The 57,671-nt window shown below is 47.3% G+C and carries 48 protein-coding genes and 1 pseudogene (2 of these 49 only partly in view); 21 read left to right on the top strand and 28 right to left on the bottom strand.

The window, feature by feature from the left end; translation table 11 throughout:
- From AC3RV5_RS22480 to AC3RV5_RS22515, 8 genes are all read left to right on the top strand, one after another.
- Positions 1-633: the 3' portion of a spondin domain-containing protein gene (locus AC3RV5_RS22480; RefSeq protein ID WP_489729787.1), read on the top strand. Its footprint begins 72 nt before the window's first position; 633 of the gene's 705 nt are visible here — the last part of the coding sequence; the start codon falls outside the window, past its left edge; its stop codon occupies positions 631-633.
- A 10-nt stretch (positions 634-643) separates the two neighbouring features.
- Positions 644-1,360 (top strand): spondin domain-containing protein, encoded by a 717-nt coding sequence (locus AC3RV5_RS22485; protein WP_489729788.1) that lies wholly within the window; start codon positions 644-646, stop codon positions 1,358-1,360.
- Positions 1,361-1,472: 112 nt separating this feature from the next.
- A complete protein-coding gene (locus tag AC3RV5_RS22490) occupies positions 1,473-2,198 on the top strand; it encodes a winged helix-turn-helix domain-containing protein (RefSeq protein WP_489729789.1) in 726 nt (241 codons plus the stop codon).
- Entirely contained in the window at positions 2,195-3,682 is a 1,488-nt protein-coding gene (locus AC3RV5_RS22495; RefSeq protein ID WP_489729790.1) for a sensor histidine kinase, read from the top strand. Before AC3RV5_RS22490 ends, AC3RV5_RS22495 begins: the two co-directional genes overlap by 4 nt.
- A gap of 38 nt (positions 3,683-3,720) precedes the next feature.
- Positions 3,721-3,906 carry a DUF2065 domain-containing protein gene (locus tag AC3RV5_RS22500; RefSeq protein ID WP_489729791.1) on the top strand — a complete coding sequence of 62 codons (186 nt, stop codon included), beginning with the start codon at positions 3,721-3,723 and terminating at the stop codon, positions 3,904-3,906.
- An 81-nt stretch (positions 3,907-3,987) separates the two neighbouring features.
- Complete coding sequence (locus tag AC3RV5_RS22505) at positions 3,988-5,286, top strand: adenylosuccinate synthase (protein WP_489729792.1); 1,299 nt, start codon at positions 3,988-3,990, stop codon at positions 5,284-5,286.
- A gap of 106 nt (positions 5,287-5,392) precedes the next feature.
- On the top strand, positions 5,393-5,812 hold the full coding sequence (locus AC3RV5_RS22510; RefSeq protein ID WP_489729793.1) for a VOC family protein: 420 nt from the start codon (positions 5,393-5,395) through the stop codon (positions 5,810-5,812).
- Between the two features lie 229 nt (positions 5,813-6,041).
- The gene (locus AC3RV5_RS22515; RefSeq protein WP_489729794.1) at positions 6,042-6,515 is read left to right on the top strand and encodes a VOC family protein; all 474 of its coding nucleotides are present in this window, start codon (positions 6,042-6,044) and stop codon (positions 6,513-6,515) included.
- An 85-nt stretch (positions 6,516-6,600) separates the two neighbouring features.
- On the opposite strand, the gene AC3RV5_RS22520 is transcribed toward AC3RV5_RS22515, so the two are convergent.
- Complete coding sequence (locus tag AC3RV5_RS22520; protein WP_489729795.1) at positions 6,601-7,242, bottom strand: YitT family protein; 642 nt, start codon at positions 7,240-7,242, stop codon at positions 6,601-6,603.
- A 287-nt stretch (positions 7,243-7,529) separates the two neighbouring features.
- On the opposite strand from AC3RV5_RS22520, the gene AC3RV5_RS22525 reads away from it, so the two are divergent.
- Both AC3RV5_RS22525 and AC3RV5_RS22530 read left to right on the top strand, forming a co-directional pair.
- Positions 7,530-8,147, top strand: coding sequence for an FMN-binding negative transcriptional regulator (locus tag AC3RV5_RS22525; RefSeq protein WP_489729796.1), 618 nt, complete (start codon positions 7,530-7,532; stop codon positions 8,145-8,147).
- A 163-nt stretch (positions 8,148-8,310) separates the two neighbouring features.
- Positions 8,311-8,511: a DUF3185 family protein gene (locus AC3RV5_RS22530; protein WP_489729797.1), complete on the top strand. Its 201-nt coding sequence runs from the start codon at positions 8,311-8,313 to the stop codon at positions 8,509-8,511.
- A gap of 149 nt (positions 8,512-8,660) precedes the next feature.
- On the opposite strand, the gene AC3RV5_RS22535 is transcribed toward AC3RV5_RS22530, so the two are convergent.
- Positions 8,661-10,478 carry a S8 family serine peptidase gene (locus AC3RV5_RS22535; RefSeq protein ID WP_489729798.1) on the bottom strand — a complete coding sequence of 606 codons (1,818 nt, stop codon included), beginning with the start codon at positions 10,476-10,478 and terminating at the stop codon, positions 8,661-8,663.
- Positions 10,479-10,843: 365 nt separating this feature from the next.
- Here AC3RV5_RS22535 and AC3RV5_RS22540 point away from each other — a divergent pair, with 365 nt between their 5' ends.
- Both AC3RV5_RS22540 and AC3RV5_RS22545 read left to right on the top strand, forming a co-directional pair.
- On the top strand, positions 10,844-12,040 hold the full coding sequence (locus AC3RV5_RS22540; protein WP_489729799.1) for a pyridoxal-phosphate-dependent aminotransferase family protein: 1,197 nt from the start codon (positions 10,844-10,846) through the stop codon (positions 12,038-12,040).
- A 103-nt stretch (positions 12,041-12,143) separates the two neighbouring features.
- Positions 12,144-13,052 (top strand): dienelactone hydrolase family protein, encoded by a 909-nt coding sequence (locus tag AC3RV5_RS22545; RefSeq protein WP_489729800.1) that lies wholly within the window; start codon positions 12,144-12,146, stop codon positions 13,050-13,052.
- 80 nt (positions 13,053-13,132) lie between these two features.
- Here AC3RV5_RS22545 and AC3RV5_RS22550 read toward each other — a convergent pair whose 3' ends face one another.
- Positions 13,133-13,615 (bottom strand): GNAT family N-acetyltransferase, encoded by a 483-nt coding sequence (locus AC3RV5_RS22550; RefSeq protein WP_489729801.1) that lies wholly within the window; start codon positions 13,613-13,615, stop codon positions 13,133-13,135.
- Positions 13,616-13,786: 171 nt separating this feature from the next.
- Entirely contained in the window at positions 13,787-14,353 is a 567-nt protein-coding gene (locus tag AC3RV5_RS22555; protein ID WP_489729802.1) for an HdeD family acid-resistance protein, read from the bottom strand.
- A gap of 277 nt (positions 14,354-14,630) precedes the next feature.
- Between AC3RV5_RS22555 and AC3RV5_RS22560 the strand changes: the two are divergent.
- Positions 14,631-15,251, top strand: a pseudogene (locus AC3RV5_RS22560) (IS4 family transposase); the annotation flags it as partial.
- Positions 15,252-15,352: 101 nt separating this feature from the next.
- Entirely contained in the window at positions 15,353-16,381 is a 1,029-nt protein-coding gene (locus AC3RV5_RS22565; RefSeq protein ID WP_489729803.1) for an IS110 family RNA-guided transposase, read from the top strand.
- A 1,025-nt stretch (positions 16,382-17,406) separates the two neighbouring features.
- Here AC3RV5_RS22565 and AC3RV5_RS22570 read toward each other — a convergent pair.
- The 4 genes from AC3RV5_RS22570 to fadB all read right to left on the bottom strand — a co-directional run bounded on the left by AC3RV5_RS22570 (position 17,407) and on the right by fadB (position 25,871).
- Positions 17,407-20,979 (bottom strand): hypothetical protein, encoded by a 3,573-nt coding sequence (locus AC3RV5_RS22570; RefSeq protein WP_489729804.1) that lies wholly within the window; start codon positions 20,977-20,979, stop codon positions 17,407-17,409.
- A 177-nt stretch (positions 20,980-21,156) separates the two neighbouring features.
- Entirely contained in the window at positions 21,157-21,858 is a 702-nt protein-coding gene (locus AC3RV5_RS22575; RefSeq protein ID WP_489729805.1) for a DVUA0089 family protein, read from the bottom strand.
- Positions 21,859-22,526: 668 nt separating this feature from the next.
- Positions 22,527-23,690: an acetyl-CoA C-acyltransferase FadA gene (gene fadA / locus AC3RV5_RS22580; protein ID WP_489729806.1), complete on the bottom strand. Its 1,164-nt coding sequence runs from the start codon at positions 23,688-23,690 to the stop codon at positions 22,527-22,529.
- 21 nt (positions 23,691-23,711) lie between these two features.
- Complete coding sequence (fadB, locus tag AC3RV5_RS22585) at positions 23,712-25,871, bottom strand: fatty acid oxidation complex subunit alpha FadB (RefSeq protein ID WP_489729807.1); 2,160 nt, start codon at positions 25,869-25,871, stop codon at positions 23,712-23,714.
- 277 nt (positions 25,872-26,148) lie between these two features.
- On the opposite strand from fadB, the gene AC3RV5_RS22590 reads away from it, so the two are divergent.
- From AC3RV5_RS22590 to AC3RV5_RS22605, 4 genes are all read left to right on the top strand, one after another.
- Positions 26,149-28,074: a lytic transglycosylase domain-containing protein gene (locus AC3RV5_RS22590; protein WP_489729808.1), complete on the top strand. Its 1,926-nt coding sequence runs from the start codon at positions 26,149-26,151 to the stop codon at positions 28,072-28,074.
- A 90-nt stretch (positions 28,075-28,164) separates the two neighbouring features.
- Entirely contained in the window at positions 28,165-29,484 is a 1,320-nt protein-coding gene (pepQ, locus tag AC3RV5_RS22595) for a Xaa-Pro dipeptidase (protein ID WP_489729809.1), read from the top strand.
- Positions 29,485-29,689: 205 nt separating this feature from the next.
- Positions 29,690-30,646 (top strand): SPFH domain-containing protein, encoded by a 957-nt coding sequence (locus AC3RV5_RS22600; RefSeq protein WP_489729810.1) that lies wholly within the window; start codon positions 29,690-29,692, stop codon positions 30,644-30,646.
- Positions 30,627-31,082, top strand: a complete 456-nt coding sequence (locus tag AC3RV5_RS22605) for an NfeD family protein (RefSeq protein WP_489729811.1) — start codon at positions 30,627-30,629, stop codon at positions 31,080-31,082. The genes AC3RV5_RS22600 and AC3RV5_RS22605 overlap by 20 nt, the downstream gene beginning before the upstream one ends.
- Before the next feature lie 35 nt (positions 31,083-31,117).
- Here AC3RV5_RS22605 and AC3RV5_RS22610 read toward each other — a convergent pair whose 3' ends face one another.
- Positions 31,118-32,266 (bottom strand): GGDEF domain-containing protein, encoded by a 1,149-nt coding sequence (locus tag AC3RV5_RS22610; protein ID WP_489729812.1) that lies wholly within the window; start codon positions 32,264-32,266, stop codon positions 31,118-31,120.
- Between the two features lie 256 nt (positions 32,267-32,522).
- Between AC3RV5_RS22610 and AC3RV5_RS22615 the strand changes: the two genes are divergently transcribed.
- Positions 32,523-32,651 (top strand): hypothetical protein, encoded by a 129-nt coding sequence (locus tag AC3RV5_RS22615; RefSeq protein ID WP_489729813.1) that lies wholly within the window; start codon positions 32,523-32,525, stop codon positions 32,649-32,651.
- 101 nt (positions 32,652-32,752) lie between these two features.
- Positions 32,753-33,877: a hypothetical protein gene (locus AC3RV5_RS22620; RefSeq protein ID WP_489729814.1), complete on the top strand. Its 1,125-nt coding sequence runs from the start codon at positions 32,753-32,755 to the stop codon at positions 33,875-33,877.
- A gap of 5 nt (positions 33,878-33,882) precedes the next feature.
- Here the strand turns inward: AC3RV5_RS22620 and pmbA are convergent, their stop codons facing one another.
- Positions 33,883-35,208: a metalloprotease PmbA gene (pmbA, locus tag AC3RV5_RS22625; protein WP_489732237.1), complete on the bottom strand. Its 1,326-nt coding sequence runs from the start codon at positions 35,206-35,208 to the stop codon at positions 33,883-33,885.
- A gap of 102 nt (positions 35,209-35,310) precedes the next feature.
- Between pmbA and yjgA the strand changes: the two genes are divergently transcribed.
- The gene (gene yjgA, locus AC3RV5_RS22630) at positions 35,311-35,838 is read left to right on the top strand and encodes a ribosome biogenesis factor YjgA (RefSeq protein WP_489729815.1); all 528 of its coding nucleotides are present in this window, start codon (positions 35,311-35,313) and stop codon (positions 35,836-35,838) included.
- Positions 35,839-36,098: 260 nt separating this feature from the next.
- On the opposite strand, the gene tldD is transcribed toward yjgA, so the two are convergent.
- The 18 genes from tldD to AC3RV5_RS22720 all read right to left on the bottom strand — a co-directional run.
- Positions 36,099-37,541 (bottom strand): metalloprotease TldD, encoded by a 1,443-nt coding sequence (tldD, locus tag AC3RV5_RS22635; RefSeq protein WP_489729816.1) that lies wholly within the window; start codon positions 37,539-37,541, stop codon positions 36,099-36,101.
- Positions 37,534-38,361 (bottom strand): carbon-nitrogen hydrolase family protein, encoded by an 828-nt coding sequence (locus tag AC3RV5_RS22640; RefSeq protein WP_489729817.1) that lies wholly within the window; start codon positions 38,359-38,361, stop codon positions 37,534-37,536. Before AC3RV5_RS22640 ends, tldD begins: the two co-directional genes overlap by 8 nt.
- Positions 38,354-42,205 (bottom strand): YhdP family protein, encoded by a 3,852-nt coding sequence (locus AC3RV5_RS22645; protein ID WP_489729818.1) that lies wholly within the window; start codon positions 42,203-42,205, stop codon positions 38,354-38,356. Before AC3RV5_RS22645 ends, AC3RV5_RS22640 begins: the two co-directional genes overlap by 8 nt.
- Positions 42,202-43,665 (bottom strand): ribonuclease G, encoded by a 1,464-nt coding sequence (gene rng, locus AC3RV5_RS22650; RefSeq protein ID WP_489729819.1) that lies wholly within the window; start codon positions 43,663-43,665, stop codon positions 42,202-42,204. Before rng ends, AC3RV5_RS22645 begins: the two co-directional genes overlap by 4 nt.
- The gene (locus tag AC3RV5_RS22655; RefSeq protein WP_489729820.1) at positions 43,643-44,233 is read right to left on the bottom strand and encodes a Maf family protein; all 591 of its coding nucleotides are present in this window, start codon (positions 44,231-44,233) and stop codon (positions 43,643-43,645) included. The genes rng and AC3RV5_RS22655 overlap by 23 nt, the downstream gene beginning before the upstream one ends.
- A gap of 19 nt (positions 44,234-44,252) precedes the next feature.
- Positions 44,253-44,729, bottom strand: coding sequence for a rod shape-determining protein MreD (gene mreD, locus AC3RV5_RS22660; protein WP_489729821.1), 477 nt, complete (start codon positions 44,727-44,729; stop codon positions 44,253-44,255).
- The gene (mreC, locus tag AC3RV5_RS22665) at positions 44,730-45,587 is read right to left on the bottom strand and encodes a rod shape-determining protein MreC (RefSeq protein ID WP_489729822.1); all 858 of its coding nucleotides are present in this window, start codon (positions 45,585-45,587) and stop codon (positions 44,730-44,732) included. It abuts the gene before it with no gap.
- Between the two features lie 42 nt (positions 45,588-45,629).
- Positions 45,630-46,673, bottom strand: coding sequence for a rod shape-determining protein (locus tag AC3RV5_RS22670; RefSeq protein ID WP_489729823.1), 1,044 nt, complete (start codon positions 46,671-46,673; stop codon positions 45,630-45,632).
- A gap of 254 nt (positions 46,674-46,927) precedes the next feature.
- Positions 46,928-50,803 (bottom strand): DUF6701 domain-containing protein, encoded by a 3,876-nt coding sequence (locus AC3RV5_RS22675; RefSeq protein ID WP_489729824.1) that lies wholly within the window; start codon positions 50,801-50,803, stop codon positions 46,928-46,930.
- Between the two features lie 44 nt (positions 50,804-50,847).
- Entirely contained in the window at positions 50,848-51,237 is a 390-nt protein-coding gene (locus tag AC3RV5_RS22680) for a type II secretory pathway protein (RefSeq protein WP_489729825.1), read from the bottom strand.
- 40 nt (positions 51,238-51,277) lie between these two features.
- Positions 51,278-52,093 carry a PilW family protein gene (locus tag AC3RV5_RS22685; RefSeq protein WP_489729826.1) on the bottom strand — a complete coding sequence of 272 codons (816 nt, stop codon included), beginning with the start codon at positions 52,091-52,093 and terminating at the stop codon, positions 51,278-51,280.
- Positions 52,093-52,680, bottom strand: coding sequence for a type IV pilus modification PilV family protein (locus tag AC3RV5_RS22690; protein ID WP_489729827.1), 588 nt, complete (start codon positions 52,678-52,680; stop codon positions 52,093-52,095). The genes AC3RV5_RS22685 and AC3RV5_RS22690 overlap by 1 nt, the downstream gene beginning before the upstream one ends.
- Positions 52,670-53,236, bottom strand: coding sequence for a type II secretion system protein (locus tag AC3RV5_RS22695; RefSeq protein ID WP_489729828.1), 567 nt, complete (start codon positions 53,234-53,236; stop codon positions 52,670-52,672). The genes AC3RV5_RS22690 and AC3RV5_RS22695 overlap by 11 nt, the downstream gene beginning before the upstream one ends.
- 97 nt (positions 53,237-53,333) lie before the next feature.
- Positions 53,334-53,876 carry a prepilin-type N-terminal cleavage/methylation domain-containing protein gene (locus AC3RV5_RS22700; RefSeq protein WP_489729829.1) on the bottom strand — a complete coding sequence of 181 codons (543 nt, stop codon included), beginning with the start codon at positions 53,874-53,876 and terminating at the stop codon, positions 53,334-53,336.
- A 119-nt stretch (positions 53,877-53,995) separates the two neighbouring features.
- Positions 53,996-54,631 (bottom strand): type II secretion system protein, encoded by a 636-nt coding sequence (locus AC3RV5_RS22705; protein WP_489729830.1) that lies wholly within the window; start codon positions 54,629-54,631, stop codon positions 53,996-53,998.
- A 20-nt stretch (positions 54,632-54,651) separates the two neighbouring features.
- Positions 54,652-55,164, bottom strand: a complete 513-nt coding sequence (locus AC3RV5_RS22710) for a hypothetical protein (protein ID WP_489729831.1) — start codon at positions 55,162-55,164, stop codon at positions 54,652-54,654.
- A gap of 3 nt (positions 55,165-55,167) precedes the next feature.
- Positions 55,168-56,385, bottom strand: coding sequence for a type II secretion system F family protein (locus AC3RV5_RS22715; protein ID WP_489729832.1), 1,218 nt, complete (start codon positions 56,383-56,385; stop codon positions 55,168-55,170).
- Positions 56,372-57,671, bottom strand: the 3' portion of a protein-coding gene (locus AC3RV5_RS22720) for a GspE/PulE family protein (RefSeq protein ID WP_489729833.1). 569 nt of this gene lie beyond the right edge of the window; 1,300 of the gene's 1,869 nt are visible here — the last part of the coding sequence; its start codon lies off the right edge, out of view — the gene reads right to left on this strand; it ends in the stop codon at positions 56,372-56,374. The genes AC3RV5_RS22715 and AC3RV5_RS22720 overlap by 14 nt, the downstream gene beginning before the upstream one ends.

The raw sequence follows: 57,671 nt of genomic DNA on the forward strand, positions 1-57,671 counted from the left end.
TTAACTATTGAAATCCAAAATTTAACTCACGGTTTATATTTCACGCCCATAGCAGCCGTTGCCCACACGGCTGACACCAGCCTATTTAAGATAGGCGAAACCGCCAATACCGAGTTACAAATGATGGCAGAGGGTGGCAGCTTAGACGGCATCATGGTCATCGCAAGTGCGATCAGCGCCGATATACTCACTAACCCTGCCGCTGGGCTGCTATCACCCACGGCCAAAGCCACAGGGGATTTGCTCAGCGCAGACGACAATGTCATGTTGTCGCTTGTGGCCATGATCTTACCCTCAAACGATGGTTTCATTGGTCTGGACAGCTGGCCTATTCCTAGCGAAACGGGAATCTATACGATTTACCTCAATGCCTATGACGCTGGCACCGAAGCCAATGATGAGCTACGTGGTGGTGGTATGCCAGGCGCGCCCGGTATGCCGGTCCCTCCTCCCCTTGAACCTCTGCTTGGCACAGGTGGCAGCGGAGTCGCCGGGCCTGATAGCAATGCCACTGTGCATATTCATCGGGGCAACATAGGTGATGATGTAATCGATGGAGGCGCAAGTGATGTGGTCAATAGTGTGCACCGTTGGTTGAACCCCGTTGCAAAAGTCACAGTAACAGTAAAATAAGGAGAAACTTATGGCTCAATTATTTATCCTTAGACCTTACCGCCTGGCGTTATTTCTGGCCCTACCACTAGGCCTCAGTGCCTGTGGTGATGACAAGTTAGTCGAAGTAGAGGTTCCGGCTCCCCAGCCAACCCCCGTCGATGTTAGTTATGAGATCACCGTCACTAACCTAACTAACGCCCAGCCGTTATCACCGGTAGCCGTAGTATTACATGCCAGCGGTAACCTGTGGACCATCGGGGCAGTACCGTCGGTGGAACTGGAAAAAATGGCCGAAGGCGGAGACAACAGCGGCTTGCTGAGTCTGGGACTGGTTAGCGTATCCGGGGCAGGGCCCATTATGCCTGGGGATCAGGAAAGCATCAGCATTACGCTGGAAGATGTAACCGACGCCAAAATCAGCGTAGCGAGCATGTTGGTCAATACCAACGATGGATTTAGCGGTCTAAATGCCTGGGATCTGAGCCAACTAGCAGTGGGTGATAGTTGGGTGACCGCAGCCGGCATATATGATGCTGGCACAGAAGAGAATAGTGAAGCCCCGGGCACTATGCCGGGTCCTGCGGACGGCGGTGAAGGCTTCAACCCTACACGTACCGATACGGGCTATGTGTCTATGCACCCAGGGGTGGTCAGTGCTGATGACGGTTTAACCGGCTCAGTCCTGTCTTCCCAGCATAAATTTGATACGCCGGGGGTGCGCATTCTAATAACGCGCACTCATTGAATTTAAAGGCTCATCAAAAGAAAAGCTAGCCCCTTAAAAAAAAGCGGCTAGCTTGTGAAAGATCCAGGCTATTGGCTCTTTCTATCTGTCTTTAACCAAAGGGTTGCAGCCCATGCCTGATAAAATACTGATCGTCGAAGATGATCTGGATATAGCCCAACTTATCCGGGTTAATTTGTTGGAACTGGGAGTAGAAACCGACCATCAAAGCCAGGGTGACCTAGCTTTGCACCAGGCATTACACAATGACTACGCGCTATTAATTCTGGATATCATGTTACCTAAAGTAAGTGGCCTGGATATCTGTCGCCAAGTGCGTGAGCAAAACCCCCTACAGGCTATCATCATGCTAACTGCCAAAAATTCCGAAACAGACAGGGTATTAGGCCTGGAGTTGGGAGCCGATGATTACATGACCAAGCCCTTTAGTGTACGAGAATTACAAGCCAGAGTGCGTGCCCAACTGCGCAAAGTACATGTGCTGCAACAGGCCAGCAGCGAGCGTCAAGTCGAGTCCAATAGTCCATTGAAAATTGGCACATTAAGTATCGATCAAAAAAATCATCAGGTACTGGTGGCCGGCCATCAATTGGAGTTAACTGCCACGGAATTCGAATTGCTGTATCACCTTGCCAGTCATCCCAATCAGGTTTTCAGTCGCAGTCAGTTACTGGAATCTGTATGGGGTTATCATCACAGTGGTTATGAACACACAGTCAATTCCCATATCAATCGCCTGCGCGCCAAGATTGAACAAGATGCCACCACGCCAAAAATCGTGCAAACCGTGTGGGGCGTAGGCTACAAATTTAGTCCCCAGGGCGTATCCGACCAATGAAAATTCGCTTTTATCAACGCCTGGCCGGGTCTTTAGTGGCGGTATTTATGCTGATCATGTTTGCCTGCTTTTGGTGGACAGGACAATGGCAACAATTGACTCAACAAGAAGCCCAACAACAATTGCATATAGGTTTAGCGGATCACCTGGTTCACGACAATCCCTTGTTAAGCCAAGGAGTTTATGATTTTGCAGCATTACAAAACCTGTTTCATTCCCTGATGATATTGGGTCCCAGTTTTGAATTTTATTACCTTGACCCAAACGGAAAAATTTTAACTTTCTCCGCCGAGCCTGGCCAGGTCAAGGCCCAACAAATCGATCTCCAGCCAATTTTACAGTTGATTGCTGGCAGTGCTGACTTTCCCCTTATGGCTGACGACCCACGTCAGCCCGGCGCGCACAAAATTTTCTCCGCAGCGCCGGTTTATAACAAAGAGCAATTACAAGGCTACCTGTATGTGATCATCGGCGGTCAACGTTACGAGTCGATTTTAGCCGGGTTAAAAAACAGTCAGAGCATGCGCGAAGTGGCGCTCTTATTTGCCTCAGGCTTAGTTATTTTATTGTTCGCCTTGCTGGCGCTATTTAAATATTTTACCGCGCCCCTCAATCGTCTCAGCGATGATATGGAAAAAGTGCGAGCCGCAGATTTTCAACGTGAAAAATTGCCGTCAGATCTAGTCAGGTGGCAACGCGATAGCAATAACGAAGTGGACCGTTTGGGCTGTGCCTTTACCGACATGTTGGCCCATATAGACAATCAGTTCGAGCAGCTGAGTCAGATTGATAGCCAGCGCCGGGTATTGTTAGCTGACCTTTCCCACGATCTGCGCACCCCATTGGCCAGTTTACAGGGTTATATCGAAACATTGGCATTAAACCCTGACACCTTAAGCGAACAAGACCGCAATCATTTTATAAACATTTCCCTGAAAAATGCCAAAAACCTTAAAAATCTTATCGACCAGATTTTTGAATTGGCCTACCTTGAAGGTGGCCAGGTTACCCTCAATCAAGAGCCGTTCCCCCTGGGAGAACTGCTGCATGATGTGGTGGCCAAATTTGCCCTTGAGGCCCAGGCTAAAAATATCCAGCTGAGTGTCAGCCCCAGCCAGTTTGACTATCAGGTATTTGCCGATATTGGCAAATTGGAGCGGGTATTGACTAACCTGATTGCCAACGCCATTCGCCATACCCCCAGTTTCGGCAAGATTGAATTGCTAATATCCAGGCAGGCGGCCAAAATCAGGGTGGATATACGGGACACGGGTGTGGGGATCAGTGACAAGGAAATCGCCTTTATCTTCGATGCCCGTTATCAGGCCTCCAATGCCGAACAGGATACCTGTAGCCATGCGGGGCTGGGCCTGGCTATTTGCCAGCGATTAATGGCTTTATTGGATTCGGATCTTAAGGTCGAAAGTCAGCTGGGTAAGGGCACCTGTTTCAGTTTTGAACTAAAGATGATCAATCCTAAGTAGTATATCATGGCTGCAAACCCACACTGATAGAGTAACCTGTGACACAGAGTATATTACTGGCCTTGGCATTCGTGCTGATATTGGAAGGCATTGGCCCCATGTTGTTTCCGAATAAATGGCGAAACTATTTATTGCAGCTTGCCAGCCAACCACAAAATCAGTTGCGTACTATAGGTGGTGCGCTTGTGACCATAGGGGCAGTGGGCCTATTTTTCCTGCTTTAACAAATTCCTGAATTTAAATATTCAGCTCGCAGTTGAAATTTGATAGGATCCCCGCCTAATTTTCTGACGTTTCTCTATCCCATGGCTAAAAATGTAGTGGTACTCGGCACCCAATGGGGCGACGAGGGTAAAGGTAAAATCGTAGATCTGTTAACTGATAAGGCCACTTATGTAGTGCGTTATCAAGGGGGTCACAATGCAGGTCATACTTTGGTGATCGACGGTGAAAAAACCGTTTTGCACCTTATCCCTTCTGGCATTTTACGTGAAAACGTGACCTGTATTATAGGCAACGGCGTGGTACTGAGCCCGGAAGCCTTGCTCAAAGAGTCAGCAATGCTCGAAGCCAAAGGCATACCGGTCAAGGAACGCTTGCGCATCAGTGAAGCCTGTCCCCTGATCCTGCCCTATCACGTCGAACTAGACGTAGCCAGGGAAAAAGCCCGGGGTGACAAACCTATAGGTACCACTGGCCGTGGTATAGGCCCAGCCTACGAAGACAAGGTAGCCAGACGTGGATTACGAGTCGGTGACTTATTTAATCCCCAGGATTTCGCCCAAAAACTTAAAGTTGTACTCGAGTATCATAACTTCGTCTTGACCAACTACTACAAGGTTGAGCCGGTTTGTTATGACAAAACCCTGGCCGATGCTTTGGCTGTGGCCGATATTTTAAAAGCCATGGTGGTGGATGTAACCGACGTATTGGATAGCGCCCGCAAACGCGGCGATGCCATCATGTTTGAAGGCGCCCAAGGCACCTTGTTAGATATCGACCACGGTACTTATCCCTATGTGACGTCAAGCAATACCACAGTAGGCGGCGTGGCCACAGGTGCGGGTTTTGGCCCTCTGCATTTGGATTATGTATTGGGCATAGTGAAAGCCTATACTACCCGAGTGGGGTCTGGCCCATTCCCCACTGAATTAGATTGCGAAGTCGGTCAACATCTAGGCGTTAAAGGGCACGAGTTTGGCGCCACCACAGGGCGTAAAAGACGCACCGGCTGGTTTGATGCTGTGGCCATGAAACGCGCCGTGCAAATTAACTCTATTACCGGTTTTTGTCTGACTAAGCTGGATGTATTGGACGGCTTGGAAGTTTTGCGTATCTGTACCGGCTATCAAGATGCCCAAGGTAACGTCAAAGACGTTCCCCCTATGGCAGCTGACGGTTACGACCTGATCGCCCCTGTCTATGAAGAAATGCCAGGCTGGAGTGAAAACTCATTTGGTGTGACGCGTTATGAAGAGTTGCCCCAGGCAGCTAAAAATTATATCAAGCGTTTGGAAGAGTTAACCGGGGTACCCATAGATATTATCTCCACCGGTCCGGATCGTCATGAAACTATAGTTCTGCGTCATCCGTTTGAAGTGTAAGCAACAACGTGACTAAATTTATTTAAGCCGCTTCTCAGCGGCTTTTTTTTGCCCTAAGATAAGCATGTCTGTTTACCACCAGTCGTAATGTCTCAAGAGGAAAACTATGTCTGTGTCTCCATTTCACCTGGCCATACCCGTGACTAGCCTGGCTCAGGCCAGCGCTTTTTATGGCGACCTGTTGGGTTGTACTCAAGGTCGCGCCAGTGAGCAGTGGATAGACTGGAATTTCTATGGCCACCAGCTGGTGACCCATCTGGTGGCCGCCATGCCCAGCCAACCCGTACCGAATCAGGTGGACAATAAAGCCGTGCCTGTACCCCATTTCGGAGTAGTACTGCCCTGGCACGACTGGCAGCAACTCGCGGCTAAACTACAAGCGGCCCAAGTGGGGTTTGTGATTGAACCCTATATTCGTTTTAAGGGTCAAGTTGGCGAGCAGGCCACCTTGTTTTTACTCGATCCCTGCGGCAATGCCCTTGAATTCAAAGCGTTTAAAGATATACACCAGCTGTTTGCCAGTTAGGCTGACACACCCGGGGATAATCCAACCTTAGGCTCAAGCAATAACGGACTTGACCAGATAATTCAATCTGTACCTTGACCATTAGCCCGGCAAGCGGCATGGTGACGCCAGAAGTTTTTCCTTGGGAGCTTTATTCAGACTGGCCAGAACCGGCATAATATCTATTCTGGCTGTTGCTTCAACAATCACCCTAAGCACCACAGATAACTAACGCCAGGAGATATTATCTATGTCAGATTTCACCCCACATAGCGTAAGCCCATATTTAGTCTGTGCTAACGCCAAACAAGCAATTGCCTTTTACCAACAAGCTTTTGGTGCAGAACAATTATTAGCCATCACCACAGCGGATGGGGGCATTTTGCATGCAACCCTAAAAATTAACGGCTCATCTATGATGCTCACCGAACAGAACCCGGAATGCCAGGGAGCCAGCCACATGTCTTTGGGCAATTCACCTGTCACTATTCATCTGGTAGTAGCTGATGTGGATGCAGCCATGCACAAAGCCCAACAAGCAGGTGCGACTGTTATCATGGAGCCGGCAGAGATGTTTTGGGGAGACAGATTTGGTTGTTTAAAAGACCCCTTTGGTCACACCTGGTCTCTGGCCACCCCGGTACGCAACATGAGTGAGGCAGAAATACAACAAGCCGCCAATATTATGATGGCCAACAAAACCCAGAATGGAGATAAAGCTTAAGCCAAAAAACCAAAGTGAGTCGGCGCTTTTAGCCTACCCCAGGCCGCTAATCACTCCACTCAATAAAGAGTTTTCCATTTTCAGTTTATTCCGGCTGCATTTTTGCCAGCTCCGCCAGGGTTTCGGCGTAGTTGCTATGGTAACGACCGGGTTTGTGATTGACCGCCAGAATGACATTCATGGTGGTCATGCCCAGCAAAGACAGCAGCATTAGGTCTAGGCTAAGTAAAAACATTGATATCAGCACGATCACACTGTCTACCGCTAATTGAAACGACCCCGCCCTGATGCCGCGACTGCCCTGTAAATAAAAGGCCAGAATACCCAGGCCGCCCAGGCTGGATTTATGCCGAAACATGATCAGCATGCCCATACCAATCAGCATACCCCCGGCTATCGCTCCGAATACCGGCTGGATATGCTCCAAAGAGATAAATAGCGGCATATTATCCACCAGCAGCGAGACCATGATAATAGTCGCCAAGGTATTAAGGGTGAAGCGCCAGCCCAAATACTTAATGGCCAAATAATAAAAGGGCAGGTTGACCAGGAAAAACAGCAAACCAAAATCCACTGCGATGAATTTGCTCAGCAATAAGGCAATACCTGCTGTGCCACCCACCAGCAATCCTAAAGACTTAAAGATCGCCAATCCCAAACTTACAAACATGGTGCCACTTAAAATGGCCAGTACGTCTTCGTAAAATCTGTGAGTAGCGCAATGCATAACCTATGTGCTCCTGTTCGGCCAAAAAAATCGGCAAAAAAACTAATCAGGCTGGATAAATTCCCAACAGCTCAGTGCTTCAAGCGGCGGCATTGTACAGCATTGGGCTCGCCTTTCTAGCCTTATCCACTTAAGGTTAATGTTATGTAAAACATTGATATTAAATGTAAAATTATTTTATCCGATGAGATGTTAAACATATACTTGCTCGGTTATTATTGATCCCTTCTATTAATAGTTGATTGAATCAAGCTAAAATCCGTTAAAAACAACAAAGTGTGGCACCCATGTACGTACCCAAAAATATGCAGATGCATGAAACCCAGTGCCAGCGTTTCATCCAGGAATATCCCTTTGCTTTGTTAATGAGTGAGAATCCACTGCAAGGCACACATATACCTATGGCTTTTCATGCTCATAAAGAAGGTCTAGGTTATTTGCACTGCCACATGGCCAAAGCTAACGGTCAATGTAAATCTCTCGATACTCAAACTGTCACAGTGGTGTTTTCTGGCCCCCATGCCTATATTTCACCCCGTTATTATCAAAACACTCCTGCCGTACCTACCTGGAATTATACTGCGGTGCATGTGCAAGCTAAGGCCAGTCAACTGGATATGTCACAAAATGCCCAGATTACCGCTGAACTGCTGGATATTTATGAGCCACAACATAAACAAGAGGATGAGATATACGCAGCCGATTATGTGGCCAAGTTAAATCAGATGATCGTGTCTTTTCGCTTAGACATTATTAATATGCAAGGCAAGCTCAAACTAGGCCAACAGCGCAGCGAACAAGACCAGATTGGCGTATTTGAGGCGTTAAATGCCAGCCCCCGAGCTTCAGACAAAGAGTTGGCGAGTTTTATGAATAATTGGGAGATTGCCAATAAACAGGGTTAATAAAACGCTTAGCGTAACTATTTTGATAATGTGAAATCAAGGTGATCTGACCCATCGATTCTCGATTCGCTTTAAGTTGTATTTATAAGAGACGCTTTTTTTGTGTCTTAGGTTATGGCAATCTAGTGAGGTAACTCCATGAAAAACAACAAAAGAGAATACTATGAACATCACGAAGATCCTCGGTTTGGCATTAATTGTAATAGGCGCGTTATTGATATTTTTTGGTTTTAACCAAACTGAATCGCCCCTGGGCGAAATGAGTGAAGCCCTGACCGGCAGTTACAGCGACCAAACTATGCAGTATTTAATCGGTGGTGCAGTTGCAGTAGTGGTCGGCTTGTTCTTGGCTTTTAAACGCTAAATTAACCACTGCAGCAGGTTGGCTTGTTAGGCCGTTTTGCACAGCGCTATTACGGGCAGGCACAGACGTTAATCCAACCATGACGCTGCGGTATGCATAAAAAAGGTGAGCTTAGCTCACCTTTTTTGTTGTTGTAGCATGGGGTTAAATTAAAACACTACATTAACGGTGGTAGTACAGTTGCTGCTGGCCTCTTCACATACTTGGTAGCTATACGAGCCACCGCCTTTAGTACTAATTGAATCTGTATGCACACCGTCATTGGCCGTCGTCAGGATCAACTGGCTATTACGATAAATATCCACATTGCCTGTCGCCGCGCCACTCCAATTCAGATCCACGTTTTTCTTGCCTTTGGCAGTATATCCGTTCGCCGTCAGCGTGAAAGTGCCACTTGGGGAAGGCGTTGCTCCACAGCTGTTGGCAGTCAGGTAGGCATCTGCATCCGCGGCTTTAACTATGCCATAGCCAAAGTACACGTCTTTGCCTGCTGCTCCGCCATCTTGTGCTGTCGCCTTAAAGGCTGCGCGAATGTCTTCGCCGCTACAGCTTGGGTGATTAGACCACACCAATGCAGCTAAACCTGCTACGGCTGGGGTTGCCATCGACGTACCACTCATAAAGCCGTAATCGCTAGCACCGATTGAAACATCCATAGTACTGGCCGCTAACAGGGCACTTCTGTCTTCAAACGCCGCGCCAACCGCGGGAATCGAAGTGGTATTTGTAGCTCCTAAGGTGCCGTACAACATGCCCGCCTCATTATTGATGATCACTGCACCAATACCGCCAGACTGCTCGCAATTGTTGACTTTATCAAAGAATGAAATAACCCCGCGGTCGATCACGCAGACTTTGCCGTTTGCGTTGGCATCTGTGCTTTGTGCGGTACCCATGAAGTAGGTGCTGCCAAAGGCGCTGCCTAAGTTTTCCATCGCTGACGAAGCAAAGGCACTGCTATCTGCAGATAGGGTCGATGCTGTCGCCATTCCTGCAGGATAAGTCGATAAGGTATCCACGCCGCCAGCAGTGACTTCCACACAGGTGGTTTCATCGGTCGTGATATTTTTTCCCCGTCCGCTAGTACAACTGGGAAACTGGGAGAAATCAGCGATAACATTGTTGGCATCATTGGCGCCAATCATCATGATTGATGAATAACCGGCCGGATAGGAGCGTACGTTGTTAGCATCGTTGCCGGCTGCAGCAACGACCAAGCCTCCGGCATCTCTGAAGGCTTTAAAGGCATTTTCTTCGGTACTATTAGCGCCGCCACCACCCAAACTCATGTTAATCAGGTTAGCACCCGCAGCACCACACAGCTGTGCAGCTTGTGCCAGGTCAGACGAATAGCCCCATCCTGCTTCGTTAAATACTTTAATGATATGCATGTCGACACCGGGTGCCATACCGACCACACCGTAGCTGTTGTTGGCCGCGCCAATAGTTCCCGCTACGTGAGTGCCGTGCGGCCCGCCGTGCTGGTTCCAGTTTCCTGTGCCTGAGTCATTGTCACCGGTTATGTTACTCCAGATGAAATCAGGGTTAGAAGCATCCAGGCCAGAGTCAATGACACACACTTTCATGCCCGCACCTGGGTTGAATGTCAATTGGTTGGCTTGCGACTGATACACAGCATAAGGCGTAACTTGCTGTACCATGGGATCACCGGCGTCATCATTAAACAGAGCCATAGGTTTACGCACAAAATCTTGTTCAATTAATTTTACATGGGGGTTTTTCAGCACACCCTTGACATCATCAAGACTCATTCCCGCGAATTCCGCCGCGATAAATCCATCGGCATCTACTTTTATGTCACCACCAAACTGCTTGGCCAAGGCTTTGACAATCCCTTTGCCGGCATTATCCACTTGGATTATGTAACGATCGGCAGCTTGGGCACTATTGACACCCAAAGCTAGGAGTGTGGCTACTACTAACGGCTTAAGTTTATTTTTTTTCATTGGATAGTTCTCTAACGTCTTGTTGCTTATCAGAAATGTGCCTGAAGTTATCACTCAGAACAGAGTGCATTTATTCTAATTATCAGCACTTGTAGGTCATAATTTTAACCCTTGTGTCGGCAAATTAAATGAATACCAGATAGAACACAACCCTTCCAAGGCGCAACTTGTTAATTACTTGTAACCCTGGTGTAAACAAAATACTCCACTGTTTTTGTTTCAATATACCTTTCATCAAAACTTTAGATTGTGCGGTTATCTGCACATTTTTCAGCAATTGACGTCACTTTTGTCTATGCGCCAAAGCTACATGTCGATATGCTAATGCGCTGTATTTTCAATTGTTTAATCATCCAGGAGAGTTTGTGTCTATTCGTGTGCCTCAGGGAATTATTCCCCTCGATAATATTTTACCCGATGAACCTTTATTGATGATGGGCGCAGGGCCTGTGCCTATTCCGGCCAAGGTTGCAGCGGCCAACGGCATAGTGATCAATCATCTTGGTGATACCATGGCGCAAATTATCGATCAGGTTAAAATCATGTCTCGTTACGTGTTTCAAACCGAAGACGGCCATATGTTAGGGGTGGCCGGCCCAGGCTCGGCCGCCATGGAAATGGCCATAGCTAACCTGGTGCGACCCGGGGATAAAGTACTAAGTGTATGTAACGGCTTTTTCAGCAGCCGACTGGCCGAGATGGCTGGCCGCGTTCGCGCCGAGGTGCATAAAGTCATCATTGAAGAAGGCCAGGCCGCCAACCCGGCACTTATCGAACAACATATCATTGAGTACCAACCCGATGTACTGACCATAGTGCAAGGCGAAACGTCTAATACTGTGCATAACCTGGAGCTGGCTAAAATTTGCCAAATTGCCAAGCAACATAACTGCATGGTGATAGTTGATGCGGTGTGTACCTTGAGTACCATGCCCCTAGCCATGGACGACTGGGGCATAGATGCGGTGATCACCGGCGGTCAAAAAGGTTTGTCCTGTATTCCCGGGGTATCGCTAGTGGGGTTTTCCGCCCATGCCTGGCAGTTTATCGAGTCACGCACCGATCAGCTTCGGCATTGGTGCCTGGATGCCAAGTTAGCCGACCAATTCTGGTATAAAAAGTCTTACCACTATACCGCCCCGGTATCCGGGATCTTAGCTATTCATGAGGCCCTGCGTCTGGTATGTAACGAGACTCTGCCGGTGCGTTTTGCTCGCCATGAACGCTGCTCTTTGGCCTTACAAGCCGCTATTGAGGGCATGGGCTTGCAGCTATACGTTGAGCCTCAAGCGCGGCTAAACTCAGTGGTAGGCATTCGCCTGCCTGACAACGTTACGAGCAAAGCCTTACTCAGCACCATGTCTAACCGCTACCGGGTAGAAATATCCGGCTCCTTTGGGGCCAATATTGTGCGTATCGGCCAAATGGGCGAACAGTGCCGTACTCATAACCTGTTTCGCACCATTCACGCGCTAGGTTCAGCTTTTATCGACTCAGGCCATAAATTAAATTTACCCACAGGCATGGCTGCCCTGGAAAGCACCCTGGACAGATTACGCTAAGGTAATTCAACAAACAGATAGGGGAGTGAGTCCCTTATGTTGGCATTCTAAGATGTTTTAACTAGAATGATGGCAGCCCTTTGTCAACTATCAGGAGCCCGTTATGTCAGCCAGTGCCCCAGTCAGTATTCCCCAGCAAGCCTTCGATTGGTATGACCAATACGCCCATGGCGACATAGACCGGCGCACCTTTATGACCCGCCTAGCGTCACTCTCAGTAGCAGGGTTAAGTATAGGTGCCCTTACAGGCGCTCTGACCCCCAACTATGCCTTAGCCGAACAAGTATCATTCAACGATGAAACCATCAAAGCCAGTTATGAGCAGTTTGACTCACCCCAAGGCCATGGCACAGGTCAGGGTTATCTGGTGGTACCCACCGAGCTTAAGCACAAGGCACCGGTGGTATTAGTGGTGCACGAAAACCGTGGGCTGAACCCTTACATTAAAGATGTGGCCCGCAGACTGGCCAAAGCTGGACTTATCGCCTTTGCCCCCGATGCCCTGTTCCCGGTAGGGGGCTATCCGGGTAATGATGATGAGGGGCGCGATTTACAAAGCGCCATGGACAAAAGCAAAATAGAACAAGACTTTATCGCCGCTGCAAAATTCATGAAAAAACACCCTCAGGGTAACGGTAAGTTAGGCGTGGTCGGTTTTTGTTTTGGCGGTTATATCAGCAATATGCTGGCGGCCAGTCTGCCAGAGATGATTGACGCCGCCGCGCCCTTTTATGGCACCCCGGCAGATGAGCAATTGATCAACCAAGTAAAAGGGCCTCTATTACTGCACTTTGCCGAGAATGATCCAAGAGTCAACGCCACCTGGCCCGACTACGAAACTGCCTTAAAGGCCAATCAGGTCGACTATCAGGCCCATGTGTACCCAGGCACCCAGCACGGTTTTCATAATGACTCCACCAGCCGTTACGACCCCAAAGCCGCAGAGCTCGCCTGGTCACGCACACTGGATTTTTTTAAACAGCACTTAGCTGCCAAAAACAGCGACACATAATTTATAGTGACCCAGATACCAAAAAAGTGGTGAACTTTTACCTGTGCAATAATGAACCTAGATGTTTCTGTATCATCTGTTTAAAGTGTATTTTGCCAGAATAAAGCCTTACCCATTTCCGGATCTAATTCATAGCCATCGAATCCAAATTTCAGGTATGAATTACGAGCGATTTTGTTGCCTTCTAAAACTTCTAACGTGATTTTACAACAGCCTTTATTTTTGGCTTGCTCTTCAACTTTAGATAGCATTAGCTGACTAATCCCAAGTCCTCTAAATTCATTAACGACTACTATGTCGTGTATATTAATAAGGGGCTGGCATTTAAAAGTAGAAAACGCCTCAAAGCAATTAGCTAGTCCAGCTGGTTTATTATTAACATAACAAATAACACTAAAAGCATGCGCCAATTTTGATAGTTCTCTGGCTAAGTTTTTTTTAATATAATCCGACAAAGGCGTTCCTCCCCCCATAGGATCTTCTGCATAGTTATTTAAGAGGTAACCCATATCCTTTGCATGTTGGTCACTTAAATAGTCTGCTATTAATACTTCAATTTTCATTAACTCTCCGAACCAGAATGAACATATCAAGACGCGTTAGCGCGTCCCGTCATGAAATGACAATGCTGCTTTGACATAAAGGTTACAACAGATGTCTCTGTATTGGCTTACCACTCTGACCAAACAGCAACACAAGAGGAATTAAGTTAGGGCCTGGTCTCACTTTTGATGTTAACGCGCTTGAGAATTAAAATGGCTGGCCTGGCTGATCAATGCCCACCCTGCAAACACAAAATTAATCCCCACCAACAAACCCAATACCCAACTGGCATGACCGGATATATCTGACAGAATCATGACCCCCAGGGTGACCGATATTAAGCCGCTAAAAAGAAGCCACAACCAGGTAGATGTGGGCCAAAGTTGTAGGGCCAATATAATTTTAAAAACCCCTTCTACCAAAAATAAAATGGTCAGCAGTAAGGTAATGGTTACCAGCCCTTGCATGGGATTAATTAATAACACCAAGGCAATACCACAATAAAGCACCCCAATACCGATCTCCCACCAAAAACGACTCACGCCTTTGCTACGAAATGCGTGCAAGATTTGGGTTACCCCACCAAGAAATATTAGCCAACCGAGCAATAATTCAATGGCAAGTGTGGCAGCCATGGGCAAAATAAGAGCTAAAACACCCAGTACAACCAACACAATACCGGTATTACGTACGCCCTTAACGTGCAATTGCATAAATTCATTAAAGTTGATTTTCATTTGTTCTTTTTGGGAAGTCAAAACCATTACCTTTTTACGTCAGGTAGTAAGTAGACTATCAAAATAACATGCTATTCAATTTTCGATGGGATTTAAAAATTGCTCTTTTGCGGGCTGTGCAATACACCTGGCTTTTTACAAGCTTCAAGCCGCCACCAAAACCAGCGACGCATAACTCACCTTAATGCCCATACCTAACGAATCCCCTCATAAATTTAAGCGGAAACAATAATATAGACACGCATGGTGCTATTTTATCTAATCGATTTCGCCAAAAACTAACCAGATAACCAACACCATGCGTAATATTCATATCTTACATGATTTGCTCGAAAAGCAATGCCCCAATCTACATGCAAAACGTCTTTCGTCCCTCATGGTTGCCACACAATCCTTACTTGATGGACAACAATTGTCGTTAACCGAATTAGGCCGAAACATTGCAGGCTCTGTCGCCCCAAAACACAATATAAAACGTATCGACAGGCTGCTCGGTAATAGGCAACTGCACAACGAACGATTGGACATTTATATTTATCGCTGGCACGCACGGTTACTATGCGGAGCGAACCCCATGCCTGTCGTGCTCGTGGATTGGTCTGATGTACGGGAGAAAATACGGCACTTGACCCTGCGTGCCTCAGTAAGCGTACAGGGCCGTTCTGTGACACTTTGTGAACGGGGGTTTTCCTTTGCTGAATACAACTCCCCCGTTAGCCACAATCCTTTTTTACGGGAGCTAGCGAGTATATTACCGCCAGGTTGTTGTCCTCTAATTGTCGCCGATGCGGGCTATCGTACCCCCTGGTTTCGTGAAGTAGAAAAACACGGCTGGTTCTGGTTGGGCCGCGTGCGCGGCGATGTAGGTTTTAAGCGTGATGGGCAAGCCCTATGGCGAAGCAATAAGCCGTTTTACCCCAGCGATATTATCTTGGGTGATGAGATGGACACTCCCTAATACGGCGTCAATGCGCCAAAATAGTAGTGTTAACCAAACTATTTACATAGGGAGTGTCCACCATGAAGTTTAAAACAATTAGTATCGATTTGGCAAAGAATGTATTCCAAGTATGTGGCGTGAATGAGCACATAAAGCCGCAGTTTAATAAGAAGCTTAAACGCAATGAGTTACTTGATTTTATGCGCCAGCAATCGCCGACTGTGGTGGTAATGGAAGCCTGTTATTCATCACATTATTGGGGCAGAGAGTTAAGCAAACTCGGTCATGATGTGAAGCTTATCCCAGCGCAGCATGTCACGCCTTTTGTACGTGGAAATAAGAATGATCATAATGATGCATTTGCCATAGCGGAAGCCAGTCAACGGGCACATATTCGGTTTGTGCCGGTTAAATCAGAGTATCAACAAGAAGTGATGTGTTTACATCGCATTCGAGAGCGCCTGATTAAAAACAAAACGGCGTTGAGCAATCAAATTCGTGGGCTGTTGAGTGAATTTGGTGTGGTATTTCCTTGTGGTCATGCGGCACTACTCGTTGGGTTGGAAAGCGTCATCGATAACCCGCAATACAGTGTCAGGTTGCAACAGATCATGGCAGATATGCTCAATGAGTACAGCGCCATACTCAAACGCGTAAAAAACATTGAACAGCAACTACGTGGTTTTGTGGATAACAGCAAAAGCGGCCAAATCTTACTCAGCATACCGGGTATAGGGATCATCAATGCTTCGGCTTTTCTAGCCGCCATCGACAAAGGCCAGGCGTTCAACAGCCCCAAAGAATTCGCTGTATGGTTAGGGCTCACCCCAAAACAACATGCATCAGGTAATGTGAGCAAGATGGGCGGTATCACCAAACGTGGCGACCGCTACTTACGTAAACAGCTGGTGCATGGTGCCAGAGCACTGGTTAGCCGAGCCGCTAAAAGTAACGACCCCTTATCGGTATGGGCGATGAAACTTCGGGTCAGTAAACCGTTTAACCAAGTGGCGGTGGCCGTTGCACACCGTCTTGCTCGGCTTATGTGGATACTGCTTACTCGTCAAGAGCACTATCAAGCGATGCCAAATACACACGTTAACGCATAATATGACACAGTTGACGTTATCCCGGTCTGACTCAAATCCGTCAGAGACAAAGGCACAAAGCCTGTCTGGGTGTTGTGGAAGGCTAGACTCGGGATAACACTTTTTTACCCAACCAGCTTAGTCGACAATGATGAAGAAAACGGTCTACCCTACCTCATCAAAGCCAGACTAAGGCACGGATAACAATCCGCACGGGTGAATGAAAAGGCGATAAGGTACGGAGTTCATCAGAGGCCTGAAGTGATAAAACCATTTCTATTAAGAGCCTGAATATATGTCAGAACTAAGCCACTTTTAGACCTACTACAACGATTAGACGAGCTGGAATAAGAAAACAAACAAGACTTCATGCTGCTGCGCAGCATGAAAAGAGCACGGCTGTGTTGACATCACGGGAGTGTCCATATATGTCTTGTTAATTTCTGACATAGACATATATGGTCACCACGTGATTCAGGAATGACACTGGGATCTTTAGAAGCAAAGCTTCGCCCATCTGAGCAAAATTACCGTGAATATAAAGACCGCTGAATGAAATCCCTTGCAAAGTGAAACGCTGGCATATTTTAAAAACAGCGCAGCCGTAGTTTTTCTTTTCCTTGACTCAAGATTCCCCGACCATCGCTGGAGTTTGATGGCCGCAGTGTGACGCTATATTAGCAAGTACATGGCCTGAAGCGGAAGAGGTACCCCACACAAACAGTTACTGAGCATGAAGACGATGATAGGTAACGATGTTCAGCCCATCGGGGTGACTGATGCTCGTTTCTAAACACCCAGGTTCAAATCGGTAATGGTGCAGAAACAATTAAAGAAACAGCCAACATAAAAATTTTGTTGGGGAGTTCTCTGCTCTATATTATATTTACTAGTTGGTGCTAAAACAGCATGAAACCTAGTGAGGTTTACTCGGGTTTGAGTACCGACGCAATTAGACGGGTCAATGGCCGGACATTTGCTTACCTTGGAAATAAAAAAGCCGATGACTTTCGTCATCGGATTTATATTAATAAGCTCAAAGCTAGCTATTGAACTTCAACAAACACACCTTCGTTACCGTTAGTGAATTCACTTGAGAAAATTACTCCTCCCGTTTCAAGGTTCGCTATGTCAGTTAAATCTGTCACTCTGAGGTTATCGATTGCAACAGAACCATCATATTCAATGCTAAGTTGCAAGCCAAATCCCCCTTTGTTGGGCGTTGCTAACAGGTATTGCCAACTTGCATTATTAACATCAACATATAAAACTTGGGAGGTGCTAGATACTTCTACTCTCTCGTTATCTGTTATTACATAACTGTAAGTCACCACACCTGTATCGGGATTAGTGGTATATTCAATAGTATGTTTTAACCAAGAAGAACCGGTGGCTAAGCGTTGAGACAAACTATTTTCCCTGTCGTCAGTGAAACTATTCGGGTAATTGCTATTTAAACCAGTATGATAGAAGTCACTCCTATAACTATCTAAACCCTGACCACCGAATCCAGTAGAGCTATAATATTGATAATCACTAGTTGAAGGTTCAAAGTTTTCCGCAACAAAATCCGCTTGTTGTACCCATGTATTTCGCCAATCTAAGCTAGTTTCAGTGGCTTCCAACCTTCCACCTAAAGTCGCTAAGCCCGAAACATCAATTTGTCCATCGCCATTAAGATCGGAGCCGTAATATCCCCCTTGAGCAACAGTATCCCAATTAATGACATCACTTTCATCGGCAATATTAACCCACGTGAGACCCACCCATTCAAGGGCATCATCAAGTTCTTCATCACTTAAGTCGTCAATCCATTTTGCATACACATATTTAGAAACAGCATCATCAGGTCGTTCATTACCCTCACCATCACGCCATGCTCCAAAGCTATAAAGATATTTCACCCCAGTGTTTTCATCTATTACATAGGTTTCATGGTAATAGTAACTCACACCCGTATTAACATTCGTTCGAACATTCGTATCACGTGCTTCATCCCAGCTGCTGATGAATTGATCACCACTTATACTTGTATAATGACTTGGCACTTCCTGATAGTTTTTAACGTTAACCGAATCTATAAAAATTTCACCCTCTTGATTGGCAAAGGTAGTGGGTGCAAGGGTTAAGGAGGTCAAAACTTTTCCCCAATTTTCATCGATTGTGGCATCTTCAGCTGTGAATCGACGATAGATGTTTTGATCAGCATCAATATCAAAAGAATCGAAACCTTGCCACAATGAACTGTCAACACTGTCAATAATTTTGTGCTTAACATTATCCCAGTTTATTTGATAAGGGTCAGTCAACTCCAAGACAAAACGGCCTTCAATACTTGAAGGAGTGGAAAATTCAACCCTATGATTGATTGTCTTAATATCACTTGCAAGCCTAGCAACAGCTTTTCGAGCGTTGTGATTTCCTACTGCCGAAAAACTTAGTACGTTGCCATCACTCACCCCTTCGATTACTTCAGCAGAACTTGAGTAAAAACCCGTTTCTGGACGAGTGGTAAAACTTGATGTCAATGCTGTTTCACTGATTAATAACTGCATGCCTTCTGCATCCAACGCATCACCATCAACAGCAATATTGAATTGCGTACCATAGGGCAAGGGATCCGTTATGCCTTCGTCATCGGCCACATAATGGCTATCAAAAATAAGGTGCAAACTGCGACCTAACCAAACTTTCATACTGACAACATCAACCGCCTCATCAAGCTCATTTTGATAGCTCACTGAAATTAATGAATTAATTGATTCAGCGTCCATGTATTTGTTAAATTCAATGCTTGCGGAATACAGATTGTTTGGTTCTGAATAGACTTGCACTATACGTGGGTTGCCAACAGTAAAGTGATCGGCAGAAGAGGCGCGCAGGACTTCATAATCGTTAATAATATTATTTTCACCGACAATAGACGCCGCGGCGGTAATGGTTAAAAAAGCGTCTTCAGATAATCCTTGTTTCACTTTCAAGGTATCAACTTGGCCAGCAATCATTTGGCTATTAGCACTATCAAAACCAGAAAAGTAAATAGTATCGCCAGATAACTTCCAGGTAGAAATTTCATAACGTTCAGTCGCCCACTCACCATCAAACATAGTGGTTAACTCACCATCAACCATACGCACAGCCTTAATATTGGTGCGCTTACCATATCCAGAGTGGCTTTCATCTTCGAGATAAAAGGCATACCCTTTGGACAGTTGAACATTGCGCTGGCCATTATCAAAATAGCCCCACCATGAACTACCGACATTAAAACGGGCATAGGTTGCACTGCTGTACGGTAAAATTCGCTTTAAATTGGCAAAGGACTGATTAGTTTGCAAAGCCTCATCCCAAACTGAATCTTCAAATAAACCATAAATACTGCCATCATCGGCCAAAACGACTCGCCGTGGGGTACTATTGCCATTATTATTTGAAAATGGTTTGGTATTTAAGTGAAAGGTTTCGGCGCCACCAACATAGGTATCACTTTTTTGGCCAAAGCTAATACCTGAGTTACGTTCGCCACCATTTTGACTAAATATGATAGTGTTATGATCATCAATGGCATAGAAAAAATCGTTCCAATACCCCTGTCTACCTAATTCAACTGAAGACTGGGTCTCCTGTGATAAACCCACAATCATGTTAAGGCCGGTATTATTTCCTATGTAGCTGTAAACTAAACTGTCATTATCAATTTTAATGTAGCTCTGCACATAGATGTCATCACGGGTGATTTCTTTCACTTCACCAGTGGGGCTAATTTTACGAATGGTTGGTTGTACGCTCCAATCAGGTTCTATCCAGTCGGTAATACCATCGTCATTGTCATCAAAAGAATTAATGTTACGGGCTAAGACAAACACATTACCTTGCTCATCGACTTGTAATGGTTTTCGCGTGTCATCACTCATGGTTTGCCGATATGAGTCGTCCATGGCGATAGGTAAAACATTTGCAGCAACACAGTTCCAATTCCCATCAGTAGTTGTCACTTTAAAAATGGCACAATCGCCTGTTGCTATAATAAATTCTTGGGATAGCCAGAAGTCATCATCTTTATTGGTAATCGCAAAGTAGACAAATTGTTCGATTTCGCCATCATCATTAGGCAGATTTTTAACCACAGAGTAAGACACTTTAAAGTCATATTCAGAAACAGCTCCAAAACTCATTGCACCATCTTCATCAATAACAAAAAGGTTACTTGCCGACCCCTCTTCCGAGCTTTCTCCTTCTTTTGTAGTTATATTTGAGCTTTTGCTTTGGCTTTTGATAACAGGAGCTAAAGCCGCGCTTTTTTTCTCTTTGAAGTCTTGTGGATTGTCGGCATCAATAAAGGCAAATGAATTTAGATTACCACTTTTAAACGTACCAGTTAGGTTTTTGCCATCCGCGGTTTGCACTGCAGTATTATCCGTTGTGATAACACTTACAGCACCGTTTAGTAAAAAGGTTACCGGAGATGAAGTATCGGGTTCTGGCACCGCTTCAGGAACAGGATCGGGCACAGGATCAGGAACTGAAACAGTTACTGGTACAGGCCCTGTGCCGCCCCCACCGCCACAACCGACAAGTAAACTAGCAAGGGCTAGTGCCATTAATCCTTTATTAATCATGATTCGATATCTCCAAGATATTCAATATAAAACTAAAATTAACATGGCTAAAAGAAGGAACACACAACATCTCAATCCATGATTTTCCACGCTAAATGTGGAAAGCGAAGTGCATCTAGCTCGCGCTACGCATAACAAAACCCCAGCATTTGCTGAGGATTGGCGTGGGGAATAAGGTTATGAATTAATTTTGTTTTTTGTTGAAAGCCCTAGGCCTACTAGACCTAGGCCTAAGAATAATAATGCGCTAGGCTCTGGCACACGTTGTGCCGTACCAGGATCACTGGTGATAACGACATTATCACTCCAGGTGATCTGATAATCACCGTGATCATTGGCAAGGAGCTCGACACATTCTTGTCCTATGCCACCCAAACAAGTTGACTCATTTAAAGACCCATCGTTTAAACCGGCGATGGCTTCTTCCATCTCTAAATCGTAGGCGCCAATAGCCAGAATATAATTTCCGACGTCCAGCCTAAGTGACAAGAATGAATCGTAATGAAATTCTGAGCCATCTGTAAAAGACAGGGAATACCCAAATCCAAATACGTCTTCTGCATCGTCATTCTCAGCGATATAGTCATCTTCTTCTAAAGAATCTTCTTCGAAGAATAAACGAATATGCGTATCCAAAAACGCTATTTCGCCGTCTTGATTTAAATCATTAGCAGGGTTAGCGATAGGACTGTCGTCGAAGATAGGGCCTGCTTCCCAAGACAATATATCAAATGTCACCATGCCGCTGGTGGTCACCGAAAACCCCCAGTAATCAACGGATGATCCCCCATCAACTTGATAAATATTTCCCGCGGTAATAAAAGACGCTTGGGCCGAACCCACAAATAACCAAACAATCAAACCCATGATTTTTTTCATAATATCTTCCATAATTAAAAGTTTGACTTACCCGGCAAGCCTTACAGCAAAATATTATGCACATCGTGAACCAGAAATATAATCTATTGACTTTTAAAAGTTTATTCATAACTAAAGTTCACCAGCAAAATAAATCGTAAAAAATACTGACATAAATTCTATCATCTTGTTTCCAAAATGTTACGCGTCAATAATTCCCAAACCTGCCTTGGCGACGCAGTCGCAGACTTTTCCTCGACTCATTGCTCCCCGAGCACCGCAGAATAAAGCAGGATGATTCTCAGAGATGAAAATCAAGTGATTTCCCGTCGGAAACGCGTAATCACGTTCTGTTTTAATCGGGCGCGCTGGGTATAGAGCAATGCTGGAGAGCGGCCTTTTTTGCTTGCTTTTTGCGACTGCTGGCAAAAAGTGAGACGAGCCTCGGGACGGGTTTGAAAAAACGTCATTAATGACTTGTACGAAGTGCATGCTGTTGGAACCGAAGTCTATAGCAGCAAATGCCTAGCACACGTAGTTATAACGCTGCGAAGCAGTACTTGGTTAGCGCAGCGAATGCCCCGTGGCCGCAGGCCATAAAGTACACGCAGTGCATAAGCGAGCCAGAGCGCAAAGCGCATAAAAAAAAGCGCCATCAGACGCTTTTCAAAATCAACTAATGAAGCGTGTTACACACGCTCAAAAATTGTCGCTATCCCTTGACCCAAACCAATACACATAGTCGCCAAACCGATAGATTTATCGTTAGCTTCCATAAGATTGAGTAAGGTGGTGGAGATACGTGAACCAGAACATCCTAGTGGGTGTCCCAGGGCAATGGCCCCACCGTTAAGGTTTACTTTTTCATCATAGCTATCTATCCAACCAAGTTGTTTGATACACGACAAGGCCTGAGCGGCAAAGGCTTCGTTAAACTCAGCCAATTCGATATCCGCCATGGTCATGCCAGCTCGTTTAAGGGCTTTTTGCGTAGCGGGTACCGGACCATAGCCCATGATAGCCGCGTCACAACCGGCCACGGCCATGGCACGAATTTTCGCTCTGGGGGTTAACCCCAGAGCTTTGGCTTTATCCGCTGACATGATCAACATCGCCGAGGCACCATCAGATAAGGCTGACGAGGTACCTGCGGTCACCGTGCCGTTAACCGGATCAAATACCGGCCGCAGGGCTGACATGCTTTGGGCGGTTGAGTCAGGGCGAATGGTTTCATCCGTATCCATTAACTTTAAGATGCCATCGGCGTCATGGCCTTCAATAGGCACAATTTCGTTGGCCCAGCGGCCTTCTAATGTGGCAGCATGGGCTCGTTGATGGGAGCGAGCACCAAAGGCGTCTTGCATTTCACGGCTGATACCATTTTGACGACCAAGTAATTCCGCGGTCATACCCATGCTGCCTGAGGCGCGAGCGGCATGTAAAGCTATGCCTGGGTGAAAGTCCAGGTTGAAGTCCATGGGTACGTGGCCCATGTGCTCCACGCCGCCTATCATGTATACATCTCCGCGGCCACTGATGATGCCGCTAGTGGCATCGTGCAAAGCTTGCATAGATGAGCCACATAGACGGTTCACTGTCACTGCCGCCACACTGCGAGGAATGTCAGTTAATAACTGCGCATTACGGGCAATGTTAAAACCCTGCTCTTTGGTTTGCTGTACACAACCCCAAATAATGTCTTCAATCTCGTTAGGGTCGAGGTTGGGGTTACGTTCAATCAATTTAGTCATTAAATGAGCTGATAAAGTTTCAGCCCGCACGTTGCGGAAAATCCCGCCTTTGGAGCGCCCCATTGGGGTACGAATACAATCGACTACTACGACTTCTTTCATGTTCTTGTCCTCTGGTGCAATTTAGGCTGATTGAGAAAAATAAGATTTACCTGAGGCGGCCATGTCTCGCACACCGTCAGAGATCTGATAAATCGGACCTAAATCCGCATATTTGTCGGCCAGGGCTACAAAGTTATTCAAGCCCATAGTTTCAATGTAACGGAAAATCCCGCCTCTAAAGGGTGGGAAGCCCAGGCCATACAACAAGGCCATATCAGCTTCGGCAGCGCTGGCTACTATGCCTTCTTCCAAACAACGGATCGCTTCGTTGGCCATGGGCACCATCACCCGGGCGATGATTTCATCGGCATCAAAGTCACGTTTATCGGCGCAGTGGGGAGCAAACAGAGCATAGGCTTCATCTGCCGCCGCTTTTGCCGGACGATCCCGTTTATCCAGGCTGAAGTTGTAAAAGCCTTTGCCGTTTTTCTGGCCTAAACGCTCGGCCTTGTAAAGTAAAGTAACTGGATCATTTTCGATTTTCTGCATGCGCTGTGGAATGCCATCAGCCATAACGGTTGATGCGTGATCGGCAGTATCCATACCCACTACATCCAGCAAAAACGCCGGGCCCATGGGCCAACCAAAAATTTTCTCCATGACTTTATCCACAGCCACAAAATCGGCACCATCCATCACCAACTTGCTAAAACCGGCGAAATAGGGGAACAACACCCGGTTCACCAAAAAGCCCGGGCAGTCATTAACCACTATGGGGGTTTTGCCCATTTTCATGGTGGCAGCTACTACAGCTGCAATGGTGGCTTCGGAGGTTTTTTCACCACGGATGATTTCCACCAAGGGCATTTTATGCACAGGGTTAAAGAAGTGCATACCGCAGAAACGCTCAGGTTTATCCAGGCTTTTGGCCAAATGATTGATCGAGATAGTCGAAGTGTTAGAACAGATGATGGCGTCATCGGCCACATACTGCTCAGTTTCTTTAAGCACTATGCCTTTAACTTTAGGATTTTCGACCACGGCTTCGATTACTAAATCACAGTTTTTGATTGCCGAGTATTCTAAGGTAGGCACAATATTGTTTAAGGTGTTGGCCATAGTTTTGGCATCCACTTTACCGCGCTCCATGCCTTTACTTAAAATCTTCGCCGCTTCCTGCAGACCCAAGTCTAGCGCAGCCTGGTTGATGTCTTTCATGATCACCGGTGTGCCTTTAACCGCAGACTGATAAGCGATCCCGCCCCCCATGATACCGGCACCTAACACAGCCGTTTGTTTGATTTCTTTGTTGGCGCTTTTAGCCTGTTTTTTACCTTTGGATTTAACCAGTTGATCTGCCAGAAAAATACCCACTTGGGCTTTGGCTGCATCGGTTTTGGCCAGCTCGGCAAAACCTTGATTCTCAAGTTTTAATGCGCCGTCACGATCCAGACGGGCGGCGTTAGCTACCGTATCTACCATCATATGAGGCGAAGGATAATGTTTACCGGCCTGGGCAAATACCATGGCTTTAGCGGTGGAAAAACTCATCATCGCTTCGTTTTTGTTTAACTTAAGCGGGGCTTTTTTCTGGGCGCGGCGGGCCTGCCAGTCAAATTTGCCGCTAATGGCGTCTTTGAGCATGCTGATGGCTGCTGCTTGCAGTTTGTCTGGGGCGACTACTGCATCTACTGCGCCTTCGGCCATAGCTTTGGCCGCTTTACGATCACGGCCGGTGGTCATCCACTCCAGGGCGTTATCGGCACCAATCAAGCGGGGCAAACGTACCGTGCCACCAAAACCCGGCATCAAACCTAACTTCACTTCAGGCAGGCCGATGGCTGCGGAGGTATCCGCCACACGTAAGTCACAGGCCAGGGCCATTTCACAACCGCCACCCAGGGCAAAACCGTTGATCGCCGCAATAGTCGGAAAAGGTAAATCTTCAATCTGATCGAATACCTGTGAGGTTTTGGCCACCCAATCTTGTACCTCTTGTTGCGATAAGTCGAACAAAGCGGTGAATTCGGTGATATCTGCGCCAACGATGAATGTTGCTTTAGCCGAACGTACCAGTACGCCTTTGACTTGTGAATTAGCGCTCAGGGCATTGGCTGCCTCTGACATTTCAGTTACCGTTTGCTGGTCAAATTTATTAACCGAGCCTGGGGCATCGAATACTAGTTCAGCAAGACCATCTTGCAACAGCGTTACTTTGAGGCTTTTGCCTTCATATATCATTATTTTCTCCTTTGGCATTCGCCAGGATTGAGGGTACGAGTCAGGTAAATTAAGTTGGCAGCATTCAGAGTAGCTAACATTGTGAATAAGAAAACGAAACAGCAACCTAATTGTAACAACTATGAAATTGGGACAAATTGCCACATTTCAACTGGTCATGCCAGTTAAATTTGCGTAAAATTTGTTTGTCACTTGCAGCTTGCCCCTTGCATATAGCGGCAGATGTCTTATGGTAGATTCTTTATGCACACAGTGAGGCCCCTTTATTAACCGTTTTATGCTTTTATCGCTATTCACCTTGGTAAACTTCTGTGCTTATGCCACACAAGTCGTATCTCCTGCTGAGCAAAAATTAGAGTATCAGCGCAAGATTTTTGCAAAAGCTGAAAGTTTGGCATCCAGGCCCGATAGCCCTGAGTATCAGCAATTGCTAAGTGAACTTGTTGATTATCCCCTTAAACCGTATGTGGAACTCAAAGCGCTGATGAGCGGCGTAAATTTGCAAAATAGTGAACACATCGAAGAATTTTTGCAGCGTTACGAAGGCACCCCCCTGGATAATTCCCTGCGTAAAAAATGGTTGGCCTATTTGGCAAAAAAAAACCAACAGACTTTATTTCTCAAATATTATAGGAATATAGGTAATACCGCCCTAGCCTGTAAAAGAATTGAATTTAGCCTCAAAGTCCCCGAGTTACGGGGCGCCGCACTCGAAGATATTACTGCGCTGTGGATAGTGGGCCAGTCACAGCCTAACGAATGTGATGGCATATTCCGGGTGTGGCAAAAGGCAGGTAAACTTACCCAGGACATGGTATGGCAGCGCTTGGTATTGGCGGCCAGTGAAGGTAAACACACCCTCATTCCTTATCTGCAACAGTTGTTACTTAAAGATAAACAGTATTTAGGGGATCTTTGGTTAAAAGTCAGACGGGACGCGGCTTACGTAAGCCGAGCCTCACAATTTCCCGGCAAAAATCCTCAGCAAGAAACCCAAATTCTGGTTTATGGCCTGAAACGCCTGGCCTGGAGCCAACCGGATTTGGCCTTAAAAAGCTGGTTTGCCCTGGAAAAACGTTTTGAGTTTAGTGAAGTGCAACAAGGCACTATTGCCGAACGTTTCGCCCTGGCCCTGGCTGTGGGCGATCATCCCCAGGCTGATGTCTGGCTCGACAAAGCCAATACACAGACCCAGGGCAAAGAGTTATTCCGTTGGCATCTGGCCCATGTTCTGCGCAAAGGCAACTGGCAACATGCCCTGGACCTGATCGAGTTTGCCCCTCAAGAAATCATCCAGGACAACGCCTTCCAATATTGGTTAGGGCGCACCTATCAACAATTGAACGCCACAGATTTAGCCAATCAGACCTTTAGCAAACTGGCCCAACAACGGCATTACTATGGATTTATGGCCAGCGGCAAACTTGCCCAAGAACCAGAACTGCAAGATACCGCGTTAAATTTCAGCCCCCAGGAAATGCTGTTGATTGCCAATATGCCCCAGGCCAAACGCGCTTACGAGTTCCTGCAACTCAAACGGGATATTAGTGCCAGACGGGAATGGTACGATCTGCAAAAACAACTCACCAACCAGCAAAGTTTAATTGCTGCTGTGATCGCCGATAGCTGGAAATGGCATGATCAGGCGATTTTCACTTTCGCCCGGGTGGGTTATCTGGACGATCTCAATAGGCGTTTTCCGATGGCCTATGATGACACCCTGCTTAGCAGTGCCAAAAAATATGAGCTCGATCCTGCCTGGGCATTCGCTATCGTGCGCCGGGAAAGCTCATTTATGGCCGACGCCAATTCTACAGCCGGCGCCCGGGGACTCATGCAACTGATGCCGGGTACGGCCAAATACCTGGCCAAGAAAAACATCCTTAGCAGTAGCTTGTATAATCCCCAGCAGAACGTGGAATATGGAACCCAGTACATGCGTTATCTGCTGGACAAGATGGACAACAACCCGGTGCTCGCCACTGCCTCCTACAATGCCGGCTGGCGCAAAGTCAAAGACTGGTTACCTGAGCAACAAAAAGTGCCTATGGATATCTGGGTGGAAACCATTCCTTATAAAGAAACCCGTAACTATGTCAAAGCCGTCATGGCCTACAAGCAGATCTACGCCCAGCGCCTGGGTCAGTCCAGCAAGTTGTTTAACGAATTGGCCAATATGGAAATCGCCCCGGCGAAGCTTTGAGTGTCATTACGCAGCGGTAGAACAAAGAACAGGGGCTGTGATAATCTAGGCGGATGATTTTTTTAAAGGATTTTCCAAAGGATCCAAGACATGCAAGATTTGGCTGGCAATTACCCACAACACATTCAGGAACTACAACTCAGAACCGGTGAGGCCCTGCTGCGTGAAGGGATAGACGGCTTGATCATTCATTCTGGTCAAGCCAAACGCATGTTTTTGGATGACAATAATTACCCGTTCAAATGCAACCCGCAGTTTAAAGCCTGGGTGCCTGTTATCGATAATCCGAACTGCTGGCTGATCGTTAATGGCAGCGACAAACCCAAATTGGTTTTTTACCGGCCCAAAGATTTCTGGCACAAAGTGCCACCCGAGCCCACAGATTTTTGGGCGGAGCATTTTGAGATAGTGCTACTTACTCAGGCCGACGCGGTAGAGCAGTACTTACCCTACGATAAAACCAAATATGCCTATATAGGCGAGTACATTGAAGTAGCCAAGGCTTTGGGGTTTGAGTTGATCAATCCTGACCGGGTATTGCATTATTTGCATTACCAGCGCGCCTACAAAACCGATTACGAATTGCAGTGTATGCGCCAGGCCAACCATCTAGCCGTGCAGGGGCATCAGGCGGCAGAAGCAGCGTTTCGCCGGGGACTGTCCGAATTTGATATCAATCAGGCTTACCTGGGTGCGGTGCGCCAAGGTGATAATCAGGTGCCTTACAACAACATAGTGGCTCTGAACCAAAATGCTTCCATATTGCATTATATGCAGCAAGACACTCAGGCTCCTGGGCAATCACAATCATTCTTAATCGATGCCGGTGCCAACTTCCACGGTTATGCGGCGGATATTACCCGTACTTATGCCATGCAAGACAATAGATTTGCTGAGTTGATCCAGGCGATGGACAAGGTCACCTTAAACCTGGTTGATTTGCTTAAACCCGGGATCGCCTATTCAGAGGTGCATATTGCCGCCCATCGGCACATTGCCCAGCTGTTAAGTGAATTTGGCATCAGCACCCTAAGCCCAGAAGACACCCTTACCCAGGGCATGGTTAATACGTTTTTTCCCCATGGCATAGGGCATTTCCTGGGCTTGCAAGTACACGATGTCGCTGGGCACGCTGCAGACGACAGAGGCACGCCTAATCCACCTCCTGAATATCATCCTTTTTTGCGCACCACTCGTCTTATCGAGCCGCGCCAAGTGTTCACCATTGAGCCAGGTTTGTATTTCATTGACAGTTTATTAGCCGACCTAAAAGACAGCGCAGGGGCCAAGTATACCAATTGGGACACAGTGGACACATTCAGACCCTTTGGTGGCATCAGGATCGAAGACAACATCATAGTACACCGAGACAGGAACGAAAACATGACCCGAGAGCTGGGTTTAAACTAGGATAGGCATAACTTGGCTGATAGGTATTTCAGCCAAGCTTGGCACCCCGACAGGTAAAGCAAAATGTCTGGCTATAGGCCATGGCATTGATTCCTTCTCTTTACCTGCCAACTTTCTATGCATTTGTGTGCACCCAAAGTATTTTTAAGTTTAGAATCGAACCTGCGGGCAACGCCCTGACGTAGTTATTAATAAGGAATATCAAGTGGAAGTATTGCTGGATTATGTTTTATCGGTGCAAACCCTGTTACTGGTGTTTGTTATTATTGCGCTCAAATCATCGATTAAATTTGTGCCGCAAAATCGTGCTTACGTGATCGAAAGGTTTGGTAAATATCAGTCTACCAAAGAAGCTGGCCTGAATTTTATTATCCCGTTTATCGATCGCATTTCAGCTGATCGTTCACTGAAAGAAAAAGCCGTGGATGTGCCCGAGCAAAGTGCGATCACCAAAGACAATATCTCCCTGTCAGTAGATGGCGTATTATACTTTAGAGTACTGGACCCATACAAAGCCACCTATGGCATAGACGACTATGTGTTTGCCGTGACCCAATTAGCCCAAACCACTATGCGCTCTGAACTGGGCAAAATGGAGCTGGATAAAACGTTTGAAGAACGGGATGTATTAAATACCAATATAGTCGCCGCCATCAATGACGCAGCTGGCCCCTGGGGCATTCAGGTATTGCGTTATGAAATTAAAGACATTGTGCCGCCCCAATCCGTGATGGAGGCCATGGAAGCACAAATGAAAGCCGAACGGGTCAAACGGGCGCAAATTCTTGAATCTGAAGGTGATCGTCAAGCAGCCATCAACCGGGCCGAAGGTCACAAAGCTTCAGTAGTATTGGCAGCCGAAGCTGATAAAGCTGAGCAAGTGCTGCGGGCCGAAGGTGAAGCGAAGGCCATAGTCGCAGTGGCGTCTGCCCAGGCTGAAGCCCTGCGCCAGGTTGGTGAGGCCGCCGCCACCGAAGAAGGACAAAAAGCCATTCAGCTTGATCTTGCCACCAAGGCTATCGAAGCCAAACACGCTATCGCCAAGGAATCCTCAGTGGTATTGCTACCGGATAGTGGCACCGATGCCGCCAGTGTGGTGGCCCAGGCAATGACTATTATTAATTCACTCAATCGAGCACAAAATGATGTGGTTAACGGATAACCTCGCCCAAAGCCTAATCGCCATTGGCTTGCTGCTGCTGGCCATCGAAGTACTGATCTTGGGTTTTGCCACCTTTGTGCTGTTTTTTGTTGGCCTGGCTGCCCTTATTAGCGGAGCTCTAATCTTTCTGGGTGTGGTGCCAGACACGGTATCTGGCGCCTTGCTCAGTGTCGGGATCAGTACCGCCTTATTGGCGGCGGTGTTGTGGAAGCCCCTGAAAAATTTGCAGGCTAAAGTCGAAACAAAAAAAGTCACCAGTGATCTCATCGGCCATAAATTTATCTTAAACACGGATATATCTCCCCAGCAGCAGTCGAATTATCATTATTCGGGGATCAACTGGCGTTTAACCAGTGATCTGCCGATAGCATCAGGAACCGAGGTAGAGGTGGTAGATGTAGAAGTCGGCCAGTTTAAAGTCAAAGCCTGTAAATAGCTGACTGCCTAAGGTTTGTCCGCAGTATGAATAGGCTAAGAAAAGTTACCTACCGACAAGGTATTGCGGCCGTTATTTTTGCTGGTATACAGCGCATCGTCGGCGGCTTTAAACGCTGCCAAGGCAGACTGTTCATCGGGCAAGGCCTGGATAATACCAATGCTTATAGTCAGGTCTAGTTGTTTATCAGCTAGGGTAGCCATCTCTTGTTCAACTTGGTGACGCAGTCGTTCGCCAATTTTTTTGGCTAATTCTATTTCCGCAACATCAAGTAGCACGGCAAATTCTTCTCCGCCTATCCGAGCGACTAAGTCATGGCAACGCAATCCGTTGGACAGTGCCTTGGCCACCTTGGCTAAGGCTAAATCACCCATTGCGTGGCCAAACTTATCATTTATGGCTTTAAAATGGTCAATATCGATCATCATCAAAATTGCAGGTATGTCTTTGCGCTCAGCCCAGCGCTTATCCACTTGATGGATAAAATAACTCCGGTTGGCTAAGTTAGTTAATCCGTCACGTTGAGTGCGCAAAGTGAGTTTTCGTTCCAGCTTGAGAAATGACAACCAAGGCAACAATAGGGCAGTTAGTGTGCTCAACAATATATGGCTGAGTAAAGTATAAATAGTATTCGCCGCCGGCATCGGTGGGCTTGCTTGTAGCCAGTTTAAGCTCAGAAGTACAGCTTGGGTGAGCATGACTAGGCTATGAATGACAAATATCGCGTACAACACTTTGGTATAAATAGGTTCATTAAACACCGACCTGTGCAGCAATAACGAGCATTGCCAAAATATGTAGGCCACCGAAACAGCAGAGATGACACTACTGAGCTGTGGATGCCAGAACGTCAGTAGTAGGGCAACGACCACCAAGGCGAATAACCGATATGCGCCCTTGCGTTTGGCCTTGGTGAAGCGATATCGAGAAAACTGGATAAGCCCGACAAACACCAATAAAGGTGCACAAACCAACAACACATCAGCGATAAAAAAACTAACAAACGGGTGCAATTCAAACTCGCGCATTGCCCCAGCTACGCCACCGGCAACAAAGCAAAAGCAGGAATAAGACCAGTAGCGAAAACAGCTATCCTTTGGCCGGCGCTTATACAGCACAAATAAATAAAAACCGATGATCAGGTTGATCAATAGCGTGACTATTATTAGCGTGGGTAAATGCATTTTTTACCTGTCAAAGCCTATCTCCAGGCAATAAAACATTGCCCAATTTTTTGGGCGGCCAGTATATTCTTATTTAGCCTGTCACGCTAACCGAAAAAGCGGGAAATCCCCTAAACTGGGATTAAATCGAGGCCATTCCAGACATTGCTTTCGTCTATCGCCAGCATAGTAGCTGGAGTAACACGGATCCCTCAGAATAAAGATACCGTGCAGGAGGGACCAGGTCTCGGGTTTATTCACTCGCCCATGAGCCTGCATGGCATTATTGCATCTCGCCGGGAAATACCCTGTAGGGCAACAGCCTTTGCTGCAACGCCGTAAATTCACTGCGCTTCATGCACCTAACCCCCAGCCGTATAAACCTATGTGGGGGGAGTTGGCCTAACGGCTAAGCGCTGCAATATTTACTTGTACTTCGTCTAATAACCCAATATAAACAAGGTGGAATACCTAATACGAGTCGATAACCCAAAGAAGATCTACCCCATGGCCAAACATCGCCCTTTATTCGAACATATCAGAAATCACGATGCCCTGTTTTCAGAACTGGCGCTGATCCGTAACGATTACGCCAACCAACTGGGTCTTGTGGGATACGACTACCATAAAACGCCAAAATTCATTACCCCAGATGGCACAAGGCTTACCATCGAACCCGAACGCAGCATAGTGCTAAGGGATTATCGCTCCCTGCGCGGGGTAAAACAGATATTGGAACACCATATAACAGGCTTTCACATTGTGCCCCATAGTGAGATCGGCTTTCGCTACCCGACCGCCGCCATAGCAGGCAGTGATGCACCTTTTATAAAACGTTTTCGTTCAGAGTTTTTCCACAAGGCAGGAGAAGACCGCAACATCTGCCGACCGATCAATTTGTCTTATGGCATTAAAAGTCGCGGCAAGGGCGATCATCGTCAAGAGTACGAAGTCTGGGTACCAGACGAAAACCTGGAGCAGGATCCTGCCCCCCTGTTTATCGATAGATATGGCGAAGATTTACCCGACGATATACGTGAATTTGCCAGTCAAGCACCTGTGGTTCATGGCTGGATGGGGGTAAAACGGGCCGCATTTGAAGCCATTTATATGCATAACAATGCCTTAGGAGAGATAGCGGTCAACATAGGTTTGTCCGTGGATGCGTACAATATCGGTGCGCGACCGGATTTGGCTTATGCTCCTGAGCATGACAGCTCTGTTGCCGTTGGCAACGCGGAATTGGAATGGGAAGTCATGGGCTATTATGCCCCCAAAGGTATTGCTTTTGACCATGACCAAATATGGCAAGCCATAGATGCCACCATTAAGGCTATCGCCATTCCTATGGAAGAGTTCTACTACCAGGTCGCCATTGCCACGGTGCAAAGTAAAACCGAAAGAATACTCAGTACGATAGAAGCCCAGGGTATTACGGCCCAAGAAATCGCTCACTGGAACCTAAAACCATGGGAATTTTTACAAACCGCCAGTCACCATCGTAAAAAAGCCCATGATCCCACTCGCAGCGTCAATCTGCTGGGACGACTGAATCGCTTGTTCTATCAGCAACACAAAAACCTGCCGTCTTTAAACGAAATTCATGATTTGATCGCCCAGCCTGCGGGGTAGGCTTGTTAGTCTCCGGCAACCTGCATGTTATCGATAAGAATTGAACCCGTTTGAATACTGCCACGGCGCTCAATTTGGGCGCCCACAGCCACAATATTGAGCAACATGTCGGCCAGATTGCCCGCTATGGTGATCTCGTGTACTGGATATTGGATCACGCCGTTTTCCACCCAGAAACCCGCCGCCCCGCGGCTATAATCACCGGTCACTATATTAACGCCCTGGCCCATCAGTTCGGTTACCAGCAAACCCGTACCCAAAGTGGCGAGCATTTCTTGCTCAGACTGGCCGCTATTTTTAATAAACCAGTTGTGAATACCACCAGCATGACCTGTGGTTTGCATCTTCATCTTGCGCGCCGAATAACTGGTCAATAAATAAGTATTGAGTATGCCGTTTGTAACAATTTCTAAATCTCGGGTTTTTACGCCTTCTTGGTCAAACGGCGAGCTGGCGAGCCCCCTTAACACATGGGGACGTTCGTTGATTTGAAACCAGCTAGGTAAGACTTGTTTGCCTATTGAGTCCAATAAAAACGATGATTGGCGATATAAATTCCCGCCGCTGATGGCACTGATAAAATGCCCCATCAGGCCAGAGGCTATTTCACGATGGAATAACACCGGCACTTTGGCGGTTTTAATCTGCCTGGCGCCGAGTCTACCTAGGGTAAATTCGGCGGCTTCAATGCCCACTTGCTCTGGGGAGGCCAGCAATGCGGCGTCTCTGTCGACTGTGTAACTGTAGTCACGCTGCATATCACCGTCTTGCTCGCCAATTACTACGCAGCTGAGGCTATAACGGCTGCTGTTGTAACCCGCATTCAGACCATGGCTATTGCCGTATACCTTACTGCCTAAATTGGCGTTGTAAGAGGCGCCATCGGAATTACTGATCCGGGGGTCAAAAGCCAGGGCACTGGTCTCAGCCTTGATAACCTGCTCGATAGCAAAGTCGGTATCGAGCTCTATGGGGTGATACAAATCCAGTTCGGGATAATCGTAGGCCATCAAATCGGCATCGGCCAAACCTGAGCAGGGATCGTCACCGGTATATTTGGCAATTTCGATGGCTTTTTCCACTGTCAGTTTGAGGGCTGCGGGACTAAGATCAGCCGTGGAAGCACTGCCTTTTTTACTGCCCTGGTAAACGGTGATGCCCAAGCCTCCGTCATTGGTAAACTCCACGGTTTCCACTTCTTTTAAACGTGAAGAAACGGCGATACCGCGTACCTTTGACATGCTCGCTTCAGCTTGGGTAGCCCCTTTTTGTTTGGCCAGTTTTAAGACGTCTGCCACTATTTCTTGGATATCAGTTAATTGCTGCTGCATACACCCTTCATTTTCAAACGACATTTACCTTGAGCAGTTAGCTATATTATTAGCTCGTTCAAGGTTACAATATTTGCCTAGTGTAACACTAAAGATATTGCTATGGCCGCATCTCCGGATAAAAACGAGTTCGAACAAGAAGAAGAAAACACCCAGCTGAGCAAAACCCAGCTGAAAAATCAGATGAATGCCTTACAGAAACTAGGGGAATCCCTGGTAGATTTAAGTCCGGCTTCCCTGGCAAAAATCCCTATGGATACCGAGTTGCTAGACGCTGTGATGTTAGCTCGGCGTATATTGCGTAAAAAAGAAGGCTATAGGCGACAATTGCAACTCATAGGCAAATTAATGCGTCATCGCGACATTGTGCCTATAGAGCAGGCATTACTGGTCAGCCAGGTCTCTCATCAAAAAGCCAATCAAAAATTCCACAAGTTGGAAGTACTGCGCGACACCTTAGTCGCTCAAGGCGACAGCGCTATCGAAGATCTGTTGCAGCAACATGACAAGCTTGACCGCCAAAAACTACGCCAGTTAGTCCGCCAGGCAAACAAACAGCAAACAGAAAATAAACCGCCTAAGGCCTCTCGAGAGTTATTTAAATACCTAAAAGAAGCAATAGACGATTAAAAACGATGCGCAGTATGCTGCATGGTGTTAACTGTACTCTGGTTGAGCAATTGTGGCGCAGGGCTAGTCGATGAAAATAGTAGCGAAACTCTGGCAGGGTAACCTGATTTTACTATGCCACAAAGACCACAAATTCGACTGGGGCAATTGCTTTCATACACACCAATGAGTTGGGTGAAGCGACCCAGGCGCCCATTTGAATGATTGTGAATTCCCCCAGTACCTGGGATCTCGCCGTTAAATGAATAAGATGGTGCGGCTTAAGCCGTGCCACCTACGGTTAGTTCATCCACTTTAAGGGTGGGCTGGCCCACCCCCACTGGAATACTCTGGCCATCTTTACCACACACCCCAACCCCTTTATCCAGGGCCAGATCGTTACCCACCATAGACACCTTTTGCATGGCTTGTGGGCCGTTACCAATCAAGGTAGCGCCCTTAATGGGCGTGGTGATCTTGCCGTTTTCGATTAAATAGGCTTCCGAGGTGGAAAATACAAATTTGCCCGAGGTGATATCCACCTGACCGCCACCAAAATTGGGGGCATAGATGCCTTTTTTGATGGTGGATATGATTTCTTCCGGCTCATATTTACCCCCAAGCATATAAGTATTGGTCATACGCGGCATGGGTAAATGGGCGTAGGACTCACGCCTGCCGTTACCCGTGGGTTTAACCCCCATTAAACGGGCGTTGAGTTTGTCTTGCATGTAACCGGTCAGAATACCGTCTTCAATCAATACATTATATTGCCCGGGTGTGCCCTCATCATCCACCGAGATAGAGCCACGTAAGTTAGGCAAGGTACCGTCATCGACTATAGTGCAGCCTTTGGCGGTCACTTGTTGACCCATACGGCCACTGAACGTAGAAGCCCCTTTACGGTTAAAGTCACCTTCCAAACCGTGACCCACGGCTTCATGCAATAACACGCCCGGCCAACCACTGCCTAGTACCACGGGCATTTGCCCGGCGGGAGCGGCAACGGCCTGCATATTGATCCTGGCCATATGAATGGCTTCGTCGGCAACCTGTTCATAACACAGGCGACCGTCTTGTTGCGCAAGGAAATATTGGTAAGCGTAACGTCCGCCAACACCGGAACTGCCGCGTTCGCGACGGCCGTTTCTTTCCAGCAACACTGAGCAGTTCAAACGTACTAGGGGGCGAATATCGGTGCAGAATGTGCCATCAGTGGCCGCAATCAATACTTCTTCATATACACCACTGATACTGACCACTACCTGGCTCAGTGCCGGCTCCTGCTTGCGAATATAGTTATCAACCAGCCTTAACAACGCTATTTTTTCCTGATCTTGCATGCCGAGCAAGGGATTATCACCGTGGTAACGGGCTTTAAAATTGGATGGCTTAAAGGCGGTCACTTTATGTTTGCCACCCGCGCCTGCGATACTGCGTGATGCCTTGGCAGCGAGCATCAGTGCCTCGGGGGTAATATCGTCGGAATAAGCAAAACCGGTTTTTTCACCGCTTACGGCACGTACGCCCACACCGCGCTCGACATTGAAACTGCCTTCTTTAATGATGCCGTCTTCCAGTACCCAGGTTTCATGCTGGCTAGCCTGAAAGTACAGATCGGCAAAATCGTTGTCGTGTTGATAGATTGAATCCAGAGCGGATCCCAGTATGCTTCTATCCAGATCAGAGGCAGTAAGCAGGTTTTGTTCAACCAGATTAGACAAGGTAACTCCTGAATTTATTATGATGATTGACCGGCATATCCCGGCGTATTTGGGCGACTAACGATAGATCTAGCCTGGTTTGCACGAGTCCTGGCTGGTCGCTGATTTCGCATAGGTTTTCTCCCCATGGCGACATGATACAGGAGTGGCCAAAAGTTTGTCGTTTATTGGCATGTTCACCGGTTTGATTGGCCGCCACCACATAACACTGATTTTCAATGGCACGGGCTGCGAGCAAGGCGTGCCAATGGGCCTGACCGGTTTTATGGGTGAAAGCGGCAGGCAAGGCCAGTACATCCAAGGGGCCGAGCTGGCTCATGGCTTGAAACATGCCAGCAAAACGCAGATCATAGCAGACTGCCAACCCCAACTTACCGAAGGGCGTGTCTTGGACCACCAGCTTATTGCCTGGCCGGGTATAACGAGATTCCAGATAACTGCCGGTATTGTCGGCGACTTGCACATCAAATAGATGGATTTTTTGATAATCGCTGACTAACTCGCCCCCATCGTTGATCAACAAACAAGTCGCACTAAATTTATCTGCCAGTTCAGTTCGAATGGGCATACTGCCCGCCACCAGCCAGACCCCATAACGTTTAGCCATGGCAAATAACGCAGATTGGATCGGGCCCGTGCCAAAGGTTTCGACTATGGCCAACTGACCTTTATCACCACCACCAAAACAGGCAAAACACTCGGGCAATACCACCAAGGTCGGCTCAGTAACCGTTAATTTGGCTAACTCGTCATCCACCATTTGTAAGTTAGTAGTTACATCCGGGCTTGAGGTCATCTGCAAGGCCACCAGGTTAGACATCGGATACCTCCAGAGTTACCCGTTGCTGATCGATTTCAGGCAGAGCTCGCCCAGTATCCTGTTTGTCGCCCCTGGGCAAGGGCGTATTTTGCGCCGGCAAACTGATCTCCTTGCTGTCACGTTGTAACTCTTCCAGTTTGGGATCATCTATGGTGCCGGTTAAGGAAAATTTAATGTTAGAAATAACCTTGGCCGAAGTCAGTACCTGGTCCAGAGCCAGGGCCGCCAAAGCTGTGGCCGGGTTAACCATATAGGCTACGATCAGCGGTAAACTTGAGGTTACTTTGGGGGCAAAGGCGATGCGATAATTTATTTGCTGGCTGACCAAGTCAGTGTAACCGCGCATGGTAATTTCCCCAGCACTGCCGTCCACCACAGTATTACGGGTATCCACCGTGCCATTAGCAATTTGAAAAGTCCCTTTCATCTTGTCGTAAAAGAATCCCTTGCCAAAAACATCACGAAAATCCAGTTTCAGTTTACGCACCAAAGATTCCAGACTTAGTATGCTGAAAATGCGTGAGCCCTTGTCTGTCACTTCGGTCAAGTAGCCGTCACTGAGTCGCCAGTCAATATCACCATTTAAACTGGAAAAATTAAATTCATAAGGGGCACGCTGCCAGTTTAAATCGAAATTCGCTGCCGCTTTGGAATCCTTGATACCGGATTCGAACTCGAAACCTTTTAAAAACAGACCAAAATCTGGACTACTAAATTCTCCGCTTAAATGAGTACTGCTGCTGGTATCGTCGAGCAACCAGTCACCTGTGGCATACAGCAAGCCATGTTCGTTATTTAGTCGCAAATTATCGATGTGCATACCATTAGCGGCCCGCGACAAGCGAAAATCGATGCGCCCCAGGTCGCTGGTCTGAAAACGACACCGAACACAGGAGAATTCAATAGGCGGCAAGCTCGCCAGTTCGGGAGAAAAATTCACGGCACTGGATTGGCCCATTTGCCAGTCACTTAAATCAATGAAATCCGCATTGATTTGCACGCCTCTGACCAGCCAATCCTTGTACAAGGTCAGTTTCGCCCGGGCTTGTTTGGCATTGAGCTCGATAGACCAACTGTCGCTGGTATTTTTGGCTACTACATCCAGCAAGTTGATATTTTGCGATGCCACTCTGGCATTATCCGCTCGAATAAATATCCGCCGCGGTTCACCAAGCAAAGGTGTGTCACCTTGAGCAGGAAGGTCGTTAATGACAGTGGTGACCACTTGATACCAAGCATCTATATCAAGTTGAGGTAAATTGGCCTCGATGCTAAAGCCCAGCCCCATGGTCATATCCTGGGTTTCCCCCAGAGCTAAATGAGCCCGGGAAAACTGCATATTTTTATGGGGTAAGACACCGTCAAACACCAAATCGGAGCCAAGTCTGGCTGAGATGGTTGATGCCTGGGCATCCCCTCGCACATTTAACATTAGGGGCATTAGTTGTTGCGCGGTCTTGCCAAGGGGAGCAGGTAAATGAGAGATCACACCGCTTAAACTGCTCTGCAAACTCGCTTGATAACTAAACCCTTCATCAGGCAAAGTCAGCTGCACCTTGGATTGCCAGGCACCTTGCCCAGCCAGATACTCAGAAAATCCAGCTAGATGTTCGGCTATTACAGGAGAAACCTGCCACGTCCCTTGCAGATCAATATCCGCCAGATAACCTGCAGCGCTGTCTTTGCCGGAAAATTCCACCAGCACAGGCTGGTCAAATAATTTAGCCTTTAAACCGCTGAAATTAACCTGCTCATTTTGAAAACTCACCTTACCTTGTATATTGCTTAAATTTAGCCCGAGTTGCTCAATAGCCAGCTGATTATTGTTTAGGCTGACAATACCCGTCGCTATTACGTTTTCGCCACTGAGGGGAATATGCAAATTGAGGTCGACCCCCAGGGCTTGACGGATCTGCACCTTCTGTAACGTGGCACCCAACGTATCGGCGATACTGCTTTGCAACATTAGCTGTGAAACCTGTTCCCCAGTCGCGCTTGCCTTGGCGTCAATAGTCAAAATGGCATCGGCATTGAGTGTGGGGATAGTGGCTACTAACTCGGATAGCTTTACGTCCAATAATGTGCCTTTGTTGCTAGTCATGCGCAAACCCGCATTTTCAAACAATAAGTCAATGTCAAGATCCGTCAAAGCGGGCCAATCCGGGGCAAATTGTAATTGCCCTTGTTTAACGGTCACGCTGGCCTGAAATACCCCTTCGCCTTGGGAAAAGGGGAAATCTGACACGGCGCCATTCCAAATAAATTTGGCCCCTTCTATCTGCCCTTGCTGCAACGCGTTGACCAGGTAATTTTTGGTATTATTGCCCATCAGACTGGCAGGATACAAACGGCTGGCCAATTGCACATCCAAGGCTTCGATACTACTTGATAAAGCTAAATAACTGTCGTGGCTACGATAAAAAAGGACTTGTTCGACGTTTAACCACTCACTTTTTATACTCAACTTAGGGGCAAACAATTCGAAGCCTTGTTCGCTGGCTTGCAGATAGATATCCACTGCTAAGGTCTGAAATTCAATATCTTTGTCTAACAGGTTATTAATCTTGAGCAAGGAATTACGCCCGTTAACCTCTAGCCGGCCTGTGTCCAGATACCAGTTAAGTTCCGCCTGGATATTATCCAGCCCGGGGAAATCGCCCCCTTGTTGCCACTCAACATTATTCAACACCAGGTGCGCCACAGTTTGGTTGTCCCCCGCCAACTGCACATTCAGCTTATCCACCCGGGCTTTAGGCGAGAGCTGGCCCAGTACCTCTACATCCTGGGGAGATAACACTAACGGCAACAGAGGCAATAACGGGGCCAACTGAAACCGCTCAGCATTTTGGATGCGCAGCCGTCCTTTGCCATCCACTGCCCCTTCCCAGTTGCTAGTCAGAGACTGAGCATCGACCTTAAGACCAAACTCCTCAAAATTGTATATCCAGCCTTCCTTGGTTGGTACCGCATTGATTTCGCCACCCAGAATTTCTGCCTTAATTGGTTTGTCTTGATTGGCCCATTCAAAGCGGCTGGGCGCCAATTTAAACTGTGCATTTATAATTTCGCTTTTGGCTATCCCGGCCCAGATAACAAAGTTTGCTCGACTCTCAATCAATTCGTGTCTGGTGATTAACCACTGATTTAACCAGGGAGACAGATCCACTTCCTTGGCCTGAGCAAAAAAAGTACCACTTAAATCATTTTTATCGCCAAATAAATCCAGGGTAAAAGAAGCGGAATTGCTCGCCAACTCTTCCACCTGCAATTCACCCACGCCCTGGTGGTGGCCGTCTTGATTGTTCCAGGTAAGCTGGTTGATCAACAGTACTTGTTGATCATTGGCCGTGGTGATTTCGAACTGGCTATTGCTCACGGAGAACGATTGCAGTTGTTCCAGAAACAACTGTTTGAGGGCTTCGACTACCGGAAAATCACCGTCTTCCTGATGCAAGGAGTTAAGATCAATTTTTAGGTTCAAGGCGTTAAGATCAAAACGGTGGGAGCGAATTTGCCGGGCCAGTACTGAGCCCCAAAAATCCAGTTCGATAAAGGTCTGGCCGATGTCCATACTGATGGGTGATTGACTATTTTGTACCAGTTGCAAATTGTCAAGCACCAGCACAGGGCCACTGCCTTTCCACTGCGCGGTGATCTTGCCTATATTAATTTCCACCCCGTAGTGGTTTTCAACCCATTGCTCCAGCCGCTGCTTCTGGCCATCCATATAAGGTAGGGAATAACGCAATACACTGAGCGCAACCGCCACCACCACTAGCAGTATGGCTACTGTGGTCCACAGTTTTTTAACTATATAGGCGACGTAAAACGCTGGGGGGTTCACATCATTACCACATCGTATTTATCTTGGTTATATAACAATTCAGTGTGTACCTTTATTTGTTTGGTGACAAACACCTCCAGCTCGGCCAGCATATGTGATTCTTCGCCAAGCAGCGCTTCTACTACTGCAGGGGCAGCGTAGACCACAAATTTGTCCGCGTCGTAAGCCCGGCTCACCCTGACAATTTCGCGCATGATTTCAAAACATACGGTTTCCACTGTCTTTACCGTTCCCCGGCCCTTACATACAGGACACTCGCCACAGAGTATATGTTCCAAACTTTCCCGGGTTCTTTTACGGGTCATTTCGATCAGACCCAAAGCCGTAAAGCCATGAATTTTAATTTTAGCCCGATCTTTACTCGCTGCGTTTTCCAGGCTGTGCATGACCCGGCGTTTATGCTCCGGATCTGTCATATCGATGAAATCAATGAGGATCATGCCGCCCAAATTGCGCAGTCTAAGCTGCCGGGCAATCGCCTGGGTCGCTTCAACGTTGGTATTGAAAATCGTTTCCTCGAGGTTTCTATGGCCCACAAAGGCCCCCGTATTGATGTCTATTGTGGTCATGGCTTCAGTCTGGTCGATGATCAGGTAACCACCTGACTTTAAATCAACACGTCGCTCTAGTGAGCGTTGACATTCATTTTCCACGTCATACAAATCAAAAATCGGTCTGTCACCGGGATAATACTCCAATAAACGATTTAATTCGGGCACATATTCCCGGGTAAATTGTTGCAGCTCGGCAAAAGAAAGTTTCGAATCGATACGAATTCGATCCAGGTCGGTACCAACAAAGTCGCGCAAAACTCGCCGGGCAAGAGGCAAATCCTCATACAAGATATGGGATTTCTTTTTCATGCGTGAGCGGATTTTTTCCCACAGGCGGCGTAAAAAGTCCGCATCTTGCTTTAATTCCTGAGCTTTGACGCCTTCAGCCGCGGTGCGCAGTATAAAACCACCGTTGGCACTGCAATATTCCTGGATCAAGCCTTTGAGTCTTTCCCGCTCCTCTTCGTCTTCAATACGCTGGGACACCCCCACGTGTTCGACGCTTGGCATAAATACCAGATAGCGTGACGGAATGGTAATATCAGTGGTCAGACGTGCGCCCTTAGTACCAATCTGATCCTTGACTACCTGTACCACTATGTCTTGGCCATCACGCACCAATTCACGAATATCACGTTTTTCAAGATGGCTGGTGGAGACTTCATCTTCCACTTCACTGTGAATAGCAATATCCGAGGCATGTAAAAACGCGGCTTTATCCAGACCAATATCCACAAACGCTGCCTGCATCCCCGGCAGGACCCGGCTGACTTTACCTCGATAGATATTGCCCACCAAGCCCCGTTTAGTGTGCCGCTCGATATGCACTTCCTGCAGTATGCCATTTTCGATTAGGGCGACCCGGGATTCCGATGGTGTCACATTAATAAGTAGTTCTGCACTCATGCTTTAAGCCCATTTGAGATAGTAGTTGATGCGTTTCATAAAGAGGTAACCCGACCACGGCGCTATAGCTACCATTAATCTGGGTAACGAATTGTCCGCCTAGTCCTTGAATGGCATAACTGCCTGCTTTATCTCTGGGTTCACCTGTGTGCCAGTACCAATCCATTTGTTGTGCGGATAGCGGGCAAAACCTCACCACTGTAGTGACCAGTTTTGACTGCAAGGCAGTGCCGTCGGTGATCGCTATGGCGGTTAACACAGTATGTTCACCGTCCGACAATAAAGCCAGCATACGCCCGGAATCTTGTTGATCCACGGGTTTACCAAGGATAGACCCGTTGGCCACCACTACCGTATCGGCACCTAGAACCAAGCTGCGCTTATTCAGGTGTGCGCTTTTAGCCCACCCCTCGAGCGACTTTTGTTGAGCCAGGCGAAGGACATAGATTTCAGGCGATTCTCCTGACAGGGGCGTCTCGTCTATATCGATGTGTATTTTTTCGAAAGACAGGCCAATTTGACTCAGCAGTTGTGCCCTGCGAGGAGATTGCGAAGCTAAAATAAGCATAAAATTTATCTGGAGGGGTTCAGCTCAGACGCAACTGGCGACGAACCCGACGCAATAACCAAAAAATCCACGGCCAAATTACCATGGACGTAACAACTGGCCACATATAAGCCAGCAAAAAATAGATATCGGTCAATAAATGCATCAACCAAAATATAATCAAATTATACAGTGCGCCCAAAATACCGATGACCATAGCCTGTTGCCACACTGAATAATTACGCAGGCGTTGATAGTTGGCCGCTAGTACATAAATACTCAAACTCATGGCGAAACTATGCACCCCGATGCTGGTTCCCAGCAGTATGTCCAGGATCAGGCCAACAAAAAATGCGACCCCAACATTAACTCTGGTCGGCAGCGCCAGTGCCCAATAACCCAGGACCAGAAAAACCCAATCCGGTCGGTATACCGAGACCACGCTGGGCATGGGCATGATCTGCAACACCAAAGCGATGATTATGCTTAGACCTATGGCGTAATTTCTTAGTTTCACTTATTTATCACCCTTATCGACTTGTGGCTCGATTAAGTGATCCGCTGGCCACAACAATAATAAATATTTCAAGCGATCCAACTGGGCTATGGGGCGCGCCTTGACTTGGGCGAAGGGTTGTCCTTCATCCCGCACTATGGCGGTAATGGTACCCACAGGGTACCCCTCTGGGTATACCTTGCCCAGCCCGGAGGACAGCAATAAGTCACCGACTTCTAAATCCGCACTGTGGGGCACATATTCCAATATTAACTCATCCAAACTGCCTGAGCCCGAAGCTACCAAACGGATGTTGTTGCGGGCAATGCGCACCGGGATGGCGTGGGTCACATCCGCCAGCAATAATACCCGGCTGTTGGTAGAGCCAACTTGCATGACTTGACCCACCACTCCCTTGTCATCCAATACGGGTTGGCCCTCGTATACACCTTGCATGGCACCACGATCGATGAGAATTTGATGACTGTATGGGTTATTGTCCACCGCCATTAATTCGGCCACTTCTTTGCGGGTTTCGTAGCGCACAGGGGAATTGAGCAAGCGACGCAAGGTGTCGTTTTCTTCTTTCAATAACCGATAGCGCTGCAACTGCCCGCTAAGCAACGTAGCATTATGGGTAAGCTCGGCATTTTGTTCGAGCAACTGTTGATGGGATACCAGACGACTGGCGCTGGCACTGAGTATTTCACCGGGTAGATTCGCCAGATATTGAATAGGGCTGACCAGTGAATTTAAATAAACCCGGGTAGTCGCAAAACCATTAAACACATGATCGAATACAATCAAGCCGACGGACAAAAATAAGGCCGCGGCTAATCTGCTTTGCAATGAGGGTCCGCGTAGGAAAATAGGGTTCATATATGCTAACAAAAGCGGCTGATGCCGCTTTTTTATCCTTACTTATTCGTAGCTAAAGAGGTCGCCCCCATGCAAATCAATCATCTCAAAAGCTTTGCCGCCGCCTCTGGCTACGCAAGTTAAGGGATCATCTGCAATCACTACCGGAATGCCTGTTTCTTCCATTAACAAACGATCCAAATCTTTTAATAACGCGCCACCACCAGTTAAGACCATACCCCGTTCTGAAATATCAGACGCCAACTCCGGCGGGGATTGTTCTAAGGCGACCATCACCGCTGAAACAATACCACTAAGGGGCTCTTGCAAGGCCTCGAGTATTTCATTGCTGTTAAGGGTAAAACCACGAGGTACACCTTCAGCCAAATTCCGGCCACGGACTTCGATTTCGCGTACTTCTTCGCCAGGGTAAGCCGCACCAATTTCATGTTTGATGCGCTCGGCTGTGGCTTCTCCAATCAAGGAGCCAAAGTTACGTCTGATGTAACTGATGATCGCTTCATCAAACTTATCCCCACCGATGCGTACCGATGACGAATAAACAATGCCATTTAACGAGATAATGGCGACTTCTGTGGTACCGCCACCTATATCAACCACCATCGAGCCTGTGGCTTCAGATACAGGTAAACCTGCGCCTATTGCGGCGGCCATGGGTTCATCAATTAAATAAACTTCTCGGGCACCTGCACCTAAGGCAGATTCACGGATAGCTCGGCGCTCTACCTGGGTTGATCCGCACGGAACACAGACCAATACCCGGGGGCTAGGACGCAAGAAATTATTGTCATGCACTTGTTTGATGAAATGCTGCAACATTTTTTCGGTCACATAAAAGTCAGCGATCACGCCGTCTTTCATCGGTCTGATCGCTTTAATATTACCTGGCGTGCGGCCCAGCATGCGTTTTGCTTCGCCACCCACGGCGGCAACGCTCTTGGGTCCGCCGGCTCTTTCCTGACGAATTGCCACCACTGATGGCTCATTTAAGACAATACCCTGATCTTTAATGTAGATCAGGGTATTTGCTGTACCAAGATCGATGGATAAATCGTTGGAAAACATTCCCCGAAGCTTCTTGAACATGGAAAAACCGCATCCTGTATGATGAATAAGATATATCCGCTAACTTTACCAATGCCCCTCGTCCGGGGCAAGCAAACACCTGCAATGGATCGATAAAAAGTGAGGAAAAGTTGAATTATTAAGACTTTCAGGCAAAAATTGCTAAAAAGTCCATGCAAAAACAAAAAACTTGTCCATGATCCCATCATAATGGCGCAGAAAATAGTTTTTTCCTGACCTCACTATCTTCATTTGTTTAATCCGGGTCTTTAGTCTTAGTTGAAAACCTCTCGCCAGTGAATGATGCGATCATTACCGCGAAATGCACCAAAACTGATGAGCGAAGACGGACCGTCAAGTAGCGGGCTAACACCTCCTGTTGGGAGGCACTGAGTGCTGTTGGCGCAAATCAAACCATCGTCATTCCAGTCGAAATTCATATATTCAGGCCAGGTGACATCCCCGGCACTGGGATCCAGTGAGACTTTCACCAGACCACCGACATTTGGCCCGGGAATATTGTCTAATCCAGTCAGGGCGAAGTTTTGGGTACCGATTTGTCTGCCGGCAACCAAACTGCCACTGCTAATGACCGAGTCGATATTGCCGGTAATATCCGTACCACCCTGGGGGGTGAGCACAATCTCACCATCATCCTGACGCATATTGACTTCGGTACAGCTGTCGGCAGCATTGAACTGCCAATTGCCATTGAGATAGTGCTGAGCCTTGAGAGGGGCACGCAAAAAATCTGTTTCCGGGCCAAAATTCGGTTCCAGTATCAGTCGCCCATAATGCATCAAGGTTCCAGTTATATCGCGGATATAAAACGGCTCACATTCAGAAACAGGATCAGCATAGTCGCTTTGGTAACAAACCCCGTCGCTATCGGTAAGCATTTGGGCGGATAACAACAGATCCATAGATGCTTCAAAAGGCTCGACCACAGCGAAAGCCTGGAAATCCGTATTAACTTTGTCATAACGAAAACTGCCATCTTCAATGACGATCGTGGCACTACCATCGTAAACATCCTTACCATTGACCGGAACCACAGTGCGGCCGCTTGAGATGACAGTGGCAGTATTAACATAGGTAGAGCTATCCAGGTAACCCAGCCCCTTAGCCACATCCGGTGTGTATTGCCAATAATCTTGAGCATAATTTTTAGTGATATCCCCCTGGGCATTTTTGGCTGTCAGGCGGTAGCTGGGGGCAATCTGAAAAGCAATTTTCTGACCTAGATAACTAAAACTGCCACAGGCGTTAGCCAGTGTGGGCTGGACGACGATTTCAACATCAAAATACGCCGGGCGAAATGCCCCAAGAGTCAAAGGTTCCAAAGCTGAAATCACCCGGGCTTGTTTGAGTGCGTCGGGCAAGTACGCTGCATCCTGTATTTCGATACTGATACCTCCCACTTCATCATAGTTGGCTTGATAGCTATATTGACCAAGGGTAAAGGTTAGATTGGCAGTGTCATTAAATTCTGCTTCTGCCCCTAAGCGACTGATCATCACCCCATTGTTGGCGTAGGTAAACTGACCGTCTACAGACTTTGCTGCATCCGGTGATCCTCGTTTGACCAACATTTGCAGTTGCCCTGGCTGATAGTTGGGCAGCGGATGGGTGCCCCTTGCGCCATAAGCACCGATGGTAAACAAAAAATATTCACCCGCAGGAAAAGGGCCCAAATAGGGATCGTTATTGAGTAATACCTGGGGTTGGGCATTAAGCATCAGTTGTTTGGGTAATACATCAACAATTGTTTGCCCGGAAGTAATAGTCACGCCGTCAATTAGCGCCTGGGCGCGCAGGGCAATACGCCCGGCATCGGCGTAATACAGTGGGCTCAATGCTGCGATGCCATCGCTATCAAAGGTTAGCGGCACTGTTCCAGTAGTTTCCCCGTCTGGGGCAAGGGTAGTATCTATATTAGCAAAAGGGGTTAAGCAGCGATCAGGCGAAACACAATCCACCCCTAACGTGATGTCCTGCTCACCTTCCAGTAACGCCTTACAGGCACCGTTATCGTTTTGTACCGCCCGTAATTTAGCGTCAACAAAGCTTTGTTCCGCAAGCTGATCCGGTACAAACTTATCTGTTGTTGCCGCACCTATAAACTCAAAACCGGCATCAACAAATGTCATCGCACAGGACTCGGTTCTCATGTCACCTAAGCCCGTGAAACAGCGTAGAGGAACATCAGGCGCACCCGAGATTTTAGTGAAGATGACGGTACTGGCCTTTAATACACTCAGCTCGAGGCTTGTCGAGCCGGTGAATTTCAATGTATCTCCACCGACCCAGCCTGAGGGTGACAAGGTAATAGTGCTAGTTTCACTATAGAGCTGGCTGCAATCGGTATTAGCACAGGCCTTTATGTTTATTGTTTCCGCGTCGCAGGTTAACCCTTGACCGTCATGTTCCAGTTGGTAATGACTAAGCACGTGGCAAGGCCTGAGCGTTTTACTGTCTCTGTCAATGGTATCAGCGCTTTGGGCGTAATTATAAATTCGCAGATCATCAAATTGACCGTTGGCTGAATTGGCGGTCATCCCAGCACCTAAATAACCGCCACGATTATCGCCCACATACAGGCTTTCAAATTTACTAATCTTGTTCTTTAGTCCCAACTTAGTATTGAGTCCTGCCAGTAGGCCGTTGACATATATGGCCGCGCTATCTTGTGCATAATCGTAGCTAACGGCAATATGTACCCATTGGTTTGCCGCGAACGTTAAGCCTGTTACCCGCAAACGCCCGTTTTGGCCAGCCCTGTCTTGCAGGCCAAAATCCAAAGCGCCTGCAGCTAAACTCAAATAAAAATACCTAGACTTAGTGGAGGCATCCAATAGTTGCCGTGCGGTACCATCGCTCCAGGCCAAACGACTGCGATACCAAAAAGAAATGGTCCCGGTACTGCCTACATCTGTGTGTAACTTTAGCTTAGTATCCACCGCGAAACGCTGATTTCTATCGAAGTTAGCTGGCACGTCTAACACCTGACAGGATTTCTGCAGGTCAGGCTTAAGCGGGGTCACGCTGCCAACAGGATCGCCATGATTACCAGCGTCCGACGAATCGACAACGCTGCCCCTACCGGACCAGCTTGACTGTTCAAACTGGTAAAAAGCCAAGGCATCTCTGGTGGTACTCCTTTTACTTAAGATTCTCAGCGTAAAATACATTTCATTATCATTTTGCGGGTCGGATGACCAAATCCAAGTTGCGTCGCTTGAAATTCCAGGCCGGGTGCCCCAGGGTGAAACGCCATTGTTACCATTAACTACCGAAGGGCTGATGTAATCCTGCCAACCGGTTTTACTCACTCCCCAATCAGTCGTATTAGTCAAAATACTGGTTTGATTATTAACAAATACATGATCATCACCGGCTAAATTGAATTGGCCGATAAAGCCAGCTATTTTCTCACGATCCTTACCATGGATGTGTAAATAATAATCTTGCCCAGCTTCCAGTTTGGAATTAAAGGCATTGGTTTTTGTCCAATCATTTCCAGCAATTAAAAATTCGCCCTTGACGCTATTATCCGTACTTAGATAAAGCGTAAATTGATTATCAACGGTTAAATTACCTGACAATGCAGGACTCACATTGGTGGAACGGCTAGCGATTTTTACTGAAAAATACGCTTGGTTATCGCCATCAGCATCTGATGTCCAGATCCAAGTCGCGTTATTTGAAATATCCGGCCTGGAACTCCAAGGGTCTACTCCATTGTCACCATTAACCACCGATGGGCTGAGGTAATCCTGCCAACCTGTGGTACTTACGCGCCAATCTGTTGTATTGGTCAATAAACTGGTTTGATTATTAACAAATACGTGGTCGTCACCTGCTAAGCTAAATTCACCGATAAAACCCGCTATACCCCCAATATCTTCACCGTATATGTGTAAATAATAGTCGTTTCCAGCTACTAAGTTGTAATCTAAAGGGTAAGTTTGACGCCAGTCATTACCTTCGGCTAGGTAAACACCTTGCACATTATCATCGCTACTAATATACACCTTAAATTGGTTATCAACGGTCAAGTTACCCGACAAGGTGCTGGCTGCCGCAGACCAGCTGAAGCAGCTCAACAAGAGCAGGTTCAATACCCCAGCGGCAATATTTTTCAATGTCATGGGTCTTTCCTCATGCCGCATATCGATTCGCTCATAGCTGGATCCTATAATTCAATGGCATCGACTGACACCATGCGACTGACCACCAGATCCCCGGCGGTGCAGGTTCCTGTGCTGCTAAAGCGATAATAACTATAGCTATTAGCACCGTCCTTTATGGGAATTAGCTGGCAACTGCTGATATAGGCGCAATTATGCAAACCTTGCGTAGTGGCAAAAACATGAACTGTATTAGCGGTACATTGGGCATTTTCCGGGCCAGAAAGGGGAAACGCTGCCCCTAGACTTTGTTCCACTCCAGTGCGGGCGGCGTTGAGCGCTCGCTGGCCATAAACTTCATAGACCACGGTGTTTGCAGAGGCAGACAGTAGCTTGATCATGCTCAGCCCCAGTATGGCCATGATCACTATAATAAACAGGCTAATGACTAACATACTGCCACTCTGGGTAGGGAAAGAAAATTGAGCCTGGTGGTTATGGGACATTGGGAATATGAATATCGTTAATAAAGTTGACCATTTCGTCGTTATGTTCGAAGGCCAAAAACACTTGGACCAGGGAGTTACGGTTAAGGGTGGCGTGGTTGATGGTAAAAGGCAGTTGGGTGCTGATGTTTAGTTTGTTGGCAATATGTTGCGCCATCAATATGCCCGAAGGAAACAACAGTTGCTCCGGCGTAATCGGACCTTGCTGACGATATAATTGCTCGCCCGTTACACAATAACTTACCGCTTCACGCACTATATACAAACGCGATGCCGGTGAAATATCCGCAAAACCACCATCAACCGTGAAATTGGTTAAATTTTCATCGGTAATTAAGGCTGTGCACGTGGTGCACTGGGATATAACGCGACGCTTATTCTGCCCAGTGTCATATACATCGGCATTAGAAGTGGGATAGACCACGGCAGAATCGCCGTTTTGCAAAACAAACTGACCACTGGCATCGGTGATATCCACCACATTGACCTGGGTGTCTGTGGCTGGCAAAACCGGCAAGGTGGTGTAATACGTGGCCCACCTAATGGGTACAAACTCAAGACACTGAGTTGTGGCGGTATTTTTCACCCGCACACTGTTAGGCAGGGCGCTGCGCAATTCTCGATTCAAGCGCTCCACCACAAAACGCCCCTCACTGAGCAACTGGTCGCGCTCGGTGACATCATTGTAAATTTGCACTCCGGATTTAATAAAACCCGAGATACCTATGGACACTATGCCCAGAATAATGATCACAGTGACCAGCTCCACCAGGGTGAAACCACCTTGTTTAAGTAACTGCCGCACTAAAAGTTACTCCGGTAGGTGGCAAAAACCAGTTCTTCATCATTGGGTGTGGTAATAATCACTGTGATAAGTTTGCTATTACCTGTGATGGTATCGGCCTGACCGTTCATATCAGCATCGTAAACCACACTTACGCTGGCCCTAAATCCCTGATACAAGTTGGCGCTATTGATAGTGATACTTGGGCCCGCAGCACTTAGGATCTCTTCGTTTGCTTTGTTTAGGCCATGATAATCATCCACATCATTGAAGTTGCTGCGATCTTCAGCGCTTTCGGCACCCAGAGCTTCAGGTGCAGTACAAACTAACGCCGCAGGTTCGCCACAACGCAAATGGCTACCGTTACGGCTGCTTTGTTCGTCGAAGACTTTGCCACTGATTTCATTGATTAAAGATTGCGCTAACTCGGTAGCACGCACCTGAAAAATCGGCTCCACGCTGCGGGTGATCTGGGGCAAAATCAAACTGCTAAAAAAGGACAGGGCGATGGCAAAGACCAGCATACCAATCACCAGTTCGATTAAAGTGAAACCTGATGCACCATTATTAGAGTAAGAGGTCAGCGCATCTTTGGCCCTAACAAACATGAATATAACCTTCAGCTTCAATGCATACAGAGACCCGCTGTTCGCCGTTAAACTGAATTTCACAACCCGTCTGGCAACTATCGGTATTCGTTAGGGGCCGACCCAGGTTATCAAAACCCAGCCAGGTAAAAGACGTATTGGCACTGGTCAGGCTGTGCATACTCACGCCGTCTTTAGCCATTTCCGTGGGAGTGGTGCGCAGGTATTCAGGGGTGGCATAATCGATATTAGTGTTACAGGTGGCGTCTCGTTCAACCTGGGTATCGCCGGTGTAACTTAGAGCAGGTGGGCCAAAGGCCGGGCTGGCGGAATCAAAATTAATTTGAAAACAATATCCGGCTCGGGTGTCTTGCATGGCGCGTTGCTGCATATTGCGCAGGGCAGAGACAAGCCGAGCCTGGTAGGTATACTCTCCGTAGCCGCCGCTATCGAATCGGCTGCCAATTGTCACGGCCAAAATACCCAGTAGTAGAATCACCACTACCAGTTCAATTAGGGTGAAGCCGTTACCACCACTGGGGAGTTTTGTATTAGTGGTTGGAAACAATATCGTCACTAAAAATCATGCTTAATCCTTTCCAGTGCGTTATTTCGCTAAACGTAAAACCATAACTTGCAGGGACAAGCTGCAAGGTCAAATAAAATGGTAGCAATTAGCAACCTGTGGTGACACTACCTATGATAGGTGTGGAACCTTCCTCGGTGGCGTTCTCATCGTGAATATAATAGGCATAACATTTACCGGTATGAGTGGTGCCAGACGGGAACACAATCAGAGCTCTGTCACTATGGTTTGCAACAACAGGAGCAATATCAGTGGCGATGTTTTGACTCTCATCTACACAAAAATCTGAGGCACAAGCTGCACCGCTAGTAAGAGGTGTTATAACCGCATCCAGCATTGGTTCCCAGGCTAAATCCCAATCATGGCGTGCATAACCGTAATCAGTTTGCACTTCGGCCCCACCTTTTAAGGTCAGTGCAGCTGCCGCAGAGCCGCTGGTACCGGTGATCATGGATTTGGCATGAATGATATCGCTGGCTGATTTCATCGCCCCTTCCATGCCTTTAACCACAGATGTTTTAGCGTCTCCCTGAATATCCAGAAATTTAGGCGCGGCGGTCACCGCCAAAATACCCAAAATAACGATAACGATGATCAATTCTATTAACGTAAAACCGCGTTGTTGTTGCATGCTACTGCCTTTTCATAAGATGGCTAAATATTCGCCATTAATATTATCTTTTGTTTATACCATCTAATTCGGTCCTTGGGTTAACCCCTAAGGTATCCGATACCATACCCAGGTATGATTTAATTATTACTAAAAACAATTACTTGGCCAATTCTAGGATCGTATATAAAACCATTCCCTGCGGTATTGTCAACCGGTTCTTGGTTGCGGTTTTTTATGGTCTGGGTCAGGTAGTAATAACAGATATCGTTACCCCCTGACCCCGTGCCCTGACTGAGCGAGGTGAAATAGCGAAAATCATCGAAGGGTCTGTCATTCCAGGTGGATGATATAGTGGGTGCGCTTTGCATGATCAGATTAAAAATACTTTCACAGTCGAGCAAGCTGACCTGCTCGTCCTGGGTACTACTGTCCGTGTCTAACTGGCCAGTGGGGTATCCTGTGTCTTGATCCACTCCAACCCTGATATCATCTATGGTAACAAAGGTCGCATTCGTACTAAAATTTTCCTTGGGCCGTCCTTCGATTTCCCACTGCGCCCGAACCAGACCTACACCTGTGGCAAACCCACCAGCCACGCCTTCCACCGTTGCATCTTCGGCCTCTTTGGTCACATCTAACAGACGAGGTAGGGCGGTGGCGGCCAAAAGCCCCAGGATCACCACCACTATGACCAATTCGATCAAAGTAAAACCTTTTTGCGAACGGTTGCCGTGAGCAGTATTCTCTAGCTGTTGCACTTGGGTTAACGTCATATTTTCTCTCACTTTTACGGTTAGTCTTTGAGCTCGGATACCTGGCCGCGATACACGCCGTAATCAAAGTATGGGCCGGTGGATAATCTGAATCGACAAATCGAGGCCTGGGCATTATTACTTAGCTGCATCCCATCATAAAACTCGGCATATAATTTAAAACCCTGTATTTCCAAGGGGGAATTGAGCACCCTGTCCCAGAAAGTTGCGCAGCCCAAACTGGTTGGCTCAACCTTTGGCCAGCCAAGATGGCTCATATCCAAGGCTCGTCTGTCTGTTTCATTACCTTGTGTATCGTACTGTATTTGCATAATCATGCCCGGGCGCCCCTCATTTTGCCACTGCCAATGGGCATTGAGCGTACTATTGGCAAGCTGCTGGGCAAATCCCTGTAGCGCCAGGCGTTTTAGATCCGGTGAACTTTTATTAAAATACAGAATAAATGCCAGCATCAGGCCCACAAAGACCACCACTACCAGCAGATTTATAAATACGCTGCGACTGCGCTCTTCGCTGGCCTGATTTTTCTGCATAGCTTAACCTTTGATGGCCCCCATCATATTCCACATCGGAGTGAATATGCCCAGAGCCAGCACCAACACCATGGCTGCGACAACCATGATTAACAGGGGTTCGATTTTTGAGGTCAGGCTTTTAAGATCATAATCCACTTCTCTTTCATAAAATTCTGCCACTTCCCCCAGTAATTCATCCACCCGACCGGTTTCTTCCCCCACACTGATCATTTGCAACACCAGCGGCGTGAATAATTTACTGGAGGCTGCCACTCGGGACAAATTCTCGCCTTTTTCAATATTTTTGCGCATGTTCAGTATCCTGGCTGCCATAAAGGAGTTATTGACGGCATCGGCCACCAAATTTAACGCTGAGGTCAAGGGCACACCGGATTTAAGCATGATCGAAAAACTGCGAGCAAAACGGCTCAGTAAAGTCCGTTCAAAAATCGACCCTACTATGGGCAAGCGTAATTTGGTTTTATCCCAGTTATAGCGGCCGGTTTCGGTCTTCACATAATGTGACAGAGCAAAGGTGCCCCCAACTAAGGCAACTAATAAGTAGAGCCATTTGGTAATAAAAAAATCTGAGGTAGCCAATAAAATACGGGTCATGATAGGCAATTGAGCACCGAAGCTTTTAAACATATCAGCGAACACCGGAATCACAAATATATTCATGATCACCATAGCGGCCACTACCGCGATGATCACAAACATGGGGTAGCGCGTAGCGGCTTTAATTTGCTTGCGAGTTTCTTGCTCCCGTTGTAAATAATCCGAAAGCTGTAAAAAGGCTTCATCCAGTCGCCCGGTATTTTCACCCACATGCACTATGCTGACAAACAGCTGGCCGAAAATATAATTATGCTTATGCATCGCTGAGGACAAGGTGCGACCGCGTTCGAGTTGGTCACAGACATCATTCAAAGCACTGCTCATCCGTAGAGAATTCGAGGTTTCGGCCAGGCCTTTGACGGCACGGATAATGGGAATACCCGATTTGCTCAACGAATACATTTGCCGGGAAAATATCACCAAATCTTCGAGTTTTATCCTGGGGGTGAGAAACGATATCTTTTTATTAGTAACCCCGCTGTCTTTGCTCTCTTTTATTTCAATGGGGATAAATTGGCGACCCATCAAAATCTGCGCTACCGCCGAGGCGTCATTGGCTTCCAATGACCCACTGGTCAACTCGCCGCTGGCATTTCTGGCCTTGTAACTATAATACGCCATCGTTATCTCTGGTTGGGCTAGAAAGTGGCTCTAGTTCCAAGGTCGTCTTAGGCGGGGGGGACATAGTTTGCTGCCCAGTTTTGAAATCTGCCGCCGACGCACTCATTTGGTTCTGTGAAACTGATTCCGGCTCAAACTCTTCGGGTTCCACCGGTATCCTTTCATCGGCCACCATTTCAATTAACTTGAGCACTTCCTCCACTGTCGTGATCCCCATCTTGGCATAGGTCAACGCCACTTTGGCCAAGGGCGAGAATCCCGGGCTAAGCTGGGCGGCCGAACCAAAAGCCACAGTGTCATTGGCCTTGAGGGCATTCATCATATTTTCGGTCATTTCCAGTAGCTCAAAAACCCCGACTCGCCCTCGATAACCTGTGTTGTTGCAGCTCTGGCAGCCGCTGCCCAGTTTGAACCTAACGTTGCTTAACTGGTTGTCGATACTGCTTAACCACAACCATTCCTCAGGTGTAGGCTGATGATCCTTGGCGCAGTTTTCACACACTTTTCGCACCAACCGCTGGGCAATCACCGCCCTTAACGAACTGGCCACCAAATAACCCGGTGCCCCCATATCCAGTAACCTGACGGCACTGCTGATAGCATCATTGGTATGCAGGGTCGATAACACCAAGTGGCCGGTCAAAGCACCCCGTAAGCCAATTTCGGCAGTTTCCTGATCCCGCATCTCACCCACCATGATGACATCGGGATCTTGCCTTAAGGTGGTGCGCAGCACACTGGCGAAATTCAGCCCGATTTTATTATTGGTTTGTACCTGATTGATACGTGGCAGGCGGTATTCCACGGGATCTTCAACGGTAATGATCTTGGTTGATGGCTGATTAAGTTCGCTCAAGGCACCATACAAGGTCGTGGTTTTGCCTGATCCTGTGGGGCCGGTGACCAAAATCATGCCATGGGGACGCTTGAGTAAGGTGCGAAAACGTTTCAACAAAGGCCCAGGCATGCCGGTCTGATCCAGGGATAAAATCCCCGCTGACTGGTCAAGCAAACGCATCACCACCGATTCACCGTTTTGCACCGGCATGGTAGAGACCCGCACGTCGATGGAGTGCCCCTTGATACGCACATTTGTGCGGCCATCCTGGGGCAAACGCTTCTCGGAAATATCCAGTCCTGACATCAGCTTAAGACGCAGCACTAAAGCCGAAGCGATATTTTTTTCTTTAATGATGTTTTCCTGTAATACACCATCGACCCGCAAACGGATACGCAACATATCGGCATCGGGTTCAATATGAATATCAGACGCTTTGGTTTGCAGA

It is taken from the genome of Paraglaciecola sp. IT1134 (assembly GCF_058068185.1).

Bases quoted from the DNA above. Each gene is read 5' to 3' on its own strand.
- AC3RV5_RS22690 (WP_489729827.1), bottom strand. From the start codon at position 52,680: ATGTTTGTTAGGGCCAAAGATGCGCTGACCTCTTACTCTAATAATGGT.
- AC3RV5_RS22715 (WP_489729832.1), bottom strand. From the start codon at position 56,385: ATGGCGTATTATAGTTACAAGGCCAGAAATGCCAGCGGCGAGTTGACC.
- AC3RV5_RS22535 (WP_489729798.1), bottom strand. From the start codon at position 10,478: ATGAAAAAAAATAAACTTAAGCCGTTAGTAGTAGCCACACTCCTAGCT.
- AC3RV5_RS22700 (WP_489729829.1), bottom strand. From the start codon at position 53,876: ATGCAACAACAACGCGGTTTTACGTTAATAGAATTGATCATCGTTATC.
- AC3RV5_RS22545 (WP_489729800.1), top strand. From the start codon at position 12,144: ATGTCAGCCAGTGCCCCAGTCAGTATTCCCCAGCAAGCCTTCGATTGG.
- fadA (WP_489729806.1), bottom strand. From the start codon at position 23,690: ATGAAAGAAGTCGTAGTAGTCGATTGTATTCGTACCCCAATGGGGCGC.
- AC3RV5_RS22615 (WP_489729813.1), top strand. From the start codon at position 32,523: ATGGCATTATTGCATCTCGCCGGGAAATACCCTGTAGGGCAACAGCCT.
- pmbA (WP_489732237.1), bottom strand. From the start codon at position 35,208: ATGCAGCAGCAATTAACTGATATCCAAGAAATAGTGGCAGACGTCTTA.
- mreC (WP_489729822.1), bottom strand. From the start codon at position 45,587: ATGAACCCTATTTTCCTACGCGGACCCTCATTGCAAAGCAGATTAGCC.
- AC3RV5_RS22655 (WP_489729820.1), bottom strand. From the start codon at position 44,233: ATGCTTATTTTAGCTTCGCAATCTCCTCGCAGGGCACAACTGCTGAGT.
- rng (WP_489729819.1), bottom strand. From the start codon at position 43,665: ATGAGTGCAGAACTACTTATTAATGTGACACCATCGGAATCCCGGGTC.
- fadB (WP_489729807.1), bottom strand. From the start codon at position 25,871: ATGATATATGAAGGCAAAAGCCTCAAAGTAACGCTGTTGCAAGATGGT.
- AC3RV5_RS22705 (WP_489729830.1), bottom strand. From the start codon at position 54,631: ATGACGTTAACCCAAGTGCAACAGCTAGAGAATACTGCTCACGGCAAC.
- AC3RV5_RS22610 (WP_489729812.1), bottom strand. From the start codon at position 32,266: ATGCATTTACCCACGCTAATAATAGTCACGCTATTGATCAACCTGATC.
- AC3RV5_RS22505 (WP_489729792.1), top strand. From the start codon at position 3,988: ATGGCTAAAAATGTAGTGGTACTCGGCACCCAATGGGGCGACGAGGGT.
- AC3RV5_RS22525 (WP_489729796.1), top strand. From the start codon at position 7,530: ATGTACGTACCCAAAAATATGCAGATGCATGAAACCCAGTGCCAGCGT.
- AC3RV5_RS22620 (WP_489729814.1), top strand. From the start codon at position 32,753: ATGGCCAAACATCGCCCTTTATTCGAACATATCAGAAATCACGATGCC.
- AC3RV5_RS22520 (WP_489729795.1), bottom strand. From the start codon at position 7,242: ATGCATTGCGCTACTCACAGATTTTACGAAGACGTACTGGCCATTTTA.
- AC3RV5_RS22680 (WP_489729825.1), bottom strand. From the start codon at position 51,237: ATGTTAGTCATTAGCCTGTTTATTATAGTGATCATGGCCATACTGGGG.
- AC3RV5_RS22670 (WP_489729823.1), bottom strand. From the start codon at position 46,673: ATGTTCAAGAAGCTTCGGGGAATGTTTTCCAACGATTTATCCATCGAT.
- AC3RV5_RS22565 (WP_489729803.1), top strand. From the start codon at position 15,353: ATGAAGTTTAAAACAATTAGTATCGATTTGGCAAAGAATGTATTCCAA.
- AC3RV5_RS22490 (WP_489729789.1), top strand. From the start codon at position 1,473: ATGCCTGATAAAATACTGATCGTCGAAGATGATCTGGATATAGCCCAA.
- pepQ (WP_489729809.1), top strand. From the start codon at position 28,165: ATGCAAGATTTGGCTGGCAATTACCCACAACACATTCAGGAACTACAA.
- AC3RV5_RS22485 (WP_489729788.1), top strand. From the start codon at position 644: ATGGCTCAATTATTTATCCTTAGACCTTACCGCCTGGCGTTATTTCTG.
- AC3RV5_RS22605 (WP_489729811.1), top strand. From the start codon at position 30,627: ATGATGTGGTTAACGGATAACCTCGCCCAAAGCCTAATCGCCATTGGC.
- AC3RV5_RS22570 (WP_489729804.1), bottom strand. From the start codon at position 20,979: ATGATTAATAAAGGATTAATGGCACTAGCCCTTGCTAGTTTACTTGTC.
- AC3RV5_RS22590 (WP_489729808.1), top strand. From the start codon at position 26,149: ATGCTTTTATCGCTATTCACCTTGGTAAACTTCTGTGCTTATGCCACA.
- AC3RV5_RS22640 (WP_489729817.1), bottom strand. From the start codon at position 38,361: ATGTCTAACCTGGTGGCCTTGCAGATGACCTCAAGCCCGGATGTAACT.
- AC3RV5_RS22710 (WP_489729831.1), bottom strand. From the start codon at position 55,164: ATGCAGAAAAATCAGGCCAGCGAAGAGCGCAGTCGCAGCGTATTTATA.
- AC3RV5_RS22575 (WP_489729805.1), bottom strand. From the start codon at position 21,858: ATGAAAAAAATCATGGGTTTGATTGTTTGGTTATTTGTGGGTTCGGCC.
- AC3RV5_RS22515 (WP_489729794.1), top strand. From the start codon at position 6,042: ATGTCAGATTTCACCCCACATAGCGTAAGCCCATATTTAGTCTGTGCT.
- AC3RV5_RS22510 (WP_489729793.1), top strand. From the start codon at position 5,393: ATGTCTGTGTCTCCATTTCACCTGGCCATACCCGTGACTAGCCTGGCT.
- yjgA (WP_489729815.1), top strand. From the start codon at position 35,311: ATGGCCGCATCTCCGGATAAAAACGAGTTCGAACAAGAAGAAGAAAAC.
- AC3RV5_RS22495 (WP_489729790.1), top strand. From the start codon at position 2,195: ATGAAAATTCGCTTTTATCAACGCCTGGCCGGGTCTTTAGTGGCGGTA.
- AC3RV5_RS22675 (WP_489729824.1), bottom strand. From the start codon at position 50,803: ATGACATTGAAAAATATTGCCGCTGGGGTATTGAACCTGCTCTTGTTG.
- AC3RV5_RS22550 (WP_489729801.1), bottom strand. From the start codon at position 13,615: ATGAAAATTGAAGTATTAATAGCAGACTATTTAAGTGACCAACATGCA.
- AC3RV5_RS22530 (WP_489729797.1), top strand. From the start codon at position 8,311: ATGAACATCACGAAGATCCTCGGTTTGGCATTAATTGTAATAGGCGCG.